Source organism: Micromonospora sp. NPDC050686 (genome assembly GCF_040654475.1).
GTDB lineage: Bacteria > Actinomycetota > Actinomycetes > Mycobacteriales > Micromonosporaceae > Micromonospora.
On sequence record NZ_JBFAID010000027.1, the window covers coordinates 1 to 57,671 of the forward strand.

A 57,671-nucleotide genomic window follows, 5' to 3' on the forward strand; every position below is an offset into this window, starting at 1 on the left:
GAGGGTGTCGAGGTCTTGCGTCACAACATGATCATCGACACCCTCTCTTCATGCCCAGACATCGACCCCTGACATCGGAACTACTCGTCTAGGCGCCCGCCGGGGTGGGCGCGCGGCGGCCGGCGCGAGCCCGGCGGGCGTCCAGGCGGTGGCCGGGGCACACCGGCCGCGAAGGAGTGACCCGCGGGCCGGGGCTCGCTTCACGAGCGCGGGCAGCCGGTACCTCGTGCCGACTGCCCGCCGCGTCGGGTACCACCGGGTCGGGCCGGCGCGGTGTGCCGGCCCGTCCCCGATTCCGTCCGATCAGTCGTCGTCGCCGTGACCACCGTGGTTGTCGCCGCTGCGGTCGCCGTGGTCATCATCGCCACGGCCACTGTGGTCGTCGCCCGTGTGGTCGTCGCCACCTCGGCCACCGTGGTCGTCCCGCCCGGTCCCGTCGTCGCTCCGCACGGCGGTCGCCGGCGCCCGCAGCACCCGCCCGGTCGCCGCGTCCACGTCCACCCGCAGCCGGGCGTCGTCCCGGACGATCCGCACGCTCCACACCGCGCGGCCGTGCTCGGTCCCGGCCTCGACCTTCACGACCCGGCCGCCGCCGGTCCGCGCGAGCGCGACCTGGACCGCGCGGTCGTGTCCCGCCGAGGCGCCGGCCGGCACGTCACCGGCCGGCCGCGCGGCACGCGTCGCGGTCCGGGCGGCGTCGTCCCCGTTCGTCGGGTGGTCGTCGGGGCGGCCGGCGGCGTCGTCGCCGTTCGTCGGGTGGTCGTCGGGCCGGCCGGCCCGGTCGTCGCCCGGCTCGACCGTCGCGTGCCGGCCGGCCGGTGCCGGGGCGGTGTCGGCTGCGGCGGCGCCGAGGCCGAGCGCGGTGCCGGTCACCGCGGCCACCGCGCCGGTGGCCAGCAGTACGAGTGCGGTCCTGGTCATCGTGAACCTCCTGCGGTCGTTGATGACCTGAGGTTCGCGCGTTGCGGGATAGCGGCGCGCTGTGCGGACCCTAAGCGGAGGTAAAGGCGCGCGGCGGACCCAGTTCGAGGGTCACCCGCAGGCCGCCGCCGGGCCGGGGGGCGAGGGACAGCCCGCCCCCACTGGCCAGCCCGGCGCGCCGGGCGATGTCCAGCCCGAGACCGGTCGAGCCGGCGGAGCTGGCCCCGCGGCGTACCGGCCCGTCGTCGGGCCCGTCCGCCGCTGCCGGCCCGCCGGGGTCGCCCTCGGCCAGGCCCGGCACGCCGGGACCGTGGTCGGTGACCAGCAGCGTCGCGCCGCCCCCGGGCCGGGACCGGAGGGCGACGGCGAAGGCGGTGCCGTCCGGGGTGTGCGCGAAGACGTTGCCCAGCAAGGCGTCCACCGCGGCGGTCAGCTCGTCGGCCGGCGCCCGGACCGGCAGCGGTCCGGGAGGCAGGTCCAGCCGCACCGCCCGGCCGGTGTCCTCGGCCAGCACGGACCAGAACGCCACCCGGTCGCGGACCACCGCCGCGGCGTCGCAGCCGGCCGCCGCGTCGCCGTCGCGGCGCCACCGGGCCTGCCGGATCAGCCCGCTCACCGCGCGTTCCAGGGCGTCCACCCGGGCGCCGACCCGGGCCGCCTCGGCCGGGTCGGTCAGCGACTCCGCCTCCAACCGCAGCGAGGTCAGCGGCGTACGGAGTCGATGCGACAGGTCCGCCACCTGTTCGCGTTCGTCCTGCAGCAACTGCTGGATGCGTTCGGCGAGGTGGTTGAGCGCGCCGGCCACCTCGCGCAGCTCCGGTGGCCCGGCCGGCCGGGCCCGAGCGGTCAGCTCCGCCCCGGCCAGCCGGTGCGAGACGGCCGACAGCTCGGTGATCGGGGCGATCAGCGTACGAGCCAAGCGGTCGGCGACGGCGAGCCCGACCAGCAGCAGGGTGACGCCGAGGCCGGCCAGCACCAGCCAGGCGCGGGCCACGCCACGGGTCAGCTCGGCGCGCGGCACGAAGGTGCGGATCACCGCGTTGCCGTCCTGTCGCCCCCGCACCGCCACCACGATCTCGGCGCCGTCCGGACCGGCCACGGTCAGGCTGCGGCCCGCCGTCGCCGCCAGCCGGACCGCCGGGGAGCGGCCGGCGGGCGTGCCGAGCACCGTCCCGTCCGGCAGGAACACCGTCATCGGCCGGCCGGAGGTCGCCGCCAGCTGCTCGGCGCTCAGCCCGAGCCCGGCCGGGTCGGCCGCTCCGACCAGGGCGATCAGGCTCTGCGCCTCGGTGGTGGCGGCCACCAGGGCCCGCTCCTCGGCCACCCGGCGCAGCAGCACGGCCAGCGGCACCAGGAAGGCGAGCAGCACCAGGCACATGGTGGCCGCCACCAGCAGGGTCAGCCGCCGCCTCACCGGGGCGCGCCGAGTCGTACCCCGACGCCGCGCACGGTCTGCAGGTAGCGCGGCTCCCGGGCGGTCTCGCCGAGCTTGCGGCGCAGCCAGGACAGGTGCACGTCGACGGTCTTGTCGGCGCCGCCGTACGGCACCTGCCAGACCTCGGTCAGCAGCTCGCGCTTGGTCACCACCTGCCCGGGGCGCCGGGCCAGGTAGTGCAGCAGGTCGAACTCGCGGGGCGTCAGGTCCAGCGGTTCGTCGGCCAGGCTGGCCAGCCGGGCCGCCGGGTCGACCCGCAGGTCGCCGACGACCAGCACCGCCGGCTGCGGCGGCCCGTCGCCGCCGCGGCGCAGCACGGCCCGGATCCGGGCGTCGAGCTGCGCGGCGGTGAAGGGCTTGACGAGGTAGTCGTCGGCGCCGGCGTCGAGGCCGAGCACGACGTCCCGGTCGGCGTCGCGGGCCGTGGCGATGATGATCGGGACCGGGCTGACCGCCCGGACCATCCGGAGCAGTTCCACGCCGTCGCGGTCCGGCAGGCCGAGGTCGAGCAGCACGAGGTCGGGACGGTCGTCGAGGACGGACTGCAGGCCCGCCATCGCGGTCCCGACGGCGGCCACCGCGTGTCCCCGCTCGCGCAGGGCCCGGATCAGCGTCGTACGGATCGCCGGGTCGTCCTCGATGAGCAGCAGGCGGGCCACGCCGGCAACGCTAGCGCCACCCCGCCCCGCGCGGCAGGCCCCCTGACCCGGCCTGCTGGTGGAGTCGACGAATTCGGGCCGGACGAAGGTGTCTTCGGGTCACTCGCCGGTGGGGTCGCGTTCGGCGGCCAGGCGCTCGCATCGTTGGCTGCCCCATGCGCCCAGCGGGCGAAGGGCTTCGTTGAGTGAGCTGCCATGTTCGGTGAGGGAGTAGTCCACTCTGGGCGGTACTTCGCGGTAGACCTCACGGTGGATGAGCCCGTCCTCCTCCATCTCACGCAGGTGCTGGATGAGCATCTTCTCGCTGACGCCGGCGAGGCCGCGCCTGAGTTCGCCGAAGCGGCGGGTGCCGTAGTTGTTCAGCTCCCACAGGATCAGCGACTTCCACTTTCCCGAGACCACGTCCATCGCGGCGTCGATGCCGCAGACGTAGGGGCCGCGCCTGGCGTTCGATCCCATCGAGTTCCCCCCCAGTGCTGGACACTTACCAAAGAGTAAGTATTGAACAAATTAGTGGGTACTAGCCACCACGAAAGTACCCGCGGACGATGGTGATCGGCGCGCCTCTCATGTCACCGAGCAGAACGAAGGAACATCTGATGACCACCAGCACCACCGTCCTGGGGTTGGGGGCGATGGGCACCGCCCTCGCCGGAGCTGCCCTCGACGCCGGCCGACCCACTGTCGTGTGGAACCGCAGCCCACGTCGGGCACAGGCCCTTGGCGGGCGCGGCGCCGTCGTTGCCGGCAATGTGGAGGAGGCGGTGGCCGGCGACGGCGTGATCGTCGTCTGCCTGTTCGACCACCGGTCCGTGCATGACGTGCTCGATCCGGTCGCCGCGGGCCTGTCCGGGCGTACGGTGATCAATCTGACCACCACGACGCCGGACGAGTCGCGCGAGCTCGCCGCCTGGGCCGCCACGTGGGGCATCGTCTACCTCGACGGGGCAATCGTGGCCGTCCCGCAGATGATCGGCGGTCCAGGTTCGGCGATCCTGTACAGCGGCTCGGCCACCGCCTTCGAGCAGCACCGGCCGCTGCTGGACCGGTGGGGCGCCAGCAGCTTCTTCGGGCCGGACGCGGGTCTGGCCGCGCTCTACGACATGGCGATGTTGACCGGCATGTACACGATGCTCGCCGGCTTTCTGCACGGCGCGGCGATGGTTGGCGCCGCGGGCGTGTCGGCGACCGAGTTCGCCGCGGTGCAGGTGCCTTTCCTTGCCGCCATGACCGGCCAGCTGGCTGGCTTCGCCGCGACGGTCGACGCCAAGGACTACGCCGGGCAGGGCCAGCAGAGCCTGCGGTTCACCGAGACGGCGCTGGCCGCACTGCTGCGGGCCACCGCCGAGCAGGGCGTCGCCGTCGAGGTACTCCGGCCGGTGCACGACCTCGTGCAACGCCAGATCACCGCCGGATTCGGCGACCACGGCACCGCCCGCATCTTCGAGGAACTGAAGGGCCCGCGATGAGCAGCACCGACACATCCGCCCCGGTCACCGTGATCGGCCTCGGGCCGATGGGCCGGGCGATGGGCGCCACCCTGCTGCGGGCCGGGCATCCCGTCACCGTGTGGAATCGTACGCCCGGCCGTGCCGACGACCTTGTCGGCGCCGGGGCCGTGCTGGCACCCACACCTGCCGACGCGGTCGCTGCCAGCGGCCTGACCATCATCAGCCTGACCGATTACCTAGCCATGTACGACATCCTCGCCCCGGTGGTCGACGACGAGCGGCGACCTGCCGCACTGCGCGGCAAGGTCCTGGTCAACCTCAGCTCCGATACGCCGGAGGCGTCGCGGCGGGCCGCGGCATGGGCCACCGGACACGGCGCGGGTTTCATCACCGGTGGGATCATGGTGCCCGCTCCCGCGATCGGGAACCGCGGCGCGTACGTGTTCTACAGCGGGCCGGCGGACGTCTTCGACCCGCATGAACCGTTGTTGCGGGTGATCGGCGAGCCGAAGTACCTCGGCGCCGATCCCGGCCTGGCCCAGTTGTTCTACCAGGCTCACCTCGACGTGTTCCTGACCGCCCTGTCGAGCCTCCTGCACGCCACGGCTCTTGTCACCGCCGCGGGCGTCCGGGCGGCCGACTTCCTGCCCGGCGTGCTGACCACCCTCACCGGCATTCCCGCGATGATCGGCGACGGCGCGCAGCTGGCTCGACAACTGGAGGGCGGCGAGCACCCCGGCGATCTCAGCACCGCCCGGATGATGGGCGCGACAGCCGACCACATCGTGCGGACCAGTGCGACGTTCGGCGTCGACGTCGCCCTGCCGATGGCGGTCAAGTCGCACTACGACCGGGCGATCGCCGCCGGCTACTCGACCAGGAACTGGACCGCGCTCTACGAGGTGATCAAGGCCGACGGCTGACTTTTAGCGTTCCCTTGTGCCGGGCTTAACCATCGGCCGGGCACAGTAGGGGAATGGGCCGTCGAAGTCTGTTCGTGACCGTGGGCTGGCTGGTCGCCGCCGTCGCGGCCACCGGCGCCGGGTTGGCCGCCGTCCGGGTGATCGGCGACGGGATCGGGGCCGGGCAGTCCGGGCACGTGGTCAGCGCGGACCAGGTGGCGCGGGAGTTGGCGACGGCCACCGGGTCGCCGGCCCCCGCCGCCACCCCCGCGCCGTCGCGCACCGCCGCGCCGGGCGGTACGCCGGGCGCCCGCCCGCCGTCCGCCGTCCCGACCGCGGCGGCGGCCCGTACGGTGCGCTCCACCCCGGGGGGCACCGTGATCGCCGCCTGCACCGGCTCGATCGTGCGGCTGACCACGTCGCCGGCCCAGGGGTTCCGGGTGGAGCGGGAGGACGGCGAACCGGACGACCACGCGCGGGTCGTCTTCGCCGGGGGCGGGGGGCGGATCGAGGTCGACGTCCGGTGCCGGGCGGGTCAGCCGACCGTGACCTGGAAACGGGACGACTGACGGCCGCCTCAGCCGGGCACCGGTCCCGGCGGCCGGCCCATCGCCGCGCCCAACTCGGCCCGGCTGGAGATGCACAGCTTGCGGTAGACCCGGGCCAGGTTCGCCTCGACGGTCTTCGGGCTGATGAACAACGTGTCGGCGATGGCCCGGTTGGTGCGCCCCTGCGCGGCGAGCCGGGCCACCCGTTCCTCGGTCGCGGTGAGGGCGGTCGGCGCCGGGGCGCGGCGACCGATCCGGGCCAGCTCCGCCTGCGCCCGGTCGGCGAAGGCGACGGCGCCGATCGCGGTGAACTCGGCGGCGGCGACGGACAGCGCGGCGCCGGCCTCCCGCCGCCGGCGGGCCCGCCGGTGTGCCCGGCCCGCGACCAGCAGGCAGCGGGCCCGGTCCAGGGGCAGTACGTCGGCCGGCACGCGAGCCCGGGCGGCGGCCAGTTCGGCCAGCTCGGCCACCGGGTCCGCGCCCGCCGCGGCGGCCACCAGCACCCGGCTGCGGGCGAGCCCGAGGATCGTCCACGGCCGGGGCAGCCGCTCGTGGCGCCGCGCGAGTCGGGCCAGTGCGGCGCCGGCGGTGTCCAGGTCCCCGGCGCCGACGCACGCCTCGATCCAGTCCGGCTCGAAGCGCTGGGCCAGCGGTTCCGCGATGCGCGACCCGTCCAGTTCCGCCGCCAGCGTGCCGTACGCCGCGGCGGCCTCGCTCATCCGGCCCGCCGAGAGGGCGACGAACCCGGACAGCTGGAGGTGGATCCGCCGGCTCCAGGCGTCGTCGAGTTCCGCGGCGCGGCGCAGGCCGCCCTCGGCCACCGCGCCGGCCTCGGGGAGCCGTCCCCGGTAGGCGTCCAGCAGGCCGGCCAGCCAGGTCTCGCCGACCAGGCCGGTGCCGAGCTGCTCGCCCAGCTCACGGGCCGCGGCGATGTGCTCGCCGGCGGTGGTGAACCGGCCGGCCAGCAGCTCCGCCTCGCCCAGGTGGGTGAGCATCTCGTGCTGCCACGGCTCGTCGCCGCGGGCCACCGCCCGGCCCAGCATGTCGTGCAGTCGGGTCCGGGCCCGTACGTGCTCGTCGGTGGCCCGCCACCAGATCGCCGGGATCGACCCGGCGAGCCAGGACGGCTCGCCGGCCTCCAGCGCCAGCCCCCGGTCGAGCAGCTCGGTGCGGGCCGGACGCCCGGCGCGTACCTCGTGGAAGAAGAGCAGCAGCAGCGCCGCGGCCAGCAGGGACCGCTCGTCCGCCCGGTCCGACAGCTGCCCGATGGCCGCCTCGGCGTGCCGGCGGGCGGGTTCCGGGGCGTCGTGGAACAGGGTCAGGTGGGTGTGCACGCGGCCGGCCAGCCGGGTGTCGTCGCCGGCCGCGGCGAGGGCGCGCTCGGCCGTCCGGACCGCGCCGGGCAGGTCGTCGACGCACCAGGCGACCGTGGCGCGCAGCAGCAGCGCCTCCGCGAGCGCCGGCCCGGCCAGCCGAGTGGCCGCGGCCTCCGCGCCCACGCCGGCCGCCGCGTAGTCGCCGCTGTCGAGGTGACACTGCACCGCGTCGAGCAGCCGCCGGTCCCGGTCCGCCGTCGCGTCGGGCGGGGTGAGGTCGGCGGCCCGTTCGTACCAGGCGGCCGCGACGGCGGGCGCGCCACGGGCGCGTTGTCGCGCCGCCGCGGCGGCGAGTTCGGCGGCGACCGCGGCGTCCGGGGCGGCGGTGCACCGGGCCAGTTGGCGGGCCCGTTCGTCCGGGTCGGACACCGCGTCGGCGAGGATCCGGTGCAGCCGCTGGCGGACCCCCGGCGGGACGCCCTCGCGCACGGCGGCGGCGTAGAGCGGGTGGGTGAAACCGATCCGGCTCGGGCCGACGCCGAGCAGTCCGGCCTCCTCGGCCGCGTCGAAGGCGTCCGCGGGCACCCCGGCCCGGGCGAGGTCCGGCAGGGTGGGCACGGTCAGCAGCGCGGCCAGGCGTACCGCGTCCCGGCTGCCGGGGGGCAGCGCGCCGAGGGTGCCGGCGAGCAGCTGCCGCATCGACGACGGCACCGGCAGGTCCTCGCCCGGCGACGGCATCCGGGGCAGCCGCAGCACGGCCCGGGCCAGCTCGATGGCCAGCAGCGGATTGCCGTCGGCGTCCCGGACGATGCGGGCGAGCAGCGGCCGGCTGAGCGTGCCGCCGAGCCGGGCCCGGACGATGTGGTGCAGCGCCCCAGCGCCGAGCGGCGGCACGGCGACCCGGCTGGGCGGCCCGGCGGTGTGGTCGTCGTCGAGCAGGAGCGGGGTGTCGGCCGGGTCGTCGCCGTGGGTGCGGTGGGTGATCAACACCTGTGGCCGGCGGGTGAGCCGGCGCAGCGCGAACCGCAACGCCCGTTCGCTGGGCGGGTCGAGCCAGCAGGGATCGTCGACGGTGAGCAGCACCGGGACGTCCCCGCCCGCCGCCGACTCGAGCAACGAGCGGGTGGCGGCGCCGACGGCCCGCTCGTCGACCACCCCGTCGGCCCGGGTGGCCAGCAGCACCACCTCGGCGGCGACCCGCTGCGGGGGCGGCAGCGCCGGCACCCGGGCGGCCAGCGGCCGCAGCAGGTCGGCGAGCGCGGCGTACGGCAGCACGGCCTCGGTCTCGGTGGGCGCGGCGACCAGCACGAGCCAGCCGGCCTGCTCGGCCCGGGTGACCAGTGCCCGCCACAGCGCCGTCTTGCCGATGCCGCTGGGTCCCTCGACGATCACCGGGGATGGGCCGGCCAGCGACCGCCACGCCTGCTCGACGGTCGCGTCGCGGCCCACCAGGGTGGCACTCATGGCGGCATGGTGGCACGAGCGTGCCAGCGCGCCCAGTGACCCGCCGGTTCACGTCGGGGGGTGTCCGCAGGCCGGGACCTTCGGGGTGATCTCCTCGGCGCTGTGGATGGCCTGGCTCCACTTGGGACCGCTCTCCGTCGGGATGGGCGGGATGACCGGCGCGCGGGAGGGTTGCAGCAGGCTGAGGAACTTGTTGATCACCTTTACGACGGGTTCGAGGATGCGGAAGCCGATGCCGAAGGTGGCCTTCACCCCGATGGCCACGCCCCGGCACTGCGCGTACGGGGCGCCGAGCGCCGAGCCGAGGGTGGAGCCGTAGGAGGTGGTCAGCTCGAAGTAGACGCCGGCGCTGAACAGGAAGGCGGAGATGCCGACGGTGAACCGGACGCCGTGCCGGACGACCAGCCCCATCACGCCCACGGGCACCCCGGTGAGCGAGTTGAGCAGGCTGGTGCGGCGCTGAAACTGCTTGGTGACCCGGGGGCCGAAGGTTCCGTTGGCGTAGCCGAAGCCGAGCTTGCCGGCCAGCGAGTACTCCCCGCCGCCCTTGACGGTGCCGAGCTTGGCCCCGAAGGCGGTGGCGACCTCCAGGGTCTGGCTGACCGTGAACGACAGCGGGATCCCGGCCACCTGCCCGATGGGGAACGAGAAGTCGGCCGCGATGGGGAAGGCCTTCTTGTGGTTCCTGCCGTCCCGGATGCCGCCCTCGAAGTCGACCTTGATGCCGAACCCGCCGCTGATCTCCAGTTCCGCCCGGGTCACCGTGCCGGCGCCGATGGCGAGATGGAAGATGGCGTCGGGGCGCCGGAAGGTGAGCGTGACCGTGCCGAGGAGGCGCACCCCGCCGTCGTCGTAGGTGAAGTGGGCGCCGACCCCGTTGGTGCAGCAGCTCGAGAAGACCCGGTAGCCCTGGGCCCTGGTGGCCGCCTTGCCGTCCCGCCCGGGTGGTGGCTGCACCGGCTGGGCGGCCGGTGCCCGCAGCAGCCCACCTCGCATCGGGCGGCTGCGGCCGAAACTGCTCGGCGTCGCCGGCGAGGACTCGGCCCAGGACGGGTCGCCCGCCGGATAGACCACCGGATCGTCGAGGGTGATCCCCTGCTTGGCGAAGGTGCCGTCCCGGATGACCTCGGTGATGTCCACCGGGCCGATCGTCACCAGCAGGTCGCCGCCGTCCTCGGCGATGTCCAGCACCCGGCCCACCCCGCGCCCGGTGACGAACATGACCTTGCCGGGGGCGAGCTGGTCGGCGTTGCGGGCGCGCCCGTCGATGCGCCAGGTCAGTCCGTCGGAGGTGACCGACCGGATCGAACGGCCACCACCGCCGACGAGGACCACGTCGGGTTGCAGCGTGACGTCCGGGTCGGGGGCGGGGGCGGGGGCGGCCCCGTACCTCAGGTCCTCCTCGCTGGCGGCCGGTGCACCGCCGGACCGCTGCGCGGCCGGGAGCCGGTCGCAGCCGGCGAGCGCGACGGCGACGGTGAGCACGGCGGCGAGCAGGGCCCGTCCCCGGCGGCGCGGCACCGGTGCCCTCACATCCGGCCGGCGACGGTGCGGGCGAGGGTCTCCAGCGGCCGGCGGTTCTCCTCCGGATCGGTGAGCCGGGTCAACCGCACCGCCACCCAGAGGTCGCCCTTCCGGATGAAGAACGCCTCCCCGGTGAGGTGGGCCTCCTCGCCCAGCCCCGGCAGCGGCCGGATCTCGTGCTTGAGCTCGCGCTCGATGTCGAGGTACTTCTTCACGCCGTCGCCGACGTACACCTCGACCTGGGCGGTCGGGCCGGTCACCGGGCCGGTGTAGGTGCAGGTGTCGCGCACCGGGACCGCGTCGTTCAGCTTGGTGCCGGCCAGCTTCTCCGCCTCCGCCTTGGAGACCAGGGCACACGCGTCGGGCAGCTCGGCGGGCGCCGCCTCGCTCGGCTCCGCGGGGGTCGGTTCGGTGTCCAGCGGGTCGGGGGAGGTGGGTGCGGCGGGTGGGGCGGCCGCGGGTGTGCCGGTGGCGGGGCGGGTGCAGCCGGTGACCAGGACGAGCGCGGCCAGCCCGAGGGCCGCGAGGCGCGTGCTACGCATGTCGGGATCCCCGCTCAGCTCGGGATCGCCTCGAGCAGCCGGCGCAGCCGCTGCTCGTAGCCGGCGACGTCGATGCTGAAGCTGCTCATGGTGACGGTGTAGCTGCCCTTGTCGGTGATCATCACGGCTTCCCCCTCGATGTCCTTGGCGGCCACGTACGCCCGCACGCCCCGGTCGACGTCGGTCACCCGCTCGAACCGCTTGCCGGCCTGGTCGTGCTGGTAGTCCCAGGTGGCCTCGCCGGCCAGCCGGGACGCCATGGTGATGGTGAGGCTGGCCACGCCGCGGCCGTCACCGAACAGGCAGTTGCCCTGGTCGGTGAGGGCCAGGCCGGCCAGCTCGGACGCCTGCTCGGCGGTGAAGGGGCACGCCGGCACCGGGTCGGGCTGACCCGCGGCCGGGGCGTCGCCGCCGCTGTCGGCGTCGACGGCGGCGTCCCCACCCGCGGGCGGGGTGTCGGCCGAGCCGGCACAGGCGGCGGGGAGGAGCAGGGCGAGCAGCAGCAGCGGCGCCAGCCGGCGCCGGCCGGCCCACGGGAGGCGGCCGGGGGCAGTGGGTGCGCCGGTGCGGGACGGCGTGGGCAGGTGACGGGCCATGTGACTCACGCTAGGGCGGCGGGCCGGTGCGGGAATCGGGTGATTCCCTATGCCGTCACCGGCCGGCCACCCGCCCGGTCAGAACAGGGTCGACGGCCCGACCGGGGCCGGTTCGGGCAGCGGGGCGACCGCGGGCAGCCGGGCCCGGACCTGCTGGTGGAACCGGCGGGCGAGCTCGGGCGCGTCGGCGTTGTCCGGGGTGTGCACGAACACCGTCGGCGAGCGTCCCTCGCGCAGCCAGCCGGTCACCACGTCGAGCCACGGTTGCCAGCCCTCGACCGTGCGCGCCGGGTCGTCCCGGCCGAGGTACCGGACGACCGGCCGGTCGGTCAGCGCGCGGGTGCGCAGCGGGGTGCGGGGCTTCTTCAGCCACGACTCCCGCTCCGCGTCGCTGGTCGGCGGCGTGCGGAAGAACGCGGTGGTGTCGAAGGGGATCCACTCCGCGCCCACCGTGCCGAGCGTCCGCTCCAGCGCGCGCACCGCCCCGGGGTCGTCGAAGAACGCGGGGTGGCGGACCTCCACGGCGTATCGGTGGGTGGCGGGCAGCCGGCGCAGAAAGCCGGCCAGGGCCGGCACGTCGGTGGGACCGAACGAGGCCGGCAGCTGGATCCAGAGGGCGTGCGCCCGCGGCCCGAGCGGCTCGATCGTGTCCAGGAACACCCGGAGCGCCTCGTCCCCGCCGGTGAGCCGGTGCTGGTGGGTGACGACCTTCGGCAGCTTGAGCACGAACCGGAAGCCCGGGTCGGTCTGCTCCGCCCAGGAGGCCACCGTCTCCCGGGTCGGCGTCGCGTAGAAGGTGGTGTTCCCCTCGACCGCGGTGCACCAGCCGGCGTACCCGCGCAGCCGCTCCCGGGCCGGCAGGGGATGCGGCAGGAAGCGTCCCGGCCAGGCCCGGTGCGCCCACATCGCGCAGCCCACGTGCAGGCGCATCCGCCCCTCCCCGGTGCCCCGGCGCGGACGGCCCGCGCCGCCGGTACGGTATCCGGCCGGCCCGGGCGATTCCCGGACGCACCCGTCAGGCCGGGGGAAAGTCATTGGTTCCCCCGCCGGGGTCGCCTATGGTTGTGCCCATGTACCTGGCCGGGCTGCCGCTGCGCGCCGCCGTCACCACGGCGGCGCGTCCCGCCGTGCCCGGCCGGCGCCCCGTCGTGCCCAGCCACCGGTGGCCGAGTCCCGTCCCCACCGGCCGTGGCCCCCCGGGATCCTCCCTACCTTCCCGGCGCGGCCACCAGGGCGAAGCTCACGCAGCTTCGGCCCTTTTTCTTTTCCCCGAGAGGATCCCGAGATGAGCACTGACATCCGACCCACCGCCGATCCGGACCGGTACCACGAACTGCGGGCGGCGCTGGCCACCGAGTTCGAGACGCAGACCGCCCGGCTGACCGAGCTGACCGCCGACACCGGCGACCCGGGCGAGGCGCACACCCGCGACGCGCTGCTCTCCGCCACCCGGCAGAACCTGGCGCAGATCGGCGACGCGCTGCGCCGGATGGCCGAGGGCAGCTACGGCAGGTGCGAGCGCTGCGCCGGGCAGATCCCGGCGGAGCGGCTGGAGATCCTGCCGCACGCGGCCCTCTGCGTGCCCTGCCAGAGCAGGCGCTGACCCGTCTCGGCCCGGCGGCGGACCGCCCCCGATGCCCGGTGCCGGCACCGGGGGCGCGCCATCGCGGTCCCCGGCCGGGGACCGCCGCCCGGGTCAGCTGGTGGGGAAGTTGTCCGGGGTACGGATGCGCTCGCGCATGAACGCCCCCGACGGGGTGAGCACCGCGGTGCCGGCGAACGTGCCGCCGGAGCAGGTGCCCGGCTTGAAGGCGGCGCTGCCCTCGGCCGCGTCGGAGTACGTCCAGTTGGCGTAGCTGATCTTCAGCCGGTCGAGCAGGTCGAGCCAGGCGGTGCTGCTGGCCGTGTCGACGGCGCCGTCGCCGGTGTAGGTGACGGCCCGGCCGTACGCGCACCTGCCCGGAGGTTCGACACGGCGAGGCGCGGGAGCGCTCCCATAGGTGAGCGTAGATTGGTCGTGCGCCCGGTGCAACCGGCCGGCGGCACCTGCCCGCGGGCCGGTCCCGGCCGGCCGCGACCGGTGCCCGCTGCGGTATATCGTCGGAGGTCGTGACCATCCCCGAGCTCACCGCCCCCGAGATCACCGTCGCCACCCCGGCGGACCGCGCCCGCGCGCTGGAGTCACTGGTCGCCGCCTTCGCCGCCGACCAGGTGCTGCGGCACCTCTTCCCGGACGACACCAGCTACCCCCGGTACGCCGCCGCGTTCTTCGGCCGGCTGTTCGACAAGCGGGTGGGCCACGGCACAATCTGGACCGTCGGGCGGGGCGCGTCGCTGGCCATGTGGGACCCCCCGACGGCGCGCGACGAACCGTCGGCCGGCTCGCTCGCCGCCGAGCTCCCCGCCGCCGTGCTGGCCCGGGTCGACGCCTACGACGAGACGGTGCACGCCGCGCTGCCGGCGGGCCCGTACTGGTATCTCGGTGTGCTGGGCACCCACCCGGCGCAGGCCGGCCGCCGGTGGGGCCACGCCCTGATGGCGGCCGGGCTGCGCCGGGCGGCCGCGGACGGGCTGCCGGCGGTGCTGGAGACCAGCAACCCGGCCAACGTCGAGGTCTACCGCCGGGCCGGGTGGGAGGTGGTGCGCGAGGTGGCGTCCGGCCCGCTGCCTGTCTGGATCATGCGGCAGTGAACTCGGCCGCGCCGACCCGAGGACTTACGTCCTAGGACGCTCCAGGGGTGGTGACGCGGCCTGACCGCGGGGCTCCCGCACCGACCCAAACGACCGTTAAGCTGACGGGGTGGGAACCGACGAGCTCTACCCGGCCGACCGGCTGACCGCCGCGCGCCGCGCCACCGCCGCCGCCGGCCTGGACGCCCTGCTGCTGACCCCGGGGTCGGACCTGCGCTACCTCACCGGCTACGACGCCCACGCGGGGGAGCGGCTGACCTGCCTGGTGCTGCCCGCCGAGGGCGAGCCCACCCTGATCGTGCCGACCCTGGAACGGCCGGCCGCCGAGGCGTCACCCGCCCCGGGCACCGGGGTGCGCATCGTCGACCACGCCGACGGCACCGACCCGTACCCGCTGGTCACCGCCGCCCTCGGCGGCCCGGTCGGCGCGGTCGGGCTGGCCGACCGGATGTGGGCCGAGCAGGTGCTCGGCCTGCGCGCCGCGCTGCCCGACGCCACCCAGCGGCTCGCCTCCGAGGTGCTGCGGGAGCTGCGCATCCGCAAGTCCCCAGCCGAGGTGGCCGCGCTCGCCGAGGCCGGCGCGGCGATCGACGCGGTGCACGAGCGGATGGGGCAGTGGCTGCGCCCCGGCCGCACCGAGGTCGAGGTGGCCACCGACATCGCCGCGGCGATCCGGGCCGCCGGCCACCTGAGCGTGGACTTCGTCATCGTCGCCGCCGGCCCGAACGGGGCCAGCCCGCACCACGGCACCTCCGACCGGCCGATCGGCGCCGGCGAGCCGGTGGTGGTCGACATCGGCGGCACCATGCCATCGGGCTACCGCTCCGACTGCACCCGTACCTACGTCGCCGGCGGCCGGCCGCCGGCCGAGTTCACCGACTACTACGCGGTGCTGCGGGAGGCCCAGCGGGCCGCGGTGGCGGCGGTGCGGCCCGGGATCACCGCCGAGGCGCTCGACGCGGTCGGCCGGGACCTCATCGCCGCCGCCGGGTACGGCGACGCCTTCCTGCATCGCACCGGGCACGGCATCGGCCTGGACGGCCACGAGGAGCCGTACGTGGTGGCCGGCAACCCCCGGCCGATCGAGGCCGGGATGGCCTTCTCCATCGAACCCGGCATCTACCTGGCGGGCCGGCACGGCGCCCGTATCGAGGACATCGTCGTCTGCACCAGCGACGGCGGGCAACGGCTCAACACCACCCCCACGGAGCTCATCGCGCTATGAACGTCGACCGGATCCTCCCCACCGACGAGGCCCACGACCTGCTGGACCTCGCCACCGAACTCGCCGACCGGGAACTCGCCCCGAGGGCCGCCGGGTTCGAGCAGCGCGCCGAGTTCCCCCGGGAGGTGCTGCGCACCCTGGGCCGGGCCGGCCTGCTCGGCCTGCCGTACGCCGAGGAGCACGGCGGCGCCGCCCAGCCGTACGAGGTGTATCTCCAGGTGCTGGAGATCCTGGCCAGCCGCTGGCTGGCGGTGGCCGAGGCGGTCAGCGTGCACACCCTGTCCTGCTACCCGGTGGCGCAGTTCGGCACCGACGATCAGCGCAAGCTGCTGCCGGACATGATCGGCGGCGAGCTGCTCGGCGCGTACTGCCTGTCGGAGCCGCAGGGCGGCTCGGACGCGGCGGCGCTGACCACGAAGGCCGTCCGCGACGGCGACGACTACGTGGTCACCGGCACGAAGGCGTGGATCACCCACGCCCGGGTGGCCGACTTCTACAACATCTTCTGCCGCACCGGGGGGCCCGGCCCGAAGGGCATCTCCTGCCTGCTCGCCGACCGGAGCACGCCGGGCATCCACCCGCAGGCCGCCGAGCGGACGATGGGCCTGCACGCCTCCCCGGTGGCGCAGATCGCCTTCGACGACGCCCGGGTGCCGGCCGGCCGGTTGATCGGCGGCGAGGGGGCCGGCTTCACCATCGCCATGTCCGCCCTGGACTCCGGCCGGCTCGGCATCGCCGCCTGCGCCGTCGGCCTGGCCCAGGCCGCCCTCGACTACGCCGTCGGCTACGCGAAGGAACGGCAGCAGTTCGGCCGGGCGATCATCGACTTCCAGGGGCTCGGCTTCAACCTGGCCGACCACGCCACCCAGATCTCCGCGGCCCGCGCCCTCGTGCTGGCCGCCGCGCGGCTGCGCGACGCCGGCCGGCCGTACTCCATCGAGGCGGCGAAGGCGAAGCTGTTCGCCACCGACATGGCGATGCGGGTGACCACCGACGCGGTGCAGGTGCTCGGCGGCGCCGGTTACGTCGCCGACCATCCGGTGGAGCGGTACATGCGGGAGGCGAAGGTGCTGCAGATCGTCGAGGGCACCAACCAGATCCAGCGGCTGGTCATCTCCCGGGCGCTGGCCAAGGGCTGAGCACGGCATAGCGTCTCTGATCTCCGGACCCTTTCCCGCCAGGTTGTGGGGCCGGGTGGGGGAGGGTGCCCTGCGTCGCCTGGGCGCGGGGCGTGGTGGCTTGCGTCGGGTTGGCCCGGTCTTCGACCGGTCCCACCGGCTGGCCTGGGAGGTGGTGGGGGTGACGACAGCTGCGGCTTCGAGGTTGTCGACCCAAACGGCATCTCCGGCCGGTAGCCGTAGGGCGTCCGACGAGGCACAGACAAGGCCGCCGGGTGCTGACGCGCCTGACTAGTACGTGACGCGCACGCCGATCTCGGCCCAGGTGAGGCGGCCGACGATGCCGTCGGCGGTGAGTCCGCGCATGCCCTGGTACCAGCGCACGCCCGACTCGGTCCTGGCGTCGAACTCGGTGGACGCCGGGCCGCACCGGCGGGCGCCGACGAACCGTTTGATGAATGCCACGTCCTCGCCGCTGCTGCCGGCGCGGATGGTGCGGGACCCGGGCGCCCGGCCGGGCTGGGGGACCGGCGGCCGGGTGGCCGTCCGGAGTGTGGCGAGGGTCGTGGGCCCGACGATTCCGTCGATCTCCAGCTTGTGGGACTTCTGCAGGGACCGGACCCAGGCGGTGGTCTTCGGGCCGAAGACACCGTCGGCGGTCAGGCGGGCCCCGACCCGGTTGGCCAGCGTCTGCAACTCCCGTACGTCGCTGCCTCGGCAGCCGGTGCGCAGGATCCGGTCACCCAGCTTCAACACGGTGGCGGCGGCGATGCCCCAGGGTCGGAGGCTGTCCTCCAGGGCCCGGGAGTGGCTGACGCTGACGTGCAGGTGCTTGTTGTGGGGGTTGAATCCCATGTAGCGGGCCGGCCGGAAGCCGCGCGTGCTGCTCCAGATCGTCCGGTTGTAGATGACGTACCGGGTGGACGGGTGGGCGATGCACTGCTGGACGACGAGAAGCGGGTCGATGCCGTCGATGTCGAAGTCGGCGGCGTTGACCGAGTGGTCGTCGCCGTCGGGGTTGTGGTCGGACTTGCGGAGCCGGTGGGAGGCGTCGCCGATCCAGCCGTCGGAGGCCTTGTCGCGGTGCGGCCAGCGCTCGTTGATCTCCTCCCGCAGGACCCGCAGTGCCGGAGCCAGGTGTACGGGCATGGTCAGTTCTCCTCCTTGAGCGCGGCGGCGAGGTCGATCTCCACGGTCTCGCCGATCAGGTTCTCCGGGTCGTCGTCCTCTTCGAAAGTGCTCACCAGGTACTCGAGGTCGGTGCTTGCGGTGTCCATCTCGGTCCTCCTTGGGTCATCACCCGGGCGCGGAAACCGGTGCGGGCAGACCGGTCGGTAGATGGCGCCGGCCGACGGACGGTGTCCGGCTGCGGCTCGGCAGCGACGGGCGTCGGGGCCCACCTTCGGAAACGCGTTGAACGCCGGCAAGCGGAGAGTCGGCTATCGGCGTCGATGTTGGCCGTCTGGGCATCGGTGTCCGCCGATCGTCGTCGCCGAACCGGAGAATGTCTCACGGCGGTCGGGATTCCGTCTTGCGGGACACAGGCGGCCTGGTTGATGACTCAGCCTTTCGGCTTCGGCATTCATTAGCCCGGGTCAACCAATTGGCTGGACATGCCGCCCCCAACGGCCACGTGGTGCTGGCGCTTCGGTTCGTGTCGGTGCCAGCACACGCTGCACCGTCCGAAGGGCGACAGATTCTCGCGACCAGCCAGCCATAACCTCCGGGAACTCCCGCCGCGACACCACATCCGGGCGGGTGTTGAGGGGGGACCATGCACTCATGTGAACGGCACGCCGCCGGCCACCGAAGGGCCACGTCGTGACCGGCGTCGCGACGGCGGTCGCCGCCGCCGGCCTGGAGACCGACCATCCCGGCTCGACCCCGCCCATGACCTACAACGTGCTGCTGCGTGTACCGGCCGGCTCGGCCGCCGGCACGCCGACGGTCGTGCAGGGCGCCCTGCAGAACACCGTCGGAGGGCGCCGCACGCCAGCGCAGCGACCCACGCTGTCGGTGTTCCTCTGCCCGGGCGCGACACTGCGCGGCATCGCCTACTGGCTGCTGCGAACCATGAAGCCCAGCGGCGCGCCGGACACGACCCCCTTCGACGAGATGTGCCTGGCCCAGGCCCTGTGGGGCTGGAACCGCGACTACCTGGCCGGGCTGGGCGGCGCGAGCGCCTGGCGTACCGGGCTGTGGCTGCCGCTGCCGGTGGAGGTCACCGCGGGCGGCGCGCAGTGGGTCACCGACTGGGGGACCGTCGGCGGCTGGGCCGCCCGATTCCCGGCCGCGGCGGCGGTGCCTCTGGACGCGCCCGCCCAGCACCTGCCGCTGCCCGACCCCGCCGCTCTCACGGCCGAGGTGACGGCCCTGCGGGCCGGCCGGGACACCGACGACCTGGCCGATGCCATCGAACGTGACCTGGTGGGCAACCCGTTCGAAGCGGTTTTCCGGATCGTCGAGATCCTGCGCCAGGTCGCGGCCGACGACGCCGACGACGCCGTGGACCTCGCGGCGGAGGTGACCGGCCGGCTGACCGCGGCGGAGCTGGCGATGCTGGCCGGGGTGAGCGCCGGGCACGGCCTGCTGCGCCGCCTGTGGTTTCTCGTCGGTTCCAGCAGCGATGGGGACGCGCAGGACGCCCGCGACCTGCTCGGCCCGGCGCTGGGCCTGACCCGTACCGGATCCGGCGCCTGGCAGCCCCCGGACGTGATCGGCCCGACCGTGATCCCCGACGAACTCACCGCCGTTCCACCGTCCCCGCCGGTCAAGGGCAAGAAGCCGGCCCCGCAGGGGCTGGTGGCGCAGTCAAAGGTGGTCGGAGAGAACCCCGGCGGACGGCGCACCATGGTCCTCGGCCGCGACCTGTGCCTCGGCTCCATCGACAGCCACACCCAGGACAACGGCACCAGCTGGAGCGGGCCCGCCTACGGCGGCCGACTCGACCCGCCGAAGTTCATCCAGACCAACGCCGCGGCGATCGGGCTCACCACCACCGCCGAGCTGGCGCGCCTGCGGGTCGTCGAGCTGATCGCCCCGAACGAGGGTCGGCTCGACGCCGCCCGCGCCGCGGACAAGGGCACCTTGTCCACCGGCATCCAACAGTGGTCCGCGCACCACAACGACGAACTTCCGGTGCTGCTGGCCCGGTTCAAGCACATCGCCCCCGACCACTACGACCTCTTCTTCGGTATGTACGGGCTGCAATCGCAGCCGTGGTGGCCGGTGGACGAGAAGGAAGCGGACGTCGCGGTCGCCGACCCGGCGCAGGTCCGCGTGGCCAATCCGGAAGCCTTCGACGGCGACGGCAACGCCCGACAGGGCAAGGAGTACGCGCTGCGCTACGCGACGCTGTTCCGCGTGCCGCCCGGTGGTGGCCGTCAGCGTCTGCCCGAGCCACCCGAGGAAGTCGTCGAAGTCCTGCCCCGACACGCGTTCTTCGGGGTGAGCGCCAAAGGCAAGGCCTACACGATCGCCCCCGAATGGTGCGGTCGCATCCGCCTCGCCTCGCTCTGCTCCCTGCACTACAACGTGGTGCAGGTGTGGACCGCCGTGTGGCGGTTCGAACGCCTCGCCAGCCAACCACTGCGCAAGGCCAAGCTGACCGTGCGCGGCCGCCGGTACCGCATCCGCGACTTCGTCAGCTCTGAGTACGCCGCCGCCCTGTTCATCGACCAGCACATCAACTCCCCGTCCGGGGTGACCGGGGCGATCGACCGGGCGATCAACCGCACCGAGCGCGCCATCGCCCGGATGCCCGAGCCGACACGCACCGAGATGCGGCCCTTCGACGAGGGCACCTCCGCGCCGCTGCGCCCGCCGTGGCTGCGGCTCTTCCAGATCAACTACCTCGCCGAACGCAAACTCGAAGGCAAGGCCACACGGGACATGTTCATCACCGGACTGCACGACCGCTTCAACGACAACGCCTGGGCCGGCCTCGACCCGGAAGCAGGCACCTTCTCGGGGTGGGTGGGACCATGATCAACGTTGCTGGACTGCCCGCCGAGGTCGCCGATCTCGGAATCGCGTTGGGCCTGCTGGCCCCCGCAGGCGGCGGTGTCCGCCTGGTCGAGGAGTTCTTCGCCGACCCGTGGGCACGCGTCGGGAAGCTCGTCGCCAACGACGTGCAACGCGCCGCACTCGTGCGTGCGATCGAGGGGATGCTGCCCGCCGCCCAGCCGCGCTTCCCGTCCCACGGCGCGGGGCAGCTCGCCGGGCCGGTCCGGCACGTGCCGCTGCTCGAAGAAGGCGGCAAGGGCCAGGTCTACCTGGTCGTCGAACGCGCCGGGCTGGCCAAGACGGCACCCCTGACGCTGGCCATCGCCGCCGAAGCCGGCCCGGTCGCCGGCGGACCCGCCGTCACCGCACGCGTCGACCTGCTCGTCGCCGCCAGCGGCGCCGTCACACCCGTCGCGGCCAGCAAAACCCACCCGATCCGACTGCGGGCGCAGGCTCCGCTCGGCGACAGCGGCGCCAGCGTCGAAGCCGCCGTGCTGCTGGTCGCCCCGCCCGACGAGACGCTGAGCCGCGTCACCGTCACCGTACGGGGCCTGCCCGGCACCACCGAACCGCTCGTGCTGGACCCGGCCACCGGCAGTGCACAACTCGCCCTGCTGGTCACCGCGCTGCTGCGCTACGTCCTCGCCGAGGTGGGCGACGACGTGCCCGCCCCCGTGCAGTTGGTCGCGACCAACCTGCCCGGCCTGCTCGGCCTGGCCCCGGGCCTGGTCCCGCTGCCGCTGGGTGACCTCGCCGCCGACCCGGCGGCCTTCCGCACCTGGCTGGCCGCCCTGGTCGCCGCCCGCACCCCCGACGGCGCACCCGGACTAGTGAACTGGCTGGACTCCGTCGCCGGGCTGCTCGGCGCCGACCCGTCCAAACGCACCGACCTACCCACCGACGCCGACCCGCTGCTCATCCCGTTGGTGGCCGGGCCGCCGTCGGTCGATCTCACCGTGGCCGTGCGCACCCACCCGGCCACCGGCGCGCCCTCGCTCGTGCTCGGCGCCCGCGTCGCCTACCGCGGCACCGGCGCCCTCGACGCCACCGTCCTCGGCGACGCCGTTCTACTCGTGGTGCCGCTGGCCGGCACCGCAACGACCAGTCTCTTCGAACGCCTCGACGTGCTCGTCGCCGCGCCGGCCGCAGCCGGCCGCCTCTACCCGGCCGCCGGGGAGCCCGCCGGACCCGTCCAGGTCGGTGGGCTACGCGCCGGACTGCGCTACCGGGCCGCCACCAAGACCATCACGCCCCTGCTGGAACTGCGGGACGTCACCGTCGCCATCGGCGACGAACCCCACCACCTCGACCTGGTCGACCTCACCGACGCCCGCTCCCTGACCGCCGCCGCCCAATCGCTGCTCGAAGACGCCATCGAGCAGGGACTCGGCACCGCCGCCGGACCCGTCGACGCGCTGCGGCGCCTCCTCGGCCTCGGCACCACCCCCGGGATCGACCTCGGCCTGCTGACCACCGCACCGACCCGAGCGCTCGCCGCCCACTACCGGCGGCTGCGGCAGGAACCCGACGGCTGGTCCGGCGTACTGGAGGACGTGGCACGCCTCGTAGGTGCCACCGCGCCCGCCGCGACCGGCACCGGCAGCCCCGCAGACCCGTGGCGGGTCGCCGTGCCGGCGTTCGCCGCCCTGCCCGACGCGCCCATCGCGCTGGAGCTGATCTGCTGGGACTCCGGCACCCCCATCGCCCCCGTCCTCGAACTCGGGTTCGGCCTACGCGGCGGCGCGCACCTCGACGCGTCGCTGCCCTGGCGGGTCGACGTGCGCGCCGGCCTCGCCACGCTCCCTCTCGACGGCGCCGCCAGCCCCGCCTGGCTGCGCGCGGTCACCGCCACCGTGGCCTTCGACCCGCCCGCCCTCGCAACCGACATGCCGGTGCGGGTGTCCACCGACGGAGTACGCCTCGACGTCGGCTGGTCGCTCGGGTCGGCCGTCACCGTCAACGCCACCATCGACGACCTCGCGGTCACCGTGGACGGCCAATCCCATCACCTCGGCGACGTCGTGCTGCCCCCCGCCGGACCGATCGACCCCACCGCCGCCGACCTGGGCCTCGGCATCGACCCAGAAGCGCTGTGGGGTGCCGCCCGCGCCCTGCTGGCCAGGGCCGCCGAGTCGTGGGCCGGCCCCACCGCCAGGGATCTGCTGGCCCTGGTCGGCATCGCCGGGCCGGCGACCACCGGCCCGTTCGCCGCACTGCCGCCGCTACTGCCGCCCGACCCGGCCGACCTGTCCACCCTGCTGGCCGACCCGGCCGCCGCCCTCCGCGGCTGGCTCACCCGACTGGCCCGCGACGAAGAAGCCCGCACCGGCGGGGGAGTGCCCTACCTGCGTGCCCTGCTGCAGCTCCTGCAGGCCGCCCTGACCGACCGGCTGCCCGCCCTGCCCGGCCAGCAGCTGCCACCGATCGACCTGCCGGTCACCGGCGGCGGCACCCCCGCCGTGCCGTGGCGGGTACCGATGCACCGCTACGGCGACGACGCCGTCGAACTGCTCACCTGGCTGGAGCCGCAAGGCCCGCCGGCGCAGTGGGCCATCGCAGCGCTGATCGACCGGTTCGGGTCCGACGACCAGCAGGACGCTACGGCCGACCAGCCGCACCTCACCAGCACCGACGTGCTGGAGACAGCCGAGATCGCCGGGGCGTACCTGCCCTACGTCGCCGACGCCCTCGCCGGCGTGGACGCCGCTCACGCCGCCGCGGCGCTCGCCGCCCTGTCCGGTGTGCTCGCCGACGGCGACGGTCTCGTGCCCGCCGACGCGCCGCTGCCCGCCGAACCCGGCTGGCGGGCCGGCACCCTGGTCGCCGCCACCCACGACACCCTCACCACCGCGCCCGGCATCGTCACCCAGCTCCGCGACGAAATCACCGCCCGCACCGCCGCAGGAGGCGACGACTGGGCCGTGCTGCTGCTCGCGCCGCCACTGGCCGGCACCCGCCCGTGGGACGACCTGCTCGACGGCATCCCGACCAACCAGATCGCCACAGTAAACCTCCGGGTGCCCGGCACCCCACCGGACCTCGTCGACCTCGCCACGCTGCCCGCCGCCCGCTGGTACGTCGTCGACCTCGCCGACGACGGCACACTTCCCGCCGCCACCGCCCTGGCCGCGCTGCGCCACGTTCACGACGCGGTCCGCGCCGTGCGCCCCGGTGTGCGCACCGTCCTCGTCGGGCACTCCTACCTCGGCCTGGTCGCCCGGCAACTCGCCGCCGCCGTACCCACCCAACTGCTCGGCCTCATCACCGTCGGCACCGTGTTCGACGGCGCGCTACTGCCGATCGACGCGCCCGCAGTCGCCGACGGCGTGCGGCTGGCCAGCATGCTCGCCCCGGAAGGCCTACCGGCCGCACCGCTGCTCGACGCCGCCCTGGACCTGCAGCGCCGGCTGCTCGACGGCTACACCACCCTCGAGCCAGGCCAGCAGGCGCGACCGGCGCCGCTGCCCGCCGCCGCGTTCGCCCGCTGGCCCGCCACCGCCGTGAACCTGCAAAACGTGCCCGCGCTCGCACTACAGGGCAGCCTCGGCGACGTCGACGGCAACGGTGGAGCCGGACACCTGCACGCCGCGCTCGTCGCCGCGCTGACCACCCAGACCATCGCCGGCGCCGGCCCCGCCGACCTGCCCACCCACGCCGTCGCCGCGCTGCGCCTCGCACTGGACCTCGGCGCACCCGTCGCCGGCGACCCCGACGTCGACGTGGACGTACGTCTCGGCCTCGGCGCCGTCGCCCTCCACGCCGGCACGGCCGACGCGCCGTCAGCGCAGGTACGCATCCAGGTCGCCCGACCCGACGGGTGGCTGCTCGGCGGACCCGGCACCGGCACCCCCCTTCCCGCCCGGATCCGGGCGCTGACCGTGCGCGCCACCATCCGCGCTGGCGAACCCGGCCCCGTCACCGACGTCGAGGTGATGTTGCACGACGCCGCCCTGCGCGGCGACGCCTCCACCTCCGTGAACCTGCTCGACCCGCGCGCACCGGAACTCCTCGACGCGCTGGTGCAGGAACTAGACCGGGTCGCCGCCCCCAACGGACGGCTGACCCGCCTGCTGACCGAACTCGCCGCCCTCGGCGTCATCCACCGCGCGGCACCCGGCCGCCCGGCCGCCGTGCTGGCCGACGCGATCACCGCGCTGCGCACCGACGCCACCGCGTGGCTCGCGCCCAGGCTGCCGGCCCTGGTCGACCGGACCGCCGGCCTGCTCGGCCTCGTCCGCGCCCCGAACACCGCCGCCGGCGCAGGCCCCTGGCGGCGGCGCTTCGACGGCCTGCCGGTGGAACTGGTGCTGCAGGCGCAACCGTGGCGGCTCACCGCCCGCACCACCGGGGCAGGGTTGCGCCTCGGTCACGCCGCCACCCTCACGGGATCCACCACCGTCGCGCTGGCCGACCCGACACCGCAGGTGCAGGCCGTCCTCACCGTCGGCGGCGTCACCCTCACTCGCACCAACGCAGGGGTGTCGCTCGCCGCCCCGTGGCTGACCGAACCGGTCGGGCTGCTGCCCGCCGCCCCCGACCTGTCCGGGCGGCTCGCCGCGCTGATGCCGCGGCTGCTGGTTAACGCGGCCATGGGCGTCCTGCTCGAACAGGTCGCCGGCGGCCACATCCGGGTTGCGTCCCTCGACGGCCTCCTGACCGACCCCGCCGGCTGGCTGCAACGCACCTTCGCCGGCACACCCGGCGCACCCCCGCAGGCGGGACCGCTGTCCGACCTGCTGCGGCTCGCCGCCGCGCCCCTCGGACTGGCGACCGACCCCACGCACGCCCTCACCCTGCCCGGCGGCATCAACCTCGACCTGCTCGACGTCGGCCCACCCGACGCGCGGGCGCTGCGGCTGCGGCTGGCCACCGACGAACCGATCGAGCTGTTCGATGCCGGCACCGCACCGGCCACCCTGAACCTGGCCCTGCACCTGGACGTCGACGCCGCCCGACAGGTCCAGCCCGGCGGTGAGGTCACCCTGCACCTGCAGCTGCCCGGCGACTGGGATGCCCTCATCGTGCGCCTCGCCGCCGACACCGCAGGCCTGTCGGTGGCGGTCACCCCAGCCGCACTGGGCGCCACCCTCACCCTGCTGCCCACCGTGACCGGCATGGACACCCTGGTGCAGGCCGCCGGCTCGCGGCTGCTACCCGAAGTGCTCGACCATCTCACCGAAGGCATCCGCGCCCGCAACCCGCACCCCGCCGTGCTCGACGACGTCCTCGACGTCGCCGAAGCGCTCGGCGTCTACGACCCGCAGGCCGCCCCGCACGGCTTCGCCGCCCGCGCCGGCGCCCTCGCCGACCTCGCCGACAACCTCGCCGCAGGCGGCCTCGCCGCCGCCGGTCCCGCCGCGGCGTCCGCCGCCGTCGCCGTGCTGCGCCACGTCCTCGGCGCCGCGCAGGTGCCCGACCCGGCCGCCCCCGGCCAGGTCGCCGTCCGCGTCGGCGTGCTCGGCGGCACCGTCGAACTGCGCACCGACCTGGCTGCCCCGCGCCCCACGCTGGGCCTGGCCGTGCGGGGCGTCACTGCCGGCGCGCTCACCGCCGACGTGGTCGTCGGCTACACCCACCCCCACGTGACCGCCGAACTGACCGCCCGGGCGCACGTCGACACCGGTCTCGGCGTGGCGCTGCGCGCCCGGCTGTCCGCGCAGGCGACACCCGACGGACTGGCCGTGCGTCTCGGTCTGCTCGGCACCGACGACGCCGGCACCGGCGAGGTGGCCGTGCAACTCGCGCCGACGGTGCAACTGCCCGGACCGGCCGCGCTGACGCAACTCGCCCAGCGGCTGGTCGTGCCGATGGCCGGCACCCTCGCGCTGCGCGCCGCCGAGCCGTGGCTGCGCCGCCCGCTGTGGCCCGGCGGACGCACCGCCGCGCAGATCCTCACCACCGCCGCCGTGGCCGTCGACACCGCAGACGGCATGCGGATGGCCGCCACCCTGCCCACCCCCATCGGGCTGCTGCGCGGCACGTTGGACGCGGTCGCCGGGGTGCCGGTACCGGTGCCCGGCGGGCTGGCCCTGTCCGTCGTCACCGACGGCTTCCGCTACGGCATCGTCGTCGGCGGCGAACTGACGCTGCCCGCCGGCGGCACCGCCGTGCAACTGCGCTTCGGGCTGCCCGACACGCTCGACGTCGGCTGGGGACCGGCCGGCCGCGGCGTCGGCCTGCTGCTGCTGGACCTGACCAACACCGCCGCCCCGCAGCTACGTCCGGTGCTGCGCCTGGGCGGTCTGGGCATGCGGGTGGCGGCCGCCGCGCCCGGCAAGGCCCTCGTGGAAACCGGCGGGTTCCGCCTCGGCGCCGCCGCCGCCCATATCCGCGCTGACCTGGCCCTGACCGGCACCACGGCCCTGGGCCGGCCCACCGTCGTGGACGGCGCCGTCGTCATCGAGAAAATGGGCTTCCCGATGGCTCCCGGCGGCGGCGGATCCAACCCGGTCGCCGCGTCGCTGCTGCAGACCGGCGGCGGCGGTGACGCCACCCCCGCCAACCCGCCGATTGACATGCTGGTGGCCCGCGGCGCAGGCCGCTGGCTGGTGCTGTTCGGCGGAAAAACAGAAGCCCGCTTCGACATCAACCGCAGCTACGGCCCACTGCACATCGCCGAACTGGCGCTGCTGTACAAGGCCGCCACCTCCGGGCCCGGCAAGGTGGGCGTGTCCGTCGACGGCGGCGTCGCCATCGCCGGCCTCACCCTCGACGTCGACGACCTGTCGCTGCTGGTGCCGCTGCGCAACCCCACCGACCTCAACGCCTGGGAAGTGGACCTGACCGGACTGTCGCTGTCGTTCACCTCACCAGGAGTCTCGATCGCCGGGGGACTGGTCAAGGTCACCGGCGCTAACGGCGTGCAGTACGACGGCATGCTGTCAGTCGACCTCGCCGGCCGAGGACTGACAGCGGTCGGCTCCTACGCCCGGCCCCGCGACGACCTCGGCCAGTTCACCTCCCTGTTCGTGTTCCTGTCCGTCGGCTTCCCGCTCGGCGGCCCGCCCTACCTGTACGTCCTCGGCCTCGGCGGCGGCGCCGGCTACAACCGCAAACTGCTCGTACCCCGCGACCCCCAGGGCGTCACCGCGTTCCCGCTGATCAAGGCCATCGACGACGGCGGCTTCGAAGGCACCGGTGGGCCGATGGGCGCACTGGCCCGCATGTCCCGCGACATCCCGCCGGCCCGCGGCGCGTTCTGGCTCGCCGCCGGCGTCAAGTTCACCACCTTCCAACTGCTGCACACCACCGCCCTGGCCTACGTCTCCGCCGACCGCGGCCTGGAAGTCGGGCTGCTCGGCCTGATGCGCATGGCGCTACCCGACTCGCAGGCCGCGGTGATGAACGTCGAACTCGCCCTCGCCGCCCGCTACAGCACCGTCGACAAGGTCCTGTCGGTGCGCGCCGCCCTCACCCGCAACTCGTGGCTGCTCAGCAAAGACTGCCAACTCGTCGGCGGATTCGCCTTCATGGTGTGGTTCGACCGGCCCGAAGTGCTGCTGTCCATCGGCGGCTACCACCCCCGGTTCAACAAACCCGCGCACTACCCCGACGTGCCCCGCGTCGGATTCCACTGGTCCGTCGGCGGCGGCGTCGTCGTCAAGGGCGACGCCTACTTCACCCTCACCCCCTCGGCGGTGATGCTCGGCGGACGCCTCGAAGCCTCCTACGACCGCTCGCCCGTGCGGATCTGGTTCGTCGCCGCCCTGGACGTGATCGTCCGCTGGGACCCGCTGAGCTACGACGCCACCATCGCCGTCAGCGTCGGCGCCCGCTTCACCATCAAGGTGTGCTTCTTCGCCTGCGCCCGCATCAACGTCAGCGTTTCCCTCGGCGCACGCGTGCACATCGAAGGCCCACCGCTGCGCGGCACCGTCACCGTCGACCTGGCCATCGCCTCAGTGACCGTGCGGTTCGGCAAGACACAACTGCAGAACTACCCCGACTGGCTCCAGTTCGCCACCAAGTACCTCGGCGGCGGCGACGCCGCCAAACCGGCCACCGCCGCGACGGTGACGGCCGGCAACCTCCCACCCGCGATCGGCAGCCGACCCGACGGCACCCTCGAACACCCCTGGTCGGTGGCACCCGAGTTCGCCGTGCGCGTGGAGTCACTGATGCCGCTGGCCGCCTGGCAACTGACCGACAGCGGCCGCCCCGCCGACCCTACCGGCGGACGCACCGTCGAAGTCGTGCCGTCGGGCAACAAGGTCGGCCACGTCAACGCCACCATGACCGTCACCGTCGAACAACGCAACGGCACCACCTGGAGCGCCGTGCCGGCGACCCAGGTGCAGGCGCTGCGCGCCGCCACCGCCACCACCGGATTCCCGGCCGGCCTGTGGGACGGCAACCTCGCCGGAGACCGCAACAACGGCTCCCTACCCACCATGATCCAGGCGCTGTCGTCGGTGAACCTGGCCGCCCCGGTCACCGTCACCGAAGCCACCGGTGCGCTGGGCGACGTGCCGCTGGCCACCATGATCGAAGAGGAGCAGCAGCGGCACCTGCCGCTGTCCGTCACCGCCGCCCCAACCGCCGCACCGTCGATCCTGCGCCGATCGGCCGCGATGGCGTCCCGACCCGACACCACCGTGACGGCCCTGCGGGCGGCCGCCCCGACCGGCCCGCGCCTGCGCGCCACCGTCTCCGCAGACCAGCGGCGCCGCCCCACCCGTTTCGCCGCCGCCCAGGCCCGCGCCGCCCAGGCCCGCGCCGCCCAGACCGGCGGAGACGCCCTACCGACCGGCAGCACCCAGATCTGGGAGACTTCCGGCGCACCGGCCCTGCGGCTGCGCCTCGACCAAGGCGCCACCCCGCTGCGGCTGGCCACCTTCACCAGCAGCGGCGCGCCCGTCAGCGACGGCCCGGCCCGGCCCGGCGCACGGGTACCGGCCGAAGCCGCCCACGCCGTGGTGACCCCCGCCGCCGGCGACACCGCTGGCTGGACCGCCGACACGCCGCTGGTCCCGGTCACCGACGGCGTGCTCGTCGCCCCCGGCGCCACCATCCTCCTACCCGGACCGTGGCGCCCGCCGGCCCGCTACCGCCGCGCCGGCGACCACGTCCCGGTCCCCGCGGCGCTGCTGACCGCCGCCGTCGACGGCCTCGTCACCACCCTGCCCGCCGCGACCCGCAGCGTCGTGGTGGCCCTGGAACCGGCCGCCGCCGGCGCCGAACTCGCCGACGTCCGCGTCGACCTAGACGGAGTACGAGTGAGCAGCCGCGAGAACACCGCCCCGAACCGGATCCTGCTGACCGTCGACCCCGAACCCGGCGCACGCACCATCTCGGTGCAGGTCGTCGCTGGCGACAGCTGGCGGGTGTGCGCGGTGATCGGCAGCCGCGACGACGCCGTCGACCCGTACGACCCGGCCGCCCGCGCCGAGCTGATGCGGGTCGCCGCCCCGCACGCCACGCGAGACACAGTCCAACCAGGAAGTCCCCGCGAGCCGCTCTCCGCCGCGGCGCGGCCAGCGGCACGGCGCACGGCAGCCGCCGGAACCGAACCCGCGCCGGCGGTACCGGCACCCACGGCGGCCTGGGTCGCCTTCGACCACGACGAGACGGAGGCGTGATGCCCGAGACCCCGATCGCGGTGGGCTCCATCCGGCTGCACGACAAGGTGACACCATCGCTGACCGCCGGCATCTACCGGTTCCGCAGCTCCCTCGACGTGCGTCCCACCACCGACCCGAAGACGCCGCTGACCGCGCTGCCGCAGCACGCCACACACGTGCAGGTGGGCGCGCCGCGGCTCACCCTGGACACCACCGAGGTCACCGCCCAACACCCACCCCGCGACGCGGTCGGGGCGTTCGGTGACCGGCTGCCGCACGTCGTGCTGGGCCGCCGCACCCTGCCATGGGAGCGGCGCCTCTCCGACGGCACCCCGTGGCTGGCGCTGCTCGTCGTCCGACCCGACGAGGCCACCCTGGTGACCGGGCCGCTGCGCACCATCGTCGGCGAGACCGTGTACGCCCGCCTCAACGCCGCCGAACCCGTCGACGGCAACCGCACCGTCGTCGGGCTGCGCGCCAAGGACCTGCCGACCTTCCGGGCCCTGCTGCCCACCCGCGCCGACGTGGGCCTGCTCACCCACGTCCGCCAGGTCAACATCGCCGACACCGCCCTCGCCGGACACGACGACGACGGCTGGTTCGCCGTGGTCACCGCCAACCGGATGCCGCTGGGCGCCACCACCCCCACCACCTACACCGCCTGCCTGGTGTCCCTCGAATCCCGCGACGACGCCTGGTCCACCACCACAGGCAACCCACCCACCCTGATCGTGCTCGCCTCCTGGCCCTTCACCACGAGCACCACCGGGGGAACCTTCGAACACCTCGCCGCGCACCTCGACCTCGGCGCCTACGGCACACCGCCGATCGGCGCCGCGGCCATCGTGGACAGCGCCGGCTCGCTCGGCCTGACCGGCACCCGCCGCGACGGCACACCCACCACCATGGGCTACCGGCCCCCGCTGCTCGGGACGGCACCCGACCCGCTACCCGACACCCCCGGCGACGTGAGCGCCGACGCCGCCTTCGAACTCGGCCGCCTCCTCGCCGCCGCCGACGGCCGGTTCATTCGCGACGTCGTCGCCTGGCACCGCGCCACCGACGACGCCGCCCGTACCGGCAACGCCGCCACCGTCCGCACCGACAGCGCCCGCTCATACGTCGCCAGCGCACCGACGACGCTGCGCCGCGCCGCCGCCACGACCGCCGACAGCGACCCGCTGGCCGCGCTCGGCGACACCTTCGCGCAACGGCTGCTGTCCCGCACCACCCGCGCCGACCTCTGGCAGGCCCACCCGGGCGGCGCCAGCGTCATTCCCCGCCAGCTGCCCCGCGAAGGAGAACCGTCGTGACGAGCCCGATGTCATCCGGCGCCCGGCTGCTCGCCGAGCGGCTCGGCACCCTCCTCGGCGCGCCCGACCCCACCCCCGACCCGCAAACGCGACACCGCGCCTTCGCGGCGACCGCCACGGCCACGGCCGACAGCACGGCCACGGCGACCGCGGTGCCGCCCCTGCCCGCCTACGTCGAGCACCTGCTGGCCCGCTGGAGCCTCCTACACGACCTGCCCTTCCGCTACCTCGTGCCCGACACCCGCCTCCTGCCCGCCGAGTCCATCCGGTTCTTCCGCCTCGACACCGGCTGGCTGGAACAGCTGCGCGCCGGCGCGCTGGCCGTCGGAGGCGACGGCACGAGGGAACGCGCCGCCACCCGCAGCCTGCTGCCCCACGTCACCGCCACCGTGACCGCACAGCTGCCGCTGGTCCGCGAGGTGCAGCGCAACCGTATGTCGATCCCCGTCGCGGCCGACCTGCTCACCGAGGCACGCCTGGCAGGCGACCTCAACGCCACGGACGCCGCCGTTCCGGTCACCGGTTTCCTGCTGCGCTCGGCGCTGGTCAGCGGCTGGCCGGGCATGGAACTCCGAGCCTGGTCCAGCGACAACCCCGCCGACGTGCCGCCCGGCGTCGACCCGGACGTCCTGGCCCGCAACAGACCCGACCTGGTCGTCGAACTGCTGCGCCTGGAACGGCTGTCGCCGTCGGTGCTCATCGCGCTGTTCCGCGGCGCCCCCCGCCTGGTGTGGCTGCAGGAACCACCGCAGAGCGTGCAGTTCGGCCTGGAAGCCGCCGGGTCCGGCTGGCAGGTCCCGATCCGCGACACCGCAGGACGCGACGTCGGCCTGGTGGCGGTGCCGATGCGTCCCGCCAGCCCCGTCCCTGGGGTCGTGGACGTTGAACGCCTCGCCCGCGCCCTCGACGCCGCGCGCCCGCTGCCCCGCGCGCGCGGTGGCGCCGCGGTGGCGCTGTCCCTGTTGCAGGCCCCGTCCCGGCAACGGTTCGGCTCCTCCACCCCACCCTCATGACCCGCCGCCCCATCGACCACCGCCGGGCCCCGGCTACCGGCCGGCCCACCCCGATCAAGGGAGCCTCTGGGTGACAACTCTCCTCGTCCCGGTCGCGCTCGACGTGCTGGTCGTCCGGGAAGCCACCGCCCCGTCCGACTGGGCGCGCACCGCCCTGACCCGACCCACCCCGCCGGCCAGCGGCCGCGTCCAGCAGGATCTGCTGCCCGAACCGTTCAGCGCCCGCGACACCGCCCGGCCGCCCGGCGCGCACCTGCACTGGAGCCTGCCCGACGGCCTCACCCGCGGCGTCGCCGACGACACCGGGGCAACCACGTTCCCGCCGGTGCCCGACCGGTGGCTGGTAGTCCGGCTGTCCGGCCCGGCCACCCCCGGACCCCGCGCCGTCGAGGCGTGGCTGCTGCCATACGCCGGCCTGATCGACCCGATCCGGGTGAACGCGGCGCTGACCGGACCCACCCTGCCACCGTCCGGCCCCGCACCCCGCTCACCGCTGACCGCGCTCGGCCACGGTGACCTCGGCTGGGCCGGCTACTACGACAACGTGACGAACCGGTTCGCGATGCACGACGACCTCCTCGACGTCACCGGGCCGGTGGCCTACCTGGTGCTCGGCTGGTACACCGACCCCACCCGCGACCCACTACGCGTCACCGGCGAGGTGAGCCAGCAGAAAAGGCTGGAGGACCTCGGCTGGGAAATCTTCCCCACGCCGCCGGAAGACCAACCGCTGCTCGAACGGTCCGTCTACCACGCCGCCGCCGTCTCCATCGGCTGGCCCGACCCCCACTGGTCCGGCGACGGCGGCCTACTCGGCCGGGAAACCGACTACCGCCCCACCGCCGACCAGGTCGCCCTGGCCCTGGGGGAGACCCTCGCCGAGGCACTCGCGGCCGTCGCCGCCGAACCCGACGACCCGACCGACGCCGCCCGCATGATCGAGGCGCTGCTGCAAGGCGCACTGACCGACGTGACCGCCGCCGACGGCCCCGCCCGCCTCGACGCCGGACTGCACCAGAGCCGCTTCGGGTCCACCCCGGCCACCGCCGGCAACGAATACATCTGGCAGCCGGCCACCGGCACCACCGGCGGCGGATCCTTCGTGCAGGTCGAACGAACCCGACCGCGGGTATGGCACGCCCTGGAACCCGCACTGGTAGTCGCCGGCGGCGGACGCAGCCCCAAACACGGCGCCGACGGCCGCTACTCCACCCTCGGCAACCTGCTGTGCCGCCTCGACGACACCACAGTGCGCGGGTTCGGCGTCGCCGGCGGCGACCCCGGCCGCGGCGCCGCCGTGCTACCACCCAACCCGCTGGCCGGCCTGCGCCCCGACTACGGCGTCCCACCCGCCGCCACCGGCCTGCTCGTCGAACTCGCCAGCCTCGACCCCGGCTCCGCCCCCGACCTGGCCGCCTCCACCACCACCCAACCCTCACCGGTCGCCGCGGCCCGAGCCGCCTGGTGGGCGTCGTTCGACCCCGACGTGGCCGACCCCGCAGCACCACCACCCGGCGCCGTCGTCGACGGCCACCTACCCAGCCCCGTCGGGATCACCCCACCGAGCCGGCCGTGGAACCCGCTGCTGCTGGAATGGTCAGCCACCTACCTGCCCTCGCCGCGCGGCGCCCACGACTGGCCGCTCGGCGACATCGACTTCGACCTGCCGAAGGTCGTGACCGCACCGAACACCGGCCGCGCCCTACGCGGCCGGGTGATGCTGTCCGCGTCAGCCGCCGCCCTGCTCGACGGCACCATCGACGCCGACGACGCCGAACGCGACCTGCTCTCCGGTGAACTCGTCGGCATCGCCGAGCAACTGCGCCGCGACGCCACCGGCCTGGTCGTCGACGCACCCAACGCCGCCGACTCCGCGCAACCCCCGCAGGCCGACCGCGCACCGGACTTCGTGGCCCTACGCGCCGGGTTCCTGCGCCTGGACCGGGCCCGGCTCGTCGACGGCTACGGCCGCTACCTGCAGGTCCTCGGCGCGGACGTGACGCAGCCCGCGCCGGTGTCGCACGGCGTGACCCTCGCCGTGCCCGGCCACCCCAACCTGGCGGCCCTGCGACCACGGTTCACCGCCCCCGCCCGGGTGCTGCTGCGCTTCGCCGACGCCGCCGGCACCCCCCGCGACGCCGACGCCGGCGTCAGCCCCGTGTGCGGCTACCTGGTGCCGTCCCTGGTGGACCGCACCCTGGAGTTCTTCGACGACAAAGGCAGCGGCTACGGCCGGCTACGGCCGGACCCCGAGACGATCACCGCCTGGGAGGAAGACCCCGGCCGCCCGGCGACACTGGGCGCCCCACCGAGCCGGTTCCTGCCGAACCCGCTGCTGGCCCGCTTCGCCGACCGGATGCTCGCCGCCGACCACGCACTGGCCACCGCCCGCGCCGGCGGCCACCCCGCCGGCACCGCCCAAAGCGCCCTGGAGTCGCTGCTGCGGGTCCTGGACACCACCCGCTGGACGGTCGACGTGACCGGCCGCGCCGGCGACGAACACCTGGCCCTGCTGCTCGGCCGACCGGTCGCCGTGGTCCGCGCATACCTGAAAGTCGAGGTGGAAGATCCCCGCCAGCCACCGGAGAACGCGACCCGCGGCGTGCCCGTGCGACTGGGCAACCTGTCGCGGGCCCAAGACGGACTGCTCGCCTACTGCGTCGGCGACGACATGGACCGGCTGCACCTCGTCGACCCGGCCGTCGCGCTGCTGGCACCCGGACTGCCCGACGACAGCGGAGCCGTCTCCGCGCCAGGCGCGGATCCGCTCACCTCACCGTACGTGGACACCTCCGGGGTGTTCACGGTCAATCCGGGCGTGCCGGTGCCGCTGACCCTGCTCATGGTGCCCGGCTCAGACGTGCACGTCACCGTCGGTCTGCTCCCGCAGAAATCGGTGGGGCTGCTGCGGGAATGGACCGCCGCGGCACTGTCGCGGCTGTCGCCGGCGCTGCGCTACGGCCCGATGCTGCACGACCTGGAAACCATCCGCCTGCCCCTGCCCCAGGACGTGCGCGGCTCCTGGAACTGGCACCGCCGCGACCAGCCCGGACAGTGGCGCTCCGACCCCGTCGTGCCCGCCACCCCCGACGCGCTCATGCCCAACGAACCCTCGGTGGCCAGCGAAGGCTGGCTGCAGGTGACCCTGGCACCCGACACCCAGTACTACGACACCGCCGTGCCCGTGCGGGTCAGCTGCGTGCGCACCGCGAACGGCACCACCCTGGCCGTCGGCGGATACAACGCCGACGGCACCCACTTCCTCATCCCGGTGCCCGACGCGATCGAGCTGATGGGAAGCGGTCGGTTCGCGTTCTTCGTCCAGGAACCCGGAACCGCCCGCGCCGCCCTGCGCGTGGTCCGGCCCCGCCACGGCCGGCCCTACCTGCGAACGGCCGCCGACGACGCCTCGCCGAACAACCTCGACAGCCTGCGGGAGTGCCGCCATGTCTGACCTCAGCACGTCATGCGCATCCAGCGGTGGGGGAGCGGGCCCATGGCACTGGTGATCGCGGGCCGAGTCGTGCCGATGACCTGCGACCCCACCGTCGCCGCCGACACCTCCGCTTCGTTTCGCGGCCGCGTGTGGATCGGCGACGACGGAATGATCACCGCCGTGACGCGAAGCCGACAGCCGGGACCGGCCGGCTTCGACACCGCACCCGTGGTGGACGTCGGCACCTCACTGGTGCTGCCAGGACTCATCGACCTGCACAACCACCTGGCCTACAACACGCTGCCGCTGTGGAGCGAACCCACCCAACGCACACCCTTCGCCCACCACGACTCGTGGACCAGAGCACGCTCCTACGCGGCGTCCGTCACGTGGCCCGCCCACGCGTTCGTCACCGCCGCCCCACAAGAACTGCTCGCCTACGCCGAAACGAAAGCCATCATCGGCGGCACCACCAGCGTGCAAGGCTCACCCCCCAAGAACCGGCCCCGCGACGGCTGGCTGGTGCGGAACGTCGAGGACGAAACCTGGGGCACCCGCAACCGCAACCTCGTCTACGCCTCCACGCTGACCATGACACCCACGGCGCTCGCCGAGCGAGCGAACCGGATGCGAGCCGGAAGCCTGTTCATCTACCACTGCGCCGAAGGACAGCCAGGCACCATCGCTGCCGCCGAGTTCCGCGACGCCGCCGCAGCTGGCTGCCTGCAGCCACGCTTCGTGGCCGTCCACTGCAACGCCGTCGACCCGACAGTGTTCACCGAATGGACCGAACAGGGCGCGGTGGTGTGGTCGCCGCTGTCGAACCTGTGGCTGTACGGCACCACCACCGACGTGCCCGCAGCCCGCAACGCCGGAGTCCCCGTCTGCCTCGGCTCCGACTGGGCGCCATCGGGCAGCAAACACATCCTGGGGGAACTGAAAGTCGCCCGCATCGTCGCCGACCACCACGGCTGGACCCTGTCCGACCGGGAACTGGTGACAATGGTGACTGCCGACCCCGGCGACGTGCTGGCCCGCAGCTGGGGGAGGCAAACCGGGCGCCTGCAGCCATACGCCGCCGCCGACGTCACCATCATCAGGGCCGCCCGCAACGCCGACCCGTTCACCACCGTCGTGCACGCCACCGAACGCGACGTGCAACTCGTCATCGTCAACGGTCAACCCCGATACGGCACCCCGGCGTTGATGCGCCGCTCAGGCGCACAACCCGTCACCGACCTGACCGTCGCCGGCCAACGCCGGCTGCTGTCGCTGACCCGCCCCGACGACCCCACCCAGGCATGGCCGTGGCAGGAGGTCCTCGCCCGACTGGAACAGGTACGCGCCAACCCCAAACGGGAAATCGAACGAGGACAAGCCCGCCTGGCCGCCTTCAACGGCCCCTTCGACGACCCCGCCGCGCCCCTGCGGCTGGCGTTGGACATGCCCACCGGCATCGCTCCCGTCGGCGGGCTACCCAAAGACCTCACGCAGATCCTCATCCCCCCACTGGACACCCTTACCCACGACGACGCGTTCCTGGCCTCCCTCGTCGGCCGCGGCTGGCACGGCGGTGTCCTCCACAAACTCGCCGACTACTACCGCTAGCCCACGCGCAACCCCCACACCACAGGTAGGCGCACATGCCCGCAACTCTTCCCGTCGACGTGCAGGCCGCACAGCGAGGCACCGACCTCACCGCGCCCCCCGCACCCCGCCGCGCCGCCCGCGCCTCCACCGGCGCCGAACCGACGCTCGACGGCGGGCAGCGCCTCCAGGTGATCGACGCCCTGTCCTGCGTCATCGAAGGCGCCTACTGCCATCTGCCGCAGAAACGCGCCGGCTACGCCGTGGACCCCGTACAAGCGCTGCACCTGCTGCGCCGCCGCTGCGTCACCATGACCGACGGCGAATTCCACCTGGCCCTCACCGGCCTGATCACCGGACTACGTGACGCGCACACCCGCTACCGCGGACCGGCCACCGTCCGCGGCAGCGTCGCCGCCCTACCGTTCCTCATCGAAAGCTACGGGCCCGACAACCGGCCCACCTTCCTGATGTCGAAACTGGCCGCGAACTCCGGCATCCGCAAAAAGACGTTCGTCCCTGGCGTGGAACTGCTGCACTGGAATGGCATCCCGCTCGCCCGAGCCGTCGACATCTACGCCGACCGGGAGACCGGCGGACGCCCCGACGCCCGCCGCGCCCGCGCCCTGGAGACCCTCACCTTCCGCGCCCTGGACTACAGCCCACCACCCGACGAACAGTGGGTCATCGTCGGCTACCGCACCCTCGACGGCCACGACGACGAAGTCCGGGTGCCGTGGCGGCGCATCGCACCCGGCAAAGCCGGCACCGCGATGCAACCCGGCTCCGGCGCACGCCTCAAGGTCGCAGCCGACCCCGCCCGCGAAGCCGTGCGCCGCGCGAAGAAGCTCATGTTCGCCCCCGCCCTGTGGCAGGCAGACCAAGCCCGCACCACCGTCCGCGCCGGCGGCTGGCTGCCCACCGCACTGCAGGACACCCTCGCCGCACGCCCCATCACCACCCGCCGCGGCCAGCTGGGCTACCTGCGCATCTGGAGCTTCGACGTCGACGACCACGAGGCCTTCATCACCGAAGTCATCCGCCTGCTCGCCCAACTACCCGACCGCGGCCTGATCATCGACCTGCGCGGCAACCCCGGCGGCCTCATCTGGGCCGCCGAACGACTCCTGCAGCTGTTCACACCCCACACGATCGTCCCCACCCGGTTCGCGCTGCTGGCCTCACCCCTGACCCGCGCCATGGCCGCCAGCCCCTTCAACCGCCTGGAATTCGAAGCCTGGACCGCGTCGCTCGACAACGCCATCGCCACCGGCGAGCTGTACTCCCAGCCGCTTGCGCTGACAGACCCCGACTGGTGCAACGACATCGGCCAGCGCTACACCGGACCCGTCCTCACCGTCGCCGACCCCAACACGTACTCCTCCGGAGACCTGTTCGCCGCCGGGTTCCTCGACAACCGGATCGGCCCGCTGGTCACCGTCGGCCAGGCCACCGGTGCCGGCGGCGCCAACGTGTGGGGCGATCGGCTGCTCCGCGACGCCCTCGCCGGCACCCCATACGCGTTCCCGCCCCTTCCCGCAGGCGTCGGCTTCACCCTCGCCATCCGCCGTGCCCTGCGCAGCGGACCCGCCGACGGCATCCCCATCGAGGACACCGGCATCCCCGGCATCCCCTACGGCATCACCCGACGCGACCTGCTCGAGGACAACAGCGACCTGCACGACTTCTGCGCCGACATCCTCGCCCGGCGGCCCTCATGACCGCCCCCACACCACCCGAACCCCGTCGATGGTCGACCGGCGGGGCCGCGCCCCGCCAGCGGCGCCGCGCTCAACCCCGCGCCATGCGTGAACCCGCTTCTTGCGACCGGAAGGAACAGGACGTTGCCGACCCTCACTGACCTCCTCGGCGGGCTCACGCTGCTGCAACCGGTCGTGCCGCCCGAGACCGCACAGGCCCGCAACCTGATCATCTGGCCGCCGCGCACCGCAGGCAGCGCGCCACCACTGGTCGAGGGCACCCTCACCCACCCGGCGGGAGACCTCACCACAGACGCCACGCCGCCACCGCGGCTGTGCGCGTTCCTCGGACCCGGCTCCACCCTGGCCGGCCTGGCCGTCGACCTCGCCGCCGTCATCTCCCGCACTACCACCAGGACCACGAACGCCCCGATATCCGATCCCAACCAGGTGTCTCGGGCGCTGCTCACCTACACCGCCCCGCATCTCAGCCAGAACCCCGCCGGCCACCTGCACGCCGGAACCCGCCTGCCGCTGCCCATCGAAATCGACCAGGCGAACAACCGATGGGTGACGAACCTGCAATCCCTGCACAACTGGGCCCGCCACGCCACCACATCGGCCCACACGGTGCACACCGTCGCCGTAGTGCCACCAGCCGAGGACCCCGACCAGCTGCGCCTGACCGTCGCCGCGCAGGTCAGCGCCTCGTCGGACGTCACCCTGCTGAGCGGACCACTGGTGCAACACCTGCTCCGCAACCCCTACCAGGCCTTCTCGGAGGCCATCGAACTGTTCCGACAAATGCGCGAACAGCGACCCGACCACGAACCGGCACTGGCCATGGCGACGCTGCAAGGGCTCGCCCGCCACCACGCCGACCAACTGGCCTCGACCACCGCGGGCAACAGGGTGATGGGCCGCCTGTGGGCCGCCCTGAACACACCAGCCGCGAACAACCTCCCCCCAGCACAGCAGCCAGCGCTGCTGGCCAGCCGACGGCTGGCCGCCGGAGCACTAGGCCTCATTCCCGTACCCGCAATGCCGGACACCTGGCTGCCACCAACCCAGGCCGTGCCCACCGTCGTGCCGCAGCAGTTTCCGGCACGACAGGCGACGACACGACGCGACCTGCCGCCGCTACAGATCACACCAGCGCCGACGCAGGACAGCAGCAGCGACGGAGTGCAGGCCCTCGGCACGGTGCCGTTCCTCGCCGACCCAGGCCCCTTCGGCCCGAACGACCAGCCCGCCACCTTCCCGCTGACCGTCGGAGGGCTGCCCAGCACGCCACCAACCACCAGCCGACGCCACGGCGTCGTTACCGGCCCGATGCCCTTCGCGAACACCCTAGCCGCGATCTTCACCGCCGGGCAGTGGATCCACGTCGCCAACGAGCCCCGTTACGCCGTCGCGGACAACCTGCGCCGCGCGACCATGTGGGGCCACCTGCTCTGGGGCGGGCGCTCCTACCTCGTGTTGGAAGGCTTTCCCGACGTACCCGCACCGTTCCTGGTCCTGCCCACCCTCGAAAACGTCACCTTCGACAAACTCGACTGGACCCAACGCCTCGACGGCCACGGCTCGCCCACCCAGCACGCCGCCACCTACTTCTGGCGAGACACCTGGGGCGACGCCACCGGACGCCACTACAAACTGCGGCTGATAGCACCCGTCGACGGAAGCCAAGCACCACCGCCACTCGGCGCCACCACACCGCTCGACCCGCCGCGATTCCTCTTCCCCGCCAAAGACAAAGAACTCATCAACGCCGAATGGGCGGCGTTCACCGGCGACGAGGCGGCCGTCGCAGCAGCCGACGTCCGTGCGGCGATCTTCAACCCGCTCTGGACGCTGACCGGCGAAGGCGACATATCCAAACCCGGCGTCGTCGACCTCGAACGGGCCGCCGGTCGCCTCGCCGAACTCGACGCCACCGCCTTCTCGATCCTCACCCCCGCCGAGCGCGCCCACTACGCCAACGTCCTCGCCCACGCCTTCACCACGAAGGCGCGGGAGCGGGCGATCGTCGAACTGTTCAAGACCGCCGAGGACCGTCCCGCGCTGAACCAGATGATCGCGCAGCTCACCCCGACCGACTACGCGAAGGTTCTCAGGGACCTGGACTACGAGCTGTGGAGCCTCTTCGTCGCCGTGGGGGAGCGGTTCCCGCCCACCAGCATCGACTTCACCCTCGACGACCTCATCGACCTCGTGTTCGCCCTGTGGCCGCAGCTGCACACCGTCATCACCCGGGAAAACCCGTCAGCACCCCCGGCGCTGGACCTGGACCAACTCGACGAGCTGTACGTCGCCGCCAGCGCCGCACTGAAGTTCGTGGTCGACTCGTTCGAAGGCATCTTCCAAGTCATCACCGAGCCGGACAAGCTCGTCGAGGGCGTCTGGCAGCTGATCAAACTCGCGCTCATGGCCCAGCTCGCCCAACCGCCGATCTCAGACCCGCAAGCCCTGCAGTACCTCGGCGCACTGTTCACCCTGCTCGGGCAGAAGATCCAAGCCGCCTACCGCGGGGCGATCGCGCTCGGTGCCGTCGAGCACACCCTCACGCAGCTCAAGTGGGCCATCATCTGGGAGGTCGCCTCCTGGTTCGTCGGCGTCGGCGAGGTACGCGCCGGCCTCCAGGCGTTCAAGGAGATCCGCGGTGTCGTCGAGGCCTGGGCTGCCATGGCCCGGCCCGCGAAGCTGGCGGTTGACGCCGTCGAGGCGGCCGAGAAGTTCACCGTGACCGCGAAACTCGAACGCGTCATGAAGCTCCTCAACGCGAAGATCAACTTCGGGACGGACGTCGAGTTGATCCGCGCGCTCGGCTACGCACCCGACAGCGACACCGCAAAGATCGCCAAAGGGCTCGAGAACGTCGACCTCGACCCGATCGCACGGTTCGACGATCTACCCCTCGCGCTCAAGGACGACCTGCTCCGACTTAATCAACGCCTCGACGCGGCCAAGCCCCTGGAGACGGTCGTTGGCCCGCTCAGCGAGAACGGCCGCAACGCATTCAAGAAGCTCGCCGATCACCACATGCTCCTCGGCGACGCCAAGAACCAGCGGTTCTCACGACTGATGAACAAGCTGGCCAAGCGCAACGGCGTCGACATCACCGCCGAGCAGTGGGAGGCGTTCGCTGCCGCGGTCAACGCCATGCCGCCGGCGGCGCTGACCAACGGCCCTGGAGCACGCGACCTCAACTTTCTCCTCAGGCTGTCCCGGCAGCCCGACGCCTGCCTGCTCATCGCCCGCCCCAATGGGTACGCCGCCTTCAGCGTCCTGTGGGACCACGTGGGCAACCGGTTCGACTCCCTGAACGCGATGCTGCGACGGATGGAGAAGCTGGCCGCCGAAGCGCTGCCCGAGCAGCGGATGAACCGCTACGCCGAGATGCTGGACAAGCTCGCCCAGAAGGACCAGAAGACGATCGAGAAGATCGAGAACTACGGCAAGCCCGTGAGAACGCCGATCGGCGCGGCCACGAAGACCCTCGATGAACTCAAGGACGAAGCACTCAACACACCACCCGGCCCTGCGTTCAAGGCCTTCCGTGAACGGCTCGACGCCTACCCCGACTTCAAAGGCTCAGTCGGCGAGGCGTGGCTACGCAAGTGGGTCTTCGCCAAGGACCCGCACGCCGGCAAGCGGGTGTACGTGTACAAGCACGACAACCCCGCCCTCGCCGAGGAAATGATCGCCCTCGAACGTTCAGCCGACGCCTTCACCAGCCCGGCAACCGGCACCATCTCCTGGTGGGACGGCAAGGTCTACGGATCCAAGACCGACATCGACTGGGAGCAGGCCCTCGACAACGAACTGTTCGAAGGCGCCAACGAGGTGATGGTGCGCTTCCAGAAACATGACCCCACCGGACCGCCGCCTGTCGAGCTCCCTCAGAAGGTGAAATTCGATGAAATCGGCTACATCTTCTTCGATGCGAAAGCGGCGAAGAGAAATCGTGCTGCGGTGCAGACCGATGCCTCAGGAGAGGTCTACTACCTCGACGAGTTGGGAAACCTGCAACACATGAACTGAGCTGTGCGACTCGTTCCGCAACCCTTCAAGCGGCGGCTAGTACTCCAATGGGTTCGGCGTTGGGCGTGGCGTCGAAGTCGAAGTCGTCGCACTCCAGGTGCACGTAGCCGCCGACGACCTCCTTCAGCTCCAGGAACGGCCCGTCGGTGACCACCGGCTGGCCGTCCGCGCCCCGGCTGACGGTCTTCGCGACCTGCGGGGCGTCCAGCCTCGTGCCGCCGCGCACCACCTTGCCGGCGGCGTGCCACTTCTGCCACCAGGCGTCGACCTAGTTGAGCAGCGCCTGGTCCTTCTCCATCGAGTCGTCGCCCCAGATCACCATCGAGTAGCGCACGTGTCTCTCCTTGCTCGTGGCGGGCGGCGGGTGCCGCCTGCTCACCCCCATGGCGTACGGCGGACGCCCCGCCGCGACACTGCCGGTCGGTTTTTCCGGCGCCGCCGTACGGGCGTTAGCCTGTGCCGGTGTCCTTTCCCCGGATCACCATCGCCCCGACGTCATGGGCGGCGCGCCCTGCGTGCGGCAGTCCCGGATCCCCGTCGCCACGCTGCTGGCGATGATGGCCGAGGGCATGTCCGTGACGGACATCCTCACCGATCTGCCGTTCCTCGACGAGGACGACCTGGCGGAGGTGTCGAACTTCGCGGCCGATGCGGTGCGTGACCGGGCGGCCCGCCCGGCGTGACGTCGGGCGGGCCCCTCGTCGCCTTCGCGCCGTGTTTCGCGGTAGGTTGCTCGCCGTGGAGGAGATCGACCGGGCCATCGTCGCCGCGCTCACCGGCGACGGCCGGCTGTCGTACACCGACCTCGCCGAGAAGGTGGGGCTGTCGGTGTCCGCAGTGCACCAGCGGGTGCGCCGGCTGGAGCAACGCGGCGTGATCAAGGGGTACGCGGCCCGGGTCTCCTTCGAGGCGTTGGACCTGCCGTTGACCGCGTTCGTGGCGATCCGGCCGTTCGATCCGTCCCAACCGGACGACGCGCCGGAGCGGCTGGCCCACCTGCCGGAGATCGACTCCTGCTACTCGGTGGCGGGGGAGGACTTCTACCTGCTGCTGGTGCGGGTGGCCGGCCCCGCCGACCTGGAGCGGGTGTTGCAGGAGATCCGCACGTCGGCGAACGTCACCACCCGCACGACGGTGGTGCTCTCCACGCCGTACGAGAACCGGCCGCCGAAGATCGTCGGCGAGTTCGCCGCCCGCGGGCGGGCCCGGGACGCCGGCTAGACCGGCACCGGGCGGTGGCGCACGTTCACCGTGGCCGACGGGTCGTCGCCGCTGACGTCACCACGCCGTGCGGGCGACCCGGCCCTCATGTCAGCGGCCGTTCCAGCGCATGATCACCGCTCGGCCGTGTTCGTACCCGAGGACGGAGATGGTGGCGGTGTCCAGCCGCAGCCGGCCCCCGCCGGCCGGCGGCAGGTCGATCCAGCGGGCGCCGACCACGCGCAGGCTGTGCCCGTGCCCGACCAGCGCCACGCTGCCCTGCGCCAGCAGCGGGGTGATCCGGGCGAGCAGCCGGTCGACGCGGGCGCCGACCTGCTCCGGTGATTCCCCGCCGGGGCAGCCGTCGGTCCACAGGTTCCAGCGTGGACGGTCCTGGTGGATGTCGGCCGTGGTGCGCCCCTCGTACTCGCCGTAGTGCCATTCGGCCAGGTCGTCGTCGACGTCGTCGACGGTGAGGCCGGCGAGCTGCGCGGTGTGCCGGGCCCGCTGCCGGGGGCTGGAGAGGACCCGGGCGAAGCGGCGGCCGGTGAGGACCAGGCCGAGGGCGCGGGCCTGCCGCTCGCCGTCAGGGGTCAAGGGCAGATCGGTGTACGAGGTGTGCCGGTGGCCGGCGCTCCAGGTGGTCTCGCCGTGGCGTACCAGCACGATCTCGCTCACCGGCCCAGTCAACCACGACCCGGTGTGCCGGGCCGGGCGACCAACGGACCTATCTTCCTAGGATGCATTACGGGATGTGCCTACCGCCGCGGCGTTTGTGGTCACCAGGGCCGGGCAACCGACGGGGAGTCGCACCACGAGGAGGCGAGATGAGCTTCACCGACAAGGCCAAGAACAAGGCCGACGAGCTGACCGGCGCCGCCAAGGAGCGGGTCGGCGACATGACCGACAACGAGCGGATGCGCGCCGAGGGCGCCAGCCAGCAGAGCACCGCCCGTGCGCGGCAGGCCGGTGAGCACGTCAAGGACGCCGGGCGCGACGCCCGGGACTCGTTCTCGAAGTGACCGAGGTACGTGGGGGCCGCCGGACGATGCGGCGGCCCCCACGTCGTGCCCGGGGTGGCGTTTCGACCCGTTCCGGTGACGGGGCGCGGCGGGCCGGTGGTTAGGGTCGCGGCGTGACGGTGCTGCGTTCCCTGGTGTTGTTCGTGCTGGCCGCGCTCGCGGAGATCGGTGGTGCCTGGCTGGTGTGGCAGGGCTGGCGGGAGCACCGCGGGTTGTGGTGGATCGCCGGTGGGGTGCTGGCGTTGGGGGCGTACGGGTTCGTGGCGACGTTCCAGCCGGATCCGAACTTCGGCCGGATCCTGGCCGCGTACGGGGGTGTGTTCGTGGCGGGGTCGCTGGCCTGGGGGATGGTGGTGGACGGGTTCCGGCCGGACCGATGGGACGTGACGGGCGCGTTGATCTGCCTGCTGGGGGTGGCGGTGATCATGTACGCGCCGCGGGGGAGCTGAGACGCGGCGGCGCCCCGCGGCCGGGCGGTCGCGGGGCGCCGGTGGTTGTCGCCGATCAGTCGTCGCGGTGGGCGGTCCACCACTGCTGGCCGGCGTCGGGCAGGGTGTCGATCGGGTCGTAGTAGGCGTAGCGCTTGTCGAGCGCCGCCAGGTCGGCCGACTCGATCGAGGTGCGGTAGTTCTTGGTCCAGTAGGAGATGCCGCGTTCGCGGTCGTACTCGGTGAGCATGTGCACCCAGCGCTTGCCGACGAAGGGGACGTCGCAGACGATCCGCGGGGTGGCGTAGCCGGGCAGGTAGCCCATGATGTCGTGCTGGAGCTGCTGGGCGTGCCAGACGGGGACCCGCCAGTGCTCGGCGTTGGGGATCATGTCGCACATGTAGAAGTAGTACGGCAGGATGCCGGCCTCGCCCTGCAGGCTGAAGCAGAGGTCGAGCAGGTCCTCGCTGGTGGCGTTGACGCCGCGCATGAGGACGCCCTGGTTGCGGACGTCGCGGACGCCGACGTCGAGGGCGGTCTGGGCGGCCTTGGCGACCAGCGGGGTCAGCGACTGGGCGTGGTTGACGTGGGTGTGGATGGCGAGGTTGACGCCGCGCCGGGCGGCGGTGCGGGCGACCCGTTCGAGGCCCTCGACGACGTCGGGCTGGAGCCAGTGCTGGGGCAGGCCCATGAGGGCCTTGGTGGCGAGCCGGATGTCGCGGATGGTTTCGATGTCGAGCAGCCGCATCAGGTAGGACTCGAGGTTGCGCCAGGGCACGTTGGCGACGTCGCCACCGGAGACGACGACGTCGCGGACGCCGGGGTGCGCCTTGAGGTAGCTGATGTGGGCGTCGTAGCGGTCGACGGGCTTGAGGGTGAGCTTGAGCTTGTCGACGGTGGGGGTGGAGTTGCCGACGAGGTCCATGCGGGTGCAGTGCCCGCAGTACTGCGGGCAGGTGGAGAGCAGTTCGGCGAGGACCTTGGTGGGGTAGCGGTGGGTGAGGCCCTCGGCGACCCACATGTCGTGCTCGTGGAGGCTGTCGCGGCTGGCGTACGGGTGGGAGGGCCAGTCGGTGCGCCGGTCGGAGGCGACGGGGATCATGTAGCGCCGGATGGGGTCGGCGAGCAGCGCCTCGGTGGTCATGGGTTCGAACGGCACCATGGTGTTGAGCATCTGCGGTGGCACCAGCATGGACATGGTTGCCAGGGCCTTCTGGTCGGCCTCAAGGTCGGCGTAGAAGGTCTCGTCGACGGCGTCGCCGAGGACGGTGCGCAGCTGCTTGATGTTCTTGACGCAGTTGACGCGCTGCCACTGGGCGTTCTCCCACTGTTCGCGGGTGACGTGGCGCCAGCCGGGGAAGCGGGTCCAGTCGGGTTCGACCAGGGGGCTGCGGCGGTATTCGTAGGGCTGCCCGGCGGTCGGCACCGCGACCGGGGCGTGACGGGGTTGAGGGATGGTCTCAACCGGTTGGGTCTGGGTCACGGCCCCTCCTCGGTGGTGGCTCGGTTCGATCAGCGGCCCGAAGGCTACTGGAAAATATCCGGTGTAGAAATTAGTCTGCCGTAAGTTTTCCCGCGATGCGAGTCCTGACCGGGGCTTCGAGCGGTTGGACAGGGGGAGGTCGGCGTGACGTCACCGGTGGGGCTGCACCGAGTCGTGGAACCGGCGGGGGTGCTGCCGCAGGCGGCGTGGCGGCTGGACGCCGACCCGCGGATCGCCGCGAACGAGGTGCGGATTCGGGTGGAACGGCTGAATCTGGACGCGGCGAGCTTCCGGCAGCTGTCGGAGAAGCACGGCGGGGACGGGGAGAAGGTCCGCGCCGAGGTGCTGGAGATCATCTCCGCTCGGGGGAAGATGCAGAACCCGGTGACCGGGTCCGGCGGCATGCTGATCGGCACCGTGGAGGAGGCGGGCCGGCGGTCCCCGCTGGGGCTGCGGCCCGGTGACCGGGTGGCGACGCTGGTGTCGCTGACCCTGACCCCGCTGACCGTCACCGACGGGCTGGCCCGCTGGGACGGGCGCAGCGAGCAGGTGCCGTGCGACGGGTACGCCATCCTGTTCGCCCGGTCCATCGCGGCGGTGCTGCCGGCGGACCTGCATCCGGAGCTGTCGCTGGCGGTGCTGGACGTGTGCGGGGCGCCGGCGTTGACGGCGCGGGTGGTGGCCGAGCAGGTGGCGCGGCGGGGCCGCGACGGTGATCCGCGGCCGGTGGGCGTGGCGGTGATCGGTGGCGCCGGCAAGAGCGGGTCGCTGTCCCTGGCGGCGGCGCGGCGGGCGGGCGCGGGCCGTACGGTCGGGGTGGTGCCGGTGGGCGCGGAGCGTGACGCGCTGCTGGCGGCGGGCCTGGCCGACGCGGTGGCGTTGGCCGACGCCCGGGATCCGGTGGCGTTGTCGACGGCGGTGACCAGCGCGTTGGGTGCGCCGGCGGACGTGACGGTGGTGTGCGTGGACGTGCCGGGCTGTGAGCACGGGGCGGTGCTGGCCACGGCGGACGGCGGCACGGTGGTGTTCTTCTCGATGGCGACGAGTTTCGCGGCGGCGGCGTTGGGCGCGGAGGGCCTGGCGGCGGACGTGACGATGCTGGTGGGCAACGGGTACGTGCCGGGGCACGCGGAGCTGGCGTTGGAGTTGCTGCGGGCGGAGCCGGGGGTCCGTGCGTTGTTCGAGTCGCGGTTGGCGGCAGACTGAGGCCATGACGAACCCCTCGACCTTGTACCGCGGCGGAGTGCTGCACTGCCCGGCGGATCCGAGCGCGACGGCGTTGCTGGTGCGGGACGGCCGGATCGCCTGGTTGGGTGCCGGCACGGACGCGCCGGCCGCCGATCGGGTGGTGGAGCTGGACGGGGCGCTGGTGACGCCGGCGTTCGTGGACGCGCACGTGCACGCCACCGACACCGGTCTGGTGCTGTCGGGGCTGGACCTGTCCGGGGTGCGGTCGGCGGGGGAGTTGCTGGCGGCGGTCTCGGCGTTCGCCGGGCGGCTGCCGGCCGACGCGGTGGTGCTGGGGCACGGGTGGGACGAGTCGGGTTGGTCGGATCCCGTGTTGCCGGACGCGGATGCGGTGGACCGGGCGGCGGGTGGCCGGCGGGTGTACCTGTCGCAGGCGTCGATCCATTCGGCGCTGGTGTCGCGGGCGTTGCTGGCGGCGTGTCCGGAGGCGGCGGCCGCGCCGGGTTTCGACGTGTCGGGGTGGTTGCGGCGGGACGCGCATCATGTGGTGCGGGCGGCGGCGCAGGGGTCGGTGACCCGGGCGCAGCGGGTGGTGGCGCAGCGGGTGGCCCTCGAACACGCGGCGTCGTTGGGGATCGCGGCGGTGCACGAGTGCGGCGGTCCGGACATTTCGGACGAGGAGGATTTCACCGGGTTGCTGGGGATCTCCGGGGACGGGCTGCCGGAGGTGTACGGGTACTGGGGTGAGCTGCTCGGCGCGGCGCGGGCGCGGGAGTTGGGCGCGGTGGGCGCCGGTGGTGACCTGTTCGCCGACGGGGCGTTGGGGTCGCGGACGGCGCACGTGTCGGCGGCGTACCTGGACGGGGAGCCGGGCGGGTGCGGCCACGGGTACCTGAGCGCCGAGCAGGTGCGGGATCATCTGCTGGACTGTGCGGCGCACGGCGTGCAGGGCGGCTTCCACGCGATCGGGGACGAGGCGATCTCGACGGTGCTTCAGGGGTTCGCGTCGGCGGCGGAGAAGCTGGGGGTGGATCGGCTGCGGGCGGCCCGGCACCGGATCGAGCACGCGGAGATCATGAACAAGCGGCTGATCGCCGGGTTCGTGGAGTACGGCGTCGTGGCGTCGATGCAGCCGGCGTTCGACCGGTTGTGGGGTGGCGCGGGCCGGATGTACGAGTCGCGGCTGGGGTTGTCCCGGTCGTGGGAGTCGAACCCGATGGGTGCGATGCACTCGGTCGGGGTGGCGTTGGCGTTCGGGTCGGATTCGCCGGTGACGCCGCTGGACCCGTGGGGTTCGGTGCGGGCGGCTGCGGCGCATCACAATCCGGCGCAGCGGATGGGGGTGCGGTCGGCGTTCGCCGCGCACACCCGGGGCGGGTGGCGGGCGGTGCACCTGGACGCGGAGGGTGTGATCGCGTTGGGTGCGCCGGCGACGTTCGCGGTGTGGTCGACGCCGGCCGGGGTGGAGCGGGGCCTGCCGGTGTTGCTGGCCGAGGATCCGGAGTTGCGGGGCGTGGACGATCCGACGCCGTTGCCGGTGTGCCGGGCGACGGTGCTGCGCGGTGACGTCATTTATCAGGAAGGCGTTTCGTGAGCGAGCTTGCGAGCGAACCATCGGCACGGTGTGACGCCGTCACGGCGTCGCCGAGCGGAGCGAGGTGACGGTGTGACAGGGAAGCTTGACCTGGATCCGGTGCTGGTGGCGCGGGCGCGGGAGTTGGCGCGGCGGGCCGGGCGGCCGGTGGTGGAGTTGGCGCGTAGCCACACCACGGTGTCGGTGGAGCGGGCGGTGCTGCGGCTGGCCGGGGTGTCCGGTGCGGATCCGGACGGCATTCCGTGGGTGAACCGTCTGGTGGACGCGGTGGTCGCGGACGTCGGGTTGGGGCACGGGGTGGCCGCGCCGGTGTTCGACGCGCTGGCCCGGGAGGGTATCGCCGACGTGACGTTGCTGGCGCAGAAGGCCGCCGCCGGGTCGGTGCGGTTCGCCCAGCCGACCGGGAAGGCCGCCACGGCGGCCCGCCGGGCGGCCCGCAAGGCGGTGGCGGCGGGCATCCGGCAGATCGACCGGCGCCGGGCCGAGCGGGACCGCCTGGTGAAGCGGTACGGGGATCCGGCGCAGCGGCCGTGGATCTATCTGATCGTGGCGACCGGGGACATCTACGAGGACATCCCGCAGGCGCAGGCGGCGGCGCGGGCCGGGGCGGACGTCATCGCGGTGATCCGTTCGACGGGGCAGTCGCTGCTGGACTACGTGCCGGAGGGGGCGACCCGGGAGGGTTTCGCCGGCACGTACGCCACGCAGGAGAACTTCCGGTTGATGCGGGCGGCCCTGGACTCCTCGTCGAAGGAGTTGGGCCGGTACGTGCGGTTGACGAACTACGCGTCGGGGCTGTGCATGCCGGAGATGGCGACCCTGGCGGGTCTGGAGCGTCTGGACATGATGCTCAACGACTCGATGTACGGGATTCTGTTCCGCGACATCAATCCGATCCGTACGTTCGTGGACCAGCGGTTCTCCCGGCAGGTGCACGCCCGGGCGGGGATCATCATCAACACCGGTGAGGACAACTACCTGACCACCGCGGACGCGGTGGACGAGGCGCACACGGTGACGGTGTCGCAGCTGCTCAACGAGTACTTCGCGCACGAGGCGGGGCTGGCCGACGGGCAGTTGGGGTTGGGGCACGCGTTCGAGATCAACCCGGATGTGCCGGAGTCGTTCCGGTTGGAGTTGGCGCACGCGTTGCTGGCGCGGGAGTTGTTCCCGGACGCGCCGCTGAAGTGGATGCCGCCGACGAAGCACATGACCGGGGATGTGTTCCGGGGCAACCTGCTCGACGGGTTCTTCAACCTGGTGGGCACGATGACCGGGCAGGGCATCCTGCTGGTGGGGATGATGACCGAGGCGGTGGTGACGCCGTGGTTGTCGGACCGGGACATCGCCCTGCAGAACGTCCGCTACGTGCTGGGCGCGGCCGGTGGGCTGCACGAGGATTTCGTGCCGGCGCCGGGCGGGTTCATCCAGCAGCGCGCCCACCGGGTCCTCGGTGAGGCGGTCGACCTGCTCGAACGCATCGGGGAGCAGTCGCTGCTGACGGCGATCGCGGAGGGCACCTTCGGGATCATGAAGCGGCCCGCGGACCGGGGCAAGGGCCTCGACGGTGTCGCGGAGCACGAGGGTGACTACTACAACCCGGCCACCGAGATCCTGGAGGGTCCGGCCGCATGAGTGAGAAGACGATCGTCCGGCCGTACGGGGACACCACCGGTGACGGCATGGTGCAGGTGTCGTTCACCCTGCCGGTGCCGCATGACAAGCGGGCCGAGGGGGCGGCGGTGCAGCTGGCCAACAAGATGGGCATGGACCCGGCGATGCTGGTGCACGCCAAGCCCGTCGGCGGCGGGTTCACCTTTTTCGTGGTGTACGGGCGGGTGAACCATCTGGTGGACCTGGCGGCGGTGCAGGTGGTGGAGCGGGACTTTCCGCTGCTGGGCGCCAAGGAGGTCAACGCGGTGGTGAAGCAGCGGTTGCGGCGCAAGCTGTCGGTGGTGGGGGCGTGCATCGGCACCGACGCGCACACCGTGGGCATCGACGCGATCCTCAACGTCAAGGGCATCGCCGGGGAGAAGGGCCTGGAGTACTACCGGGAGCTGAAGGTCACCAACCTGGGCGCGCAGGTCAGCGTGCCGGAGCTGGTGGAGGCGGCCCGGGTGGAGAAGGCCGACGCGGTGCTGGTGTCGCAGGTCGTCACGCAGCGCGACGCGCACCTGCACAACACCCGGGAGATGTCGGCGGCGTTCCGGGAGGCGATGCCGGCGGGCAGGCGGCCGCTGCTGATCGTCGGTGGTCCCCGGTTCGACGAGACGATGACCGGTGAGCTGGGGGTGGACCGGATCTTCGGTCGGGGCACCACCCCGGGTGAGGTGGCCAGCTACCTGGTCCACGCGTTGATCACGAGCAGGAAGGCGGGAGCATGAGCGACGCACGAGTGGGTCTGACCGTCACCCACCGCCGGTATGTGCCGTACTCCCACGCCCACTACGCGGGGAACCTGGTGGACGGGGCGTACGCGTTGGGGTTGTTCGGGGACGTCGCCACGGAGGTGTGCATCCGCACCGACGGCGACGAGGGGTTGTTCGCGTCGTACTCGGAGGTGCAGTTCAAGGCGCCGATGAAGGCCGGTGACGTGTTGGAGGTGACGGCGACGGTGACCCGGGTGGGCACCCGCAGCCGCACCATCGACTTCGCCGCGACGGTGGTGTGCCGGGGCCGCCCGGAGCGGGGTGAGTCGGCGGCGGAGGTGCTGGCCGAGCCGGTCGTGGCGGTGACGGCGACGGGCACCGTGGTCGTCCCGCCGGCGGCGTGAGCCTCGCCGTCTGCGCCGACGTCGGGTCCACGTACACGAAGGTCGCGGTGGTGGACCTGGACGGCGGGCGGCTGGTCGCGGCGGCGTCGGCGCCGACGACGGTCGGCACGGACGTGCTGCACGGCCTGGACGCGGCGGTCGGGGCGGCCACCGCGGGCCTGCCCGCCGGGGACGTCCCCTGGTACGTGTGTTCGTCGGCCGGTGGTGGGCTGCGGCTGGCCGTCGTCGGCTACGAGCCCCTCGTCACCGCGCAGGCCGGGCGGCGGGTCGGCCTGTCCGCCGGCGCGAACGTGGTGCACGTGGCCGCCGGCCGGTTGGGTGCGGCGGAACTGACCGCGTTGCGGGCCGCCCGGCCGGACGTGGTGCTGCTGGTCGGCGGCACCGACGGCGGTGACGCCGACACCCTCACCCACAACGCGACCCGGCTGGCGAAGGCCCGCTGGCGGGTGCCGGTGGTCCTCGCGGGCAACGCCGACGCCCGTGACGACCTGCACGCCCTGCTCGCCGGGGCGGGGGTGCCGGTGACGGCCTGCGCCAACGTGCTGCCCCGCATCGGGGTGCTCGCCCCCGGCGCGGCGCGGGCGGCGATCCGGGACGTGTTCCTGCGGCACGTCATCGGCGGCAAGCGGCTGTCGCGGGGCGGCCGGTTCACCCGGCTGGTGCGCGCGGCCACCCCCGACGCGGTGCTGACCGGGGTGGAGGTGCTCGCCGACACCCTCGGCGGTGACCTGGTGGTGGTCGATGTGGGGGGCGCCACCACCGACGTGTACTCGGCGCTCACCCCCGACGAACGGGACAGCGGTCCCGGTCGGGAGGTCGCCGGCACGCTGTGGCGGGCCCGTACCGTCGAGGGCGACCTGGGGATGCGGTGGAGCGCGCCGGGGGTGGTGCGGGCCGCGGCGGAGGAACGGCTGCTGGCCGCCGGTGAGCGCGACGGGTTGGCGGCGGCGGCGGCGGTGCGCGCCGCCGACCCGGGGTTCCTGCCGTCCGGTGCCGGCGAGCGGGCCGCCGAGCGGCGCATCGCCGCCCTGGCGGCGACGGTGGCGGTGCGCCGGCACGCGCGCGGCGGGGCCACCGGTGAGCGGGGCGGCCGGGACCTGCGGGACGTGCGGCTGGTGATCGGCTCCGGTGGGGTGCTGCGGCACGCCGACCCGGTCGACGCCGGGCACGTCCTGGCCGCGGTGCTGGCCGACCACGCCGGTGGTTGGGCGGTGCCGCGCCACGCCCGGCCGGTGGTCGACACCGCGTACGTGCTGGCCGCCGCGGGGCTGCTCGCGCCGGAGCAGCCGGGGGCCGCCGGGGCGTTGCTGCGTCACCATCTGGGCGCGGAGTGAGCCGGGGCGGCGCGACACGCCGTGGAGGCCCGCGCGACAGGCCCGGGTGGGTTGACAGGGCCGGGGGGTTGGCACGTACCGTCTTTGAGTCCTACTACGGGAAGCGGCTGTTGTTCGCTTCGTCCTCTCGCCCGCTGGCCGAGTGACCCGATGCACGGAGCGACATGTGCGCGGGCTGCGGCGGCCAGGTCCAGCGGGCGGGGGTCGGCGGGGCGGCGCGAACCGGCCGCGGTAACCGGTGTACGGGCAGGGTGAGGTGCACGGCCAGTAGACAACGGCCCGGCGGGGGCAGCCAGTCGCCGTCCGGTCGGTCCGAAGGTCGGCGTGCCGCATCTTCGCCCCACCGGCCGGGGAGGGCCTGGGAGCATCGGGGCGCGGCGCAAGCCGCGCCCCGATTTCGTCGCTCCGCGTTGCTCTGGGATCAGCGAGCGCTGGCGGCGGGCCGGTCACCGCCCGGCCCGGTACGCCTCCAGCCGGTCGGCGAGCAGCACCGGCTGGCTCAGTGGCAGCAGATGCCCGCCGGGCAGCACGTCGGGTTCCACGCCCAGGCGTTCCCGGGCCAGCCGCTGCTGGAACGCCAGCGGGAAGAACCGGTCGTCGCGGCCGGACACCACCCGGGTCGGCACGTCCGGCCAGCGGCGCAGCGGGTTCGGGCAGGTGAACACCGCCGCGGACTCCGGGGCGTCGGTGGCGAGCAGCCGCGCGGCCAGTTCGTCGGGCACGTCGTGGAAGAACTCCACCGCCAGGTCCAGGTCGGCGTGCGGGTCGCGGCCCTGGGCGGTGGCGTGGGCGGCGTGGGCCTCGGCGTGGCCGGTGGCCTGCCACCAGTCGCCGGCCGTCTCGCCGGGGGCGGGGATCATCGGGTTGACCAGCACCAGCAGCCGCACCGCCGGATGGTCGGCGACCAGGGCGGCGGTGAACGCGCCGAGCGACTGGGCCACGAGCGTCACGTCGGGGTGTGCGTCGACGGCGGCGCGGACGAGGTCGGTGTACCGCGGCAGGGCGGCGTGTTCGTCGGCGCCCGGCAGCACCACCGGCACGGCCTGCCGGCCCCGCCGGCGCAGCTCACCGGCCAGCAGTTGCCACTCCTCGCCGGTGCCGCCGGCGCCGGGCACCAGCACGTAGGTCACCGCCGCCCCCGGCGGGCGAAGTCGTCGGCGGTGCCGCCGCCGGGGAACCGGGTGACGAAGTCCAGCACGCCCACCCAGGTCGGTCGCAGGCCGATGCGGGCCATCACCAGGCCGGGGCCGTCGAGTTCGGCCCGGACGGTCTCGGCGTGTTCCGGTCCGCCGTAGCGGCGGTGGGCGGCGAGGTACTCGGGGGCGGCGCCGTCGACGTCGTCGACGGTCACCGGGCCGCGCAGCAGGAGCACCTTCGGCGGCATCCCGGCGGTGTCGATGGTGACGGCGACGTCGGGCCGCGCCCGCAGATGCTTGATTTTCGCGGCGCCGGCGAAGGTGCAGAACACCAGCTCGTCGCCGGTCCAGTGGAACATGACCGGCAGTACCCGGGGGGTGCCGTCGGGTGCGACGTAGGCGACGCGGGCCAGTTCGGTGCCCCCGAGCAGCTCGCGTGCCACCTCGGTGTCGAGCAGACGTACGTCGCCCTGCGGCAGGGCGGTGGTCATGGTCATGGTGCTCCCCTCAACGGTTGCTCCTACATTAGGAGCAACTACTTCGGGTGAGCAAGCGGCTTCGCTAGACTGGGCCGGTGCGTTCCTACGGCGACTTCTGCGGCGTGGCCCGGGCGTTGTCCGCCGTCGGCGAACGGTGGGCGCTGCTGATCGTGCGGGAGTTGCTGCTCGGCCCGAAACGCTTCTCCGACCTCAGCCGCGCCCTGCCCACCCTCAGCCAGAACGTGCTCTCCCAGCGCCTGCGGGAATTGGAGCAGGCCGGCGTGGTGACCCGCCGGCTGCTCGGCCCGCCGGCCGGCGCCCGGGTGTACGAACTCACCCCGCGCGGGCGGGACCTGGAGGACACCCTGCTGGCGCTGGGCACCTGGGGCAGCCGCCAACCGTTGCCGCCGACCGGCCAGCTGAGCGTGGACGCGCTGATGCTCGCGCTGCGCACCACCTACGACGCGCGCCGCGCCGGCGGCCTGCGCGCCCGCGTCGACCTGCGGGTGGCCACCGACCGGTTCGACGTCGAGGTCGACCCGGCGGAGGGCGTGCGCATCACCCGCGGCACCGCCGCCCGGCCCACCGCCGGCGTACGCGCCGACGTGCCGACGCTGCTCGCGGTGCTCTTCGGCGGCCGGCCGGTCGACGACGCCGTCGCCGCCGGCGACCTCGATCTCAGCGGTGACCGCGGCGTCGCCGCCCGGTTCCTGGCCTGTTTCCCCGGCCCCACACCGGCCTGAGGTCAACCCGCGGCCGGCCGGGCCCGCACGTGCAGCCGCTCGCCCTGCGGCCCGAACAGGCTCAGCACCTCCGCCGGCCGGGAATCCGGGTTGGCGATGGCGTGCGGCACCCGGGTGTCGAACTCGGCGACCTCGCCCTCGGTCAGCAGCAGGTCGTGCTCGCCCAGCAGCAGCCGGATCCGCCCCGACAGCACGTACAGCCATTCGTGGCCCTCGTGGGTCTGCGGGGTCACCTCGGCCGGGGTGTGCGGCGGGAACACCTGCTTGAAGGCGCGCACCCCGCCGGGCCGGCGGGTCAGCGGCAGGTACGTCACCCCGTGCCGCACGATCGGCCGGGCCCGCACCCGCGGGTCGCCGACCGGTGGGGCGCCGACCAGATCGTCCAGCGGCACCTGGTGGGCGCGGGCCAGCGGCAGCAGCAGCTCCAGGGTGGGGCGGCGGCCACCGGACTCCAGCCGCGACAGGGTGCTCACCGAGATGCCCGTCTCTGCCGACAGTTGGGCCAGGGTGGTGCCGCGGCGGCGGCGCAGCGCCCGCAACCGCGGCCCGACCGCCGCCAGCACCACCGCCTCCTCGTTTGCCATACCGGCAACAGTACTTGCCGGGTGGGTCGGGTCGGGCGCACCGTGGGCGGCGACGACGACAACGGAGGACGACATGGACGAACGGTACGACGTGGTGGTGATCGGTGGTGGCCCGGCCGGGCTGGCCGGGGCGATGGCCCTGGCCCGGGCCCGGCGCAGCGTGCTCGTGGTGGACGCCGCAGCGCCCCGCAACGCCCCCGCCGCCGGGGTGCACCACCACCTCGGGCACGACGGCACACCCCCGGCGCAGCTGCTCGCCGCCGGCCGGGCCGAGGCCGCCCGCTACGGCGCGACGCTGATCACCGCCACCGCCACCGACGCCACCCGCGACGGCGACGAATTCCGGGTACGGCTGGACGACGGGCGCGGGGTGTCCGCCCGCCGGCTGCTGGTCACCACCGGACTGGTCGACGAGCTGCCCGACGTGCCCGGCCTGGCGGACCGCTGGGGACGCGACGTGCTGCACTGCCCGTACTGCCACGGCTGGGAGGTCCGCGACCAGCGCATCGGGGTGCTGGCCACCGGCCCGCTCGGGGTGCACCAGGCGCAGCTGTGGCGGCAGTGGAGCCCGCACGTGATCCTGCTGCGGCACGGCGCGCCCGCCCCCGACGCCGAGCAGGCCGAGCAGCTCGCCGCCCGCGGCATCGCCGTCGTCGA

General features: G+C 73.6%; 44 protein-coding genes and 1 pseudogene (1 of these 45 running past the window's edge). 27 read left to right on the forward strand and 18 right to left on the reverse strand.

What is annotated here, in order from left to right:
• Window positions 1-303: 303 nt before the first annotated feature.
• The 4 genes from AB0H57_RS18515 to AB0H57_RS18530 all read right to left on the reverse strand — a co-directional run bounded on the left by AB0H57_RS18515 (window position 304) and on the right by AB0H57_RS18530 (window position 3,474).
• Window positions 304-921, reverse strand: coding sequence for a PepSY domain-containing protein (locus tag AB0H57_RS18515; protein WP_357507928.1), 618 nt, complete (start codon window positions 919-921; stop codon window positions 304-306).
• Window positions 922-991: 70 nt separating this feature from the next.
• On the reverse strand, window positions 992-2,335 hold the full coding sequence (locus tag AB0H57_RS18520; protein ID WP_357507930.1) for a HAMP domain-containing sensor histidine kinase: 1,344 nt from the start codon (window positions 2,333-2,335) through the stop codon (window positions 992-994).
• On the reverse strand, window positions 2,332-3,015 hold the full coding sequence (locus AB0H57_RS18525; protein WP_357507932.1) for a response regulator transcription factor: 684 nt from the start codon (window positions 3,013-3,015) through the stop codon (window positions 2,332-2,334). The genes AB0H57_RS18520 and AB0H57_RS18525 overlap by 4 nt, the downstream gene beginning before the upstream one ends.
• Before the next feature lie 99 nt (window positions 3,016-3,114).
• Complete coding sequence (locus AB0H57_RS18530) at window positions 3,115-3,474, reverse strand: helix-turn-helix domain-containing protein (protein WP_357507934.1); 360 nt, start codon at window positions 3,472-3,474, stop codon at window positions 3,115-3,117.
• Between the two features lie 140 nt (window positions 3,475-3,614).
• Between AB0H57_RS18530 and AB0H57_RS18535 the strand changes: the two genes are divergently transcribed.
• From AB0H57_RS18535 to AB0H57_RS18545, 3 genes are read left to right on the forward strand one after another with little or no spacing between them, the layout of a single operon-like run.
• The gene (locus AB0H57_RS18535) at window positions 3,615-4,484 is read left to right on the forward strand and encodes an NAD(P)-binding domain-containing protein (RefSeq protein ID WP_357507936.1); all 870 of its coding nucleotides are present in this window, start codon (window positions 3,615-3,617) and stop codon (window positions 4,482-4,484) included.
• Complete coding sequence (locus AB0H57_RS18540) at window positions 4,481-5,389, forward strand: NAD(P)-binding domain-containing protein (protein WP_357507938.1); 909 nt, start codon at window positions 4,481-4,483, stop codon at window positions 5,387-5,389. Before AB0H57_RS18535 ends, AB0H57_RS18540 begins: the two co-directional genes overlap by 4 nt.
• Before the next feature lie 53 nt (window positions 5,390-5,442).
• Window positions 5,443-5,937: a septum formation initiator gene (locus tag AB0H57_RS18545; RefSeq protein WP_357507940.1), complete on the forward strand. Its 495-nt coding sequence runs from the start codon at window positions 5,443-5,445 to the stop codon at window positions 5,935-5,937.
• An 8-nt stretch (window positions 5,938-5,945) separates the two neighbouring features.
• Here the strand turns inward: AB0H57_RS18545 and AB0H57_RS18550 are convergent, their stop codons facing one another.
• The 5 genes from AB0H57_RS18550 to AB0H57_RS18570 form a co-directional block, all read right to left on the reverse strand.
• The gene (locus AB0H57_RS18550; RefSeq protein ID WP_357507942.1) at window positions 5,946-8,696 is read right to left on the reverse strand and encodes a LuxR family transcriptional regulator; all 2,751 of its coding nucleotides are present in this window, start codon (window positions 8,694-8,696) and stop codon (window positions 5,946-5,948) included.
• A 48-nt stretch (window positions 8,697-8,744) separates the two neighbouring features.
• Window positions 8,745-10,229 carry a hypothetical protein gene (locus AB0H57_RS18555; protein ID WP_357507944.1) on the reverse strand — a complete coding sequence of 495 codons (1,485 nt, stop codon included), beginning with the start codon at window positions 10,227-10,229 and terminating at the stop codon, window positions 8,745-8,747.
• Entirely contained in the window at window positions 10,226-10,762 is a 537-nt protein-coding gene (locus tag AB0H57_RS18560) for a DUF3558 family protein (protein ID WP_357507946.1), read from the reverse strand. Before AB0H57_RS18560 ends, AB0H57_RS18555 begins: the two co-directional genes overlap by 4 nt.
• A gap of 14 nt (window positions 10,763-10,776) precedes the next feature.
• Window positions 10,777-11,358, reverse strand: coding sequence for a hypothetical protein (locus AB0H57_RS18565; RefSeq protein ID WP_357507948.1), 582 nt, complete (start codon window positions 11,356-11,358; stop codon window positions 10,777-10,779).
• A 78-nt stretch (window positions 11,359-11,436) separates the two neighbouring features.
• Window positions 11,437-12,264, reverse strand: coding sequence for a DUF72 domain-containing protein (locus AB0H57_RS18570; protein WP_357508052.1), 828 nt, complete (start codon window positions 12,262-12,264; stop codon window positions 11,437-11,439).
• Between the two features lie 379 nt (window positions 12,265-12,643).
• Here AB0H57_RS18570 and AB0H57_RS18575 point away from each other — a divergent pair, with 379 nt between their 5' ends.
• The gene (locus AB0H57_RS18575) at window positions 12,644-12,961 is read left to right on the forward strand and encodes a TraR/DksA family transcriptional regulator (RefSeq protein ID WP_357507950.1); all 318 of its coding nucleotides are present in this window, start codon (window positions 12,644-12,646) and stop codon (window positions 12,959-12,961) included.
• A gap of 93 nt (window positions 12,962-13,054) precedes the next feature.
• On the opposite strand, the pseudogene AB0H57_RS18580 reads toward AB0H57_RS18575, so the two are convergent.
• Window positions 13,055-13,294, reverse strand: a pseudogene (locus tag AB0H57_RS18580) (endoglucanase); the annotation flags it as partial.
• Between the two features lie 173 nt (window positions 13,295-13,467).
• Here AB0H57_RS18580 and AB0H57_RS18585 point away from each other — a divergent pair.
• From AB0H57_RS18585 to AB0H57_RS18595, 3 genes are all read left to right on the forward strand, one after another.
• The gene (locus AB0H57_RS18585; RefSeq protein ID WP_357507952.1) at window positions 13,468-14,049 is read left to right on the forward strand and encodes a GNAT family N-acetyltransferase; all 582 of its coding nucleotides are present in this window, start codon (window positions 13,468-13,470) and stop codon (window positions 14,047-14,049) included.
• A gap of 109 nt (window positions 14,050-14,158) precedes the next feature.
• Complete coding sequence (locus tag AB0H57_RS18590; RefSeq protein WP_357507954.1) at window positions 14,159-15,274, forward strand: Xaa-Pro peptidase family protein; 1,116 nt, start codon at window positions 14,159-14,161, stop codon at window positions 15,272-15,274.
• A complete protein-coding gene (locus tag AB0H57_RS18595; protein WP_357507956.1) occupies window positions 15,271-16,413 on the forward strand; it encodes an acyl-CoA dehydrogenase family protein in 1,143 nt (380 codons plus the stop codon). The genes AB0H57_RS18590 and AB0H57_RS18595 overlap by 4 nt, the downstream gene beginning before the upstream one ends.
• A 270-nt stretch (window positions 16,414-16,683) precedes the next feature.
• Here the strand turns inward: AB0H57_RS18595 and AB0H57_RS18600 are convergent, their stop codons facing one another.
• Window positions 16,684-17,541, reverse strand: a complete 858-nt coding sequence (locus AB0H57_RS18600; protein WP_357507958.1) for a peptidoglycan-binding protein — start codon at window positions 17,539-17,541, stop codon at window positions 16,684-16,686.
• Between the two features lie 2 nt (window positions 17,542-17,543).
• Window positions 17,544-17,669, reverse strand: coding sequence for a hypothetical protein (locus AB0H57_RS18605; protein WP_357507960.1), 126 nt, complete (start codon window positions 17,667-17,669; stop codon window positions 17,544-17,546).
• Between the two features lie 544 nt (window positions 17,670-18,213).
• On the opposite strand from AB0H57_RS18605, the gene AB0H57_RS18610 reads away from it, so the two are divergent.
• The 8 genes from AB0H57_RS18610 (at window position 18,214) to AB0H57_RS18645 (ending at window position 43,050) form a co-directional block, all read left to right on the forward strand.
• Window positions 18,214-20,379, forward strand: coding sequence for a hypothetical protein (locus AB0H57_RS18610; protein ID WP_357507962.1), 2,166 nt, complete (start codon window positions 18,214-18,216; stop codon window positions 20,377-20,379).
• Window positions 20,376-29,975: a DUF6603 domain-containing protein gene (locus AB0H57_RS18615; protein WP_357507964.1), complete on the forward strand. Its 9,600-nt coding sequence runs from the start codon at window positions 20,376-20,378 to the stop codon at window positions 29,973-29,975. Before AB0H57_RS18610 ends, AB0H57_RS18615 begins: the two co-directional genes overlap by 4 nt.
• The gene (locus tag AB0H57_RS18620; RefSeq protein WP_357507966.1) at window positions 29,975-31,270 is read left to right on the forward strand and encodes a hypothetical protein; all 1,296 of its coding nucleotides are present in this window, start codon (window positions 29,975-29,977) and stop codon (window positions 31,268-31,270) included. The genes AB0H57_RS18615 and AB0H57_RS18620 overlap by 1 nt, the downstream gene beginning before the upstream one ends.
• Complete coding sequence (locus AB0H57_RS18625) at window positions 31,267-32,283, forward strand: hypothetical protein (protein WP_357507968.1); 1,017 nt, start codon at window positions 31,267-31,269, stop codon at window positions 32,281-32,283. Before AB0H57_RS18620 ends, AB0H57_RS18625 begins: the two co-directional genes overlap by 4 nt.
• Window positions 32,284-32,353: 70 nt before the next feature.
• Window positions 32,354-35,737 carry a DUF3892 domain-containing protein gene (locus AB0H57_RS18630; RefSeq protein ID WP_357507970.1) on the forward strand — a complete coding sequence of 1,128 codons (3,384 nt, stop codon included), beginning with the start codon at window positions 32,354-32,356 and terminating at the stop codon, window positions 35,735-35,737.
• A 42-nt stretch (window positions 35,738-35,779) separates the two neighbouring features.
• Window positions 35,780-37,327, forward strand: a complete 1,548-nt coding sequence (locus tag AB0H57_RS18635) for an amidohydrolase family protein (protein WP_357507972.1) — start codon at window positions 35,780-35,782, stop codon at window positions 37,325-37,327.
• Between the two features lie 35 nt (window positions 37,328-37,362).
• The gene (locus AB0H57_RS18640) at window positions 37,363-39,027 is read left to right on the forward strand and encodes a S41 family peptidase (protein WP_357507974.1); all 1,665 of its coding nucleotides are present in this window, start codon (window positions 37,363-37,365) and stop codon (window positions 39,025-39,027) included.
• A gap of 123 nt (window positions 39,028-39,150) precedes the next feature.
• Window positions 39,151-43,050 (forward strand): hypothetical protein, encoded by a 3,900-nt coding sequence (locus AB0H57_RS18645; protein WP_357507976.1) that lies wholly within the window; start codon window positions 39,151-39,153, stop codon window positions 43,048-43,050.
• Window positions 43,051-43,075: 25 nt separating this feature from the next.
• On the opposite strand, the gene AB0H57_RS18650 is transcribed toward AB0H57_RS18645, so the two are convergent.
• Entirely contained in the window at window positions 43,076-43,276 is a 201-nt protein-coding gene (locus tag AB0H57_RS18650; protein ID WP_357507978.1) for a hypothetical protein, read from the reverse strand.
• Between the two features lie 157 nt (window positions 43,277-43,433).
• Here AB0H57_RS18650 and AB0H57_RS18655 point away from each other — a divergent pair, with 157 nt between their 5' ends.
• On the forward strand, window positions 43,434-43,733 hold the full coding sequence (locus tag AB0H57_RS18655; RefSeq protein WP_357507980.1) for a DUF433 domain-containing protein: 300 nt from the start codon (window positions 43,434-43,436) through the stop codon (window positions 43,731-43,733).
• A gap of 55 nt (window positions 43,734-43,788) precedes the next feature.
• A complete protein-coding gene (locus AB0H57_RS18660; RefSeq protein ID WP_357507982.1) occupies window positions 43,789-44,271 on the forward strand; it encodes an Lrp/AsnC family transcriptional regulator in 483 nt (160 codons plus the stop codon).
• Between the two features lie 90 nt (window positions 44,272-44,361).
• Here the strand turns inward: AB0H57_RS18660 and AB0H57_RS18665 are convergent, their stop codons facing one another.
• Window positions 44,362-44,928, reverse strand: coding sequence for a histidine phosphatase family protein (locus tag AB0H57_RS18665; protein ID WP_357507984.1), 567 nt, complete (start codon window positions 44,926-44,928; stop codon window positions 44,362-44,364).
• A gap of 149 nt (window positions 44,929-45,077) precedes the next feature.
• Between AB0H57_RS18665 and AB0H57_RS18670 the strand changes: the two genes are divergently transcribed.
• Together AB0H57_RS18670 and AB0H57_RS18675 are read left to right on the forward strand one after the other, a co-directional pair.
• Window positions 45,078-45,272, forward strand: coding sequence for a CsbD family protein (locus AB0H57_RS18670; RefSeq protein ID WP_357507986.1), 195 nt, complete (start codon window positions 45,078-45,080; stop codon window positions 45,270-45,272).
• A 113-nt stretch (window positions 45,273-45,385) separates the two neighbouring features.
• A complete protein-coding gene (locus AB0H57_RS18675) occupies window positions 45,386-45,721 on the forward strand; it encodes a YnfA family protein (protein WP_357507989.1) in 336 nt (111 codons plus the stop codon).
• 55 nt (window positions 45,722-45,776) lie between these two features.
• Here AB0H57_RS18675 and AB0H57_RS18680 read toward each other — a convergent pair whose 3' ends face one another.
• On the reverse strand, window positions 45,777-47,183 hold the full coding sequence (locus tag AB0H57_RS18680) for a lysine 2,3-aminomutase (protein ID WP_357507991.1): 1,407 nt from the start codon (window positions 47,181-47,183) through the stop codon (window positions 45,777-45,779).
• Window positions 47,184-47,339: 156 nt separating this feature from the next.
• Between AB0H57_RS18680 and AB0H57_RS18685 the strand changes: the two genes are divergently transcribed.
• From AB0H57_RS18685 to AB0H57_RS18710, 6 genes are all read left to right on the forward strand, one after another.
• Window positions 47,340-48,389, forward strand: coding sequence for a zinc-binding alcohol dehydrogenase (locus tag AB0H57_RS18685; RefSeq protein WP_357508054.1), 1,050 nt, complete (start codon window positions 47,340-47,342; stop codon window positions 48,387-48,389).
• A 4-nt stretch (window positions 48,390-48,393) separates the two neighbouring features.
• The gene (locus AB0H57_RS18690; protein ID WP_357507993.1) at window positions 48,394-49,965 is read left to right on the forward strand and encodes an amidohydrolase family protein; all 1,572 of its coding nucleotides are present in this window, start codon (window positions 48,394-48,396) and stop codon (window positions 49,963-49,965) included.
• 72 nt (window positions 49,966-50,037) lie between these two features.
• Window positions 50,038-51,600: a lysine 5,6-aminomutase subunit alpha gene (locus AB0H57_RS18695; RefSeq protein ID WP_357507995.1), complete on the forward strand. Its 1,563-nt coding sequence runs from the start codon at window positions 50,038-50,040 to the stop codon at window positions 51,598-51,600.
• Window positions 51,597-52,349, forward strand: coding sequence for an OAM dimerization domain-containing protein (locus tag AB0H57_RS18700; protein WP_357507997.1), 753 nt, complete (start codon window positions 51,597-51,599; stop codon window positions 52,347-52,349). Before AB0H57_RS18695 ends, AB0H57_RS18700 begins: the two co-directional genes overlap by 4 nt.
• Window positions 52,346-52,738, forward strand: coding sequence for a hotdog domain-containing protein (locus tag AB0H57_RS18705; protein ID WP_357507999.1), 393 nt, complete (start codon window positions 52,346-52,348; stop codon window positions 52,736-52,738). Before AB0H57_RS18700 ends, AB0H57_RS18705 begins: the two co-directional genes overlap by 4 nt.
• Complete coding sequence (locus tag AB0H57_RS18710; protein WP_357508001.1) at window positions 52,735-54,072, forward strand: glutamate mutase L; 1,338 nt, start codon at window positions 52,735-52,737, stop codon at window positions 54,070-54,072. The genes AB0H57_RS18705 and AB0H57_RS18710 overlap by 4 nt, the downstream gene beginning before the upstream one ends.
• Before the next feature lie 446 nt (window positions 54,073-54,518).
• Here the strand turns inward: AB0H57_RS18710 and AB0H57_RS18715 are convergent, their stop codons facing one another.
• Entirely contained in the window at window positions 54,519-55,202 is a 684-nt protein-coding gene (locus AB0H57_RS18715) for an alpha/beta fold hydrolase (RefSeq protein ID WP_357508002.1), read from the reverse strand.
• Window positions 55,199-55,705, reverse strand: coding sequence for a pyridoxamine 5'-phosphate oxidase family protein (locus AB0H57_RS18720; protein WP_357508004.1), 507 nt, complete (start codon window positions 55,703-55,705; stop codon window positions 55,199-55,201). Before AB0H57_RS18720 ends, AB0H57_RS18715 begins: the two co-directional genes overlap by 4 nt.
• Before the next feature lie 77 nt (window positions 55,706-55,782).
• Between AB0H57_RS18720 and AB0H57_RS18725 the strand changes: the two genes are divergently transcribed.
• A complete protein-coding gene (locus tag AB0H57_RS18725) occupies window positions 55,783-56,430 on the forward strand; it encodes a winged helix-turn-helix transcriptional regulator (protein WP_357508006.1) in 648 nt (215 codons plus the stop codon).
• A gap of 2 nt (window positions 56,431-56,432) precedes the next feature.
• On the opposite strand, the gene AB0H57_RS18730 is transcribed toward AB0H57_RS18725, so the two are convergent.
• Entirely contained in the window at window positions 56,433-57,014 is a 582-nt protein-coding gene (locus AB0H57_RS18730) for a helix-turn-helix domain-containing protein (RefSeq protein ID WP_357508008.1), read from the reverse strand.
• A gap of 73 nt (window positions 57,015-57,087) precedes the next feature.
• Between AB0H57_RS18730 and AB0H57_RS18735 the strand changes: the two genes are divergently transcribed.
• Window positions 57,088-57,671: the start of an FAD-dependent oxidoreductase gene (locus AB0H57_RS18735; protein WP_357508010.1), read on the forward strand. The gene runs 988 nt beyond the window's last position; only the first 584 of its 1,572 coding nucleotides appear in the window; it begins with the start codon at window positions 57,088-57,090; its stop codon lies beyond the right edge, outside the window.

Bases quoted from the DNA above. Each gene is read 5' to 3' on its own strand.
- AB0H57_RS18730 (WP_357508008.1), bottom strand. From the start codon at position 57,014: ATGGCAAACGAGGAGGCGGTGGTGCTGGCGGCGGTCGGGCCGCGGTTG.
- AB0H57_RS18700 (WP_357507997.1), top strand. From the start codon at position 51,597: ATGAGTGAGAAGACGATCGTCCGGCCGTACGGGGACACCACCGGTGAC.
- AB0H57_RS18515 (WP_357507928.1), bottom strand. From the start codon at position 921: ATGACCAGGACCGCACTCGTACTGCTGGCCACCGGCGCGGTGGCCGCG.
- AB0H57_RS18655 (WP_357507980.1), top strand. From the start codon at position 43,434: ATGGCGTACGGCGGACGCCCCGCCGCGACACTGCCGGTCGGTTTTTCC.
- AB0H57_RS18670 (WP_357507986.1), top strand. From the start codon at position 45,078: ATGAGCTTCACCGACAAGGCCAAGAACAAGGCCGACGAGCTGACCGGC.
- AB0H57_RS18530 (WP_357507934.1), bottom strand. From the start codon at position 3,474: ATGGGATCGAACGCCAGGCGCGGCCCCTACGTCTGCGGCATCGACGCC.
- AB0H57_RS18570 (WP_357508052.1), bottom strand. From the start codon at position 12,264: ATGTGGGCGCACCGGGCCTGGCCGGGACGCTTCCTGCCGCATCCCCTG.
- AB0H57_RS18540 (WP_357507938.1), top strand. From the start codon at position 4,481: ATGAGCAGCACCGACACATCCGCCCCGGTCACCGTGATCGGCCTCGGG.
- AB0H57_RS18550 (WP_357507942.1), bottom strand. From the start codon at position 8,696: ATGAGTGCCACCCTGGTGGGCCGCGACGCGACCGTCGAGCAGGCGTGG.
- AB0H57_RS18545 (WP_357507940.1), top strand. From the start codon at position 5,443: ATGGGCCGTCGAAGTCTGTTCGTGACCGTGGGCTGGCTGGTCGCCGCC.
- AB0H57_RS18605 (WP_357507960.1), bottom strand. From the start codon at position 17,669: ATGGACACCGCAAGCACCGACCTCGAGTACCTGGTGAGCACTTTCGAA.
- AB0H57_RS18615 (WP_357507964.1), top strand. From the start codon at position 20,376: ATGATCAACGTTGCTGGACTGCCCGCCGAGGTCGCCGATCTCGGAATC.
- AB0H57_RS18705 (WP_357507999.1), top strand. From the start codon at position 52,346: ATGAGCGACGCACGAGTGGGTCTGACCGTCACCCACCGCCGGTATGTG.
- AB0H57_RS18535 (WP_357507936.1), top strand. From the start codon at position 3,615: ATGACCACCAGCACCACCGTCCTGGGGTTGGGGGCGATGGGCACCGCC.
- AB0H57_RS18600 (WP_357507958.1), bottom strand. From the start codon at position 17,541: ATGCCCGTACACCTGGCTCCGGCACTGCGGGTCCTGCGGGAGGAGATC.
- AB0H57_RS18595 (WP_357507956.1), top strand. From the start codon at position 15,271: ATGAACGTCGACCGGATCCTCCCCACCGACGAGGCCCACGACCTGCTG.
- AB0H57_RS18620 (WP_357507966.1), top strand. From the start codon at position 29,975: ATGCCCGAGACCCCGATCGCGGTGGGCTCCATCCGGCTGCACGACAAG.
- AB0H57_RS18575 (WP_357507950.1), top strand. From the start codon at position 12,644: ATGAGCACTGACATCCGACCCACCGCCGATCCGGACCGGTACCACGAA.
- AB0H57_RS18635 (WP_357507972.1), top strand. From the start codon at position 35,780: ATGGCACTGGTGATCGCGGGCCGAGTCGTGCCGATGACCTGCGACCCC.
- AB0H57_RS18720 (WP_357508004.1), bottom strand. From the start codon at position 55,705: ATGACCATGACCACCGCCCTGCCGCAGGGCGACGTACGTCTGCTCGAC.
- AB0H57_RS18690 (WP_357507993.1), top strand. From the start codon at position 48,394: ATGACGAACCCCTCGACCTTGTACCGCGGCGGAGTGCTGCACTGCCCG.
- AB0H57_RS18560 (WP_357507946.1), bottom strand. From the start codon at position 10,762: ATGCGTAGCACGCGCCTCGCGGCCCTCGGGCTGGCCGCGCTCGTCCTG.
- AB0H57_RS18565 (WP_357507948.1), bottom strand. From the start codon at position 11,358: ATGGCCCGTCACCTGCCCACGCCGTCCCGCACCGGCGCACCCACTGCC.
- AB0H57_RS18640 (WP_357507974.1), top strand. From the start codon at position 37,363: ATGCCCGCAACTCTTCCCGTCGACGTGCAGGCCGCACAGCGAGGCACC.